Annotated in this window: 47 protein-coding genes and 1 tRNA gene (1 of these 48 running past the window's edge); 2 read left to right on the top strand and 46 right to left on the bottom strand. The window is 55.9% G+C overall.

Annotated features, from left to right (window positions below; translation table 11 throughout):
• From DW58_RS12265 to cbl, 15 genes are all read right to left on the bottom strand, one after another.
• Positions 1-57, bottom strand: the start of a protein-coding gene (locus DW58_RS12265; protein ID WP_024548932.1) for a PAAR domain-containing protein. The gene continues 207 nt to the left of window position 1, outside the view; the window shows 57 of its 264 coding nt (coding positions 1-57); its start codon is at positions 55-57; the stop codon falls past the left edge of the window.
• A 213-nt stretch (positions 58-270) separates the two neighbouring features.
• Entirely contained in the window at positions 271-714 is a 444-nt protein-coding gene (locus DW58_RS20955) for a hypothetical protein (protein ID WP_152525632.1), read from the bottom strand.
• Between the two features lies 1 nt (position 715).
• On the bottom strand, positions 716-1,267 hold the full coding sequence (locus tag DW58_RS20950) for a lysozyme family protein (protein WP_152525631.1): 552 nt from the start codon (positions 1,265-1,267) through the stop codon (positions 716-718).
• Between the two features lie 53 nt (positions 1,268-1,320).
• Entirely contained in the window at positions 1,321-1,926 is a 606-nt protein-coding gene (locus DW58_RS20945) for a hypothetical protein (RefSeq protein ID WP_152525630.1), read from the bottom strand.
• Positions 1,923-4,595, bottom strand: a complete 2,673-nt coding sequence (locus tag DW58_RS21140; RefSeq protein ID WP_155889607.1) for a glycoside hydrolase family 73 protein — start codon at positions 4,593-4,595, stop codon at positions 1,923-1,925. Before DW58_RS21140 ends, DW58_RS20945 begins: the two co-directional genes overlap by 4 nt.
• 10 nt (positions 4,596-4,605) lie before the next feature.
• Complete coding sequence (locus tag DW58_RS12245) at positions 4,606-5,088, bottom strand: DUF3828 domain-containing protein (protein ID WP_024548936.1); 483 nt, start codon at positions 5,086-5,088, stop codon at positions 4,606-4,608.
• Between the two features lie 75 nt (positions 5,089-5,163).
• Entirely contained in the window at positions 5,164-7,521 is a 2,358-nt protein-coding gene (locus DW58_RS12240) for a type VI secretion system Vgr family protein (RefSeq protein ID WP_024548937.1), read from the bottom strand.
• The gene (gene tssH, locus DW58_RS12235) at positions 7,521-10,190 is read right to left on the bottom strand and encodes a type VI secretion system ATPase TssH (protein WP_024548938.1); all 2,670 of its coding nucleotides are present in this window, start codon (positions 10,188-10,190) and stop codon (positions 7,521-7,523) included. The genes DW58_RS12240 and tssH (DW58_RS12235) overlap by 1 nt, the downstream gene beginning before the upstream one ends.
• A 162-nt stretch (positions 10,191-10,352) precedes the next feature.
• Entirely contained in the window at positions 10,353-10,844 is a 492-nt protein-coding gene (locus tag DW58_RS12230) for an Hcp family type VI secretion system effector (protein WP_024548939.1), read from the bottom strand.
• 2 nt (positions 10,845-10,846) lie between these two features.
• Positions 10,847-12,526 carry an OmpA family protein gene (locus DW58_RS12225; RefSeq protein ID WP_024548940.1) on the bottom strand — a complete coding sequence of 560 codons (1,680 nt, stop codon included), beginning with the start codon at positions 12,524-12,526 and terminating at the stop codon, positions 10,847-10,849.
• Positions 12,526-13,215: a type VI secretion system protein TssL, short form gene (tssL, locus tag DW58_RS12220; protein ID WP_024548941.1), complete on the bottom strand. Its 690-nt coding sequence runs from the start codon at positions 13,213-13,215 to the stop codon at positions 12,526-12,528. Before tssL ends, DW58_RS12225 begins: the two co-directional genes overlap by 1 nt.
• On the bottom strand, positions 13,212-14,561 hold the full coding sequence (tssK, locus tag DW58_RS12215; protein WP_024548942.1) for a type VI secretion system baseplate subunit TssK: 1,350 nt from the start codon (positions 14,559-14,561) through the stop codon (positions 13,212-13,214). Before tssK (DW58_RS12215) ends, tssL begins: the two co-directional genes overlap by 4 nt.
• Before the next feature lie 12 nt (positions 14,562-14,573).
• Complete coding sequence (tssC, locus tag DW58_RS12210) at positions 14,574-16,124, bottom strand: type VI secretion system contractile sheath large subunit (RefSeq protein WP_024548943.1); 1,551 nt, start codon at positions 16,122-16,124, stop codon at positions 14,574-14,576.
• Positions 16,125-16,142: 18 nt separating this feature from the next.
• The gene (gene tssB, locus DW58_RS12205; RefSeq protein WP_024548944.1) at positions 16,143-16,637 is read right to left on the bottom strand and encodes a type VI secretion system contractile sheath small subunit; all 495 of its coding nucleotides are present in this window, start codon (positions 16,635-16,637) and stop codon (positions 16,143-16,145) included.
• A 689-nt stretch (positions 16,638-17,326) separates the two neighbouring features.
• The gene (cbl, locus tag DW58_RS12200; protein ID WP_024548945.1) at positions 17,327-18,274 is read right to left on the bottom strand and encodes an HTH-type transcriptional regulator Cbl; all 948 of its coding nucleotides are present in this window, start codon (positions 18,272-18,274) and stop codon (positions 17,327-17,329) included.
• A gap of 305 nt (positions 18,275-18,579) precedes the next feature.
• Here cbl and DW58_RS12195 point away from each other — a divergent pair, with 305 nt between their 5' ends.
• Entirely contained in the window at positions 18,580-20,574 is a 1,995-nt protein-coding gene (locus DW58_RS12195; protein WP_024548946.1) for a BCCT family transporter, read from the top strand.
• 153 nt (positions 20,575-20,727) lie between these two features.
• On the opposite strand, the gene nac is transcribed toward DW58_RS12195, so the two are convergent.
• Positions 20,728-21,645 (bottom strand): nitrogen assimilation transcriptional regulator NAC, encoded by a 918-nt coding sequence (gene nac, locus DW58_RS12190; protein WP_024548076.1) that lies wholly within the window; start codon positions 21,643-21,645, stop codon positions 20,728-20,730.
• A 322-nt stretch (positions 21,646-21,967) separates the two neighbouring features.
• On the opposite strand from nac, the gene DW58_RS12185 reads away from it, so the two are divergent.
• Positions 21,968-22,043, top strand: a tRNA-Asn gene (locus DW58_RS12185).
• Between the two features lie 57 nt (positions 22,044-22,100).
• Here DW58_RS12185 and DW58_RS12180 read toward each other — a convergent pair.
• The 30 genes from DW58_RS12180 to DW58_RS12035 all read right to left on the bottom strand — a co-directional run.
• On the bottom strand, positions 22,101-23,126 hold the full coding sequence (locus DW58_RS12180) for an LLM class flavin-dependent oxidoreductase (protein ID WP_024548077.1): 1,026 nt from the start codon (positions 23,124-23,126) through the stop codon (positions 22,101-22,103).
• Positions 23,127-23,318: 192 nt separating this feature from the next.
• Positions 23,319-23,621, bottom strand: coding sequence for a helix-turn-helix domain-containing protein (locus DW58_RS12175; RefSeq protein WP_024548078.1), 303 nt, complete (start codon positions 23,619-23,621; stop codon positions 23,319-23,321).
• A 3-nt stretch (positions 23,622-23,624) separates the two neighbouring features.
• Positions 23,625-23,981, bottom strand: coding sequence for a type II toxin-antitoxin system RelE/ParE family toxin (locus DW58_RS12170; protein WP_024562604.1), 357 nt, complete (start codon positions 23,979-23,981; stop codon positions 23,625-23,627).
• A gap of 227 nt (positions 23,982-24,208) precedes the next feature.
• The gene (locus DW58_RS12165; RefSeq protein ID WP_235047739.1) at positions 24,209-25,597 is read right to left on the bottom strand and encodes a tetratricopeptide repeat protein; all 1,389 of its coding nucleotides are present in this window, start codon (positions 25,595-25,597) and stop codon (positions 24,209-24,211) included.
• An 11-nt stretch (positions 25,598-25,608) separates the two neighbouring features.
• Positions 25,609-27,033 carry a VasL domain-containing protein gene (locus DW58_RS12160; RefSeq protein WP_024550222.1) on the bottom strand — a complete coding sequence of 475 codons (1,425 nt, stop codon included), beginning with the start codon at positions 27,031-27,033 and terminating at the stop codon, positions 25,609-25,611.
• Between the two features lie 44 nt (positions 27,034-27,077).
• Entirely contained in the window at positions 27,078-30,575 is a 3,498-nt protein-coding gene (tssM, locus tag DW58_RS12155) for a type VI secretion system membrane subunit TssM (RefSeq protein WP_024550221.1), read from the bottom strand.
• Between the two features lie 24 nt (positions 30,576-30,599).
• Positions 30,600-31,985, bottom strand: a complete 1,386-nt coding sequence (gene tssA / locus DW58_RS12150; protein ID WP_029696662.1) for a type VI secretion system protein TssA — start codon at positions 31,983-31,985, stop codon at positions 30,600-30,602.
• Between the two features lie 8 nt (positions 31,986-31,993).
• Positions 31,994-32,533, bottom strand: a complete 540-nt coding sequence (locus DW58_RS12145) for a type VI secretion system-associated protein TagO (RefSeq protein ID WP_024550220.1) — start codon at positions 32,531-32,533, stop codon at positions 31,994-31,996.
• Positions 32,533-34,071 carry a sigma-54 interaction domain-containing protein gene (locus DW58_RS12140; protein WP_024550219.1) on the bottom strand — a complete coding sequence of 513 codons (1,539 nt, stop codon included), beginning with the start codon at positions 34,069-34,071 and terminating at the stop codon, positions 32,533-32,535. The genes DW58_RS12145 and DW58_RS12140 overlap by 1 nt, the downstream gene beginning before the upstream one ends.
• 2 nt (positions 34,072-34,073) lie before the next feature.
• The gene (gene tssH, locus DW58_RS12135; protein WP_024550218.1) at positions 34,074-36,668 is read right to left on the bottom strand and encodes a type VI secretion system ATPase TssH; all 2,595 of its coding nucleotides are present in this window, start codon (positions 36,666-36,668) and stop codon (positions 34,074-34,076) included.
• A 10-nt stretch (positions 36,669-36,678) separates the two neighbouring features.
• Entirely contained in the window at positions 36,679-37,455 is a 777-nt protein-coding gene (gene icmH / locus DW58_RS12130) for a type IVB secretion system protein IcmH/DotU (RefSeq protein WP_029696743.1), read from the bottom strand.
• A gap of 15 nt (positions 37,456-37,470) precedes the next feature.
• Positions 37,471-38,808, bottom strand: coding sequence for a type VI secretion system baseplate subunit TssK (gene tssK / locus DW58_RS12125; RefSeq protein ID WP_024550216.1), 1,338 nt, complete (start codon positions 38,806-38,808; stop codon positions 37,471-37,473).
• A 2-nt stretch (positions 38,809-38,810) separates the two neighbouring features.
• A complete protein-coding gene (gene tssJ, locus DW58_RS12120) occupies positions 38,811-39,326 on the bottom strand; it encodes a type VI secretion system lipoprotein TssJ (protein WP_029592971.1) in 516 nt (171 codons plus the stop codon).
• A complete protein-coding gene (gene tagH, locus DW58_RS12115; RefSeq protein WP_196811679.1) occupies positions 39,326-40,561 on the bottom strand; it encodes a type VI secretion system-associated FHA domain protein TagH in 1,236 nt (411 codons plus the stop codon). Before tagH ends, tssJ begins: the two co-directional genes overlap by 1 nt.
• Positions 40,546-41,544 (bottom strand): type VI secretion system baseplate subunit TssG, encoded by a 999-nt coding sequence (gene tssG, locus DW58_RS12110; protein ID WP_024550876.1) that lies wholly within the window; start codon positions 41,542-41,544, stop codon positions 40,546-40,548. Before tssG ends, tagH begins: the two co-directional genes overlap by 16 nt.
• Positions 41,508-43,274, bottom strand: a complete 1,767-nt coding sequence (tssF, locus tag DW58_RS12105) for a type VI secretion system baseplate subunit TssF (RefSeq protein WP_029592969.1) — start codon at positions 43,272-43,274, stop codon at positions 41,508-41,510. The genes tssG and tssF overlap by 37 nt, the downstream gene beginning before the upstream one ends.
• Before the next feature lie 2 nt (positions 43,275-43,276).
• Positions 43,277-43,708, bottom strand: coding sequence for a type VI secretion system baseplate subunit TssE (gene tssE, locus DW58_RS12100; protein WP_024548116.1), 432 nt, complete (start codon positions 43,706-43,708; stop codon positions 43,277-43,279).
• A gap of 5 nt (positions 43,709-43,713) precedes the next feature.
• The gene (gene tssC / locus DW58_RS12095; RefSeq protein ID WP_024548117.1) at positions 43,714-45,192 is read right to left on the bottom strand and encodes a type VI secretion system contractile sheath large subunit; all 1,479 of its coding nucleotides are present in this window, start codon (positions 45,190-45,192) and stop codon (positions 43,714-43,716) included.
• 29 nt (positions 45,193-45,221) lie between these two features.
• The gene (gene tssB, locus DW58_RS12090) at positions 45,222-45,725 is read right to left on the bottom strand and encodes a type VI secretion system contractile sheath small subunit (protein WP_024548118.1); all 504 of its coding nucleotides are present in this window, start codon (positions 45,723-45,725) and stop codon (positions 45,222-45,224) included.
• Between the two features lie 940 nt (positions 45,726-46,665).
• The gene (locus DW58_RS12085) at positions 46,666-47,064 is read right to left on the bottom strand and encodes a hypothetical protein (protein WP_024548119.1); all 399 of its coding nucleotides are present in this window, start codon (positions 47,062-47,064) and stop codon (positions 46,666-46,668) included.
• A 171-nt stretch (positions 47,065-47,235) separates the two neighbouring features.
• Entirely contained in the window at positions 47,236-47,502 is a 267-nt protein-coding gene (locus DW58_RS12080) for a type VI secretion system PAAR protein (RefSeq protein WP_024548120.1), read from the bottom strand.
• A 69-nt stretch (positions 47,503-47,571) separates the two neighbouring features.
• A complete protein-coding gene (locus tag DW58_RS12075) occupies positions 47,572-48,417 on the bottom strand; it encodes an IdsF (RefSeq protein ID WP_235047747.1) in 846 nt (281 codons plus the stop codon).
• A 52-nt stretch (positions 48,418-48,469) separates the two neighbouring features.
• Positions 48,470-50,071: a hypothetical protein gene (locus tag DW58_RS12070; RefSeq protein WP_024548122.1), complete on the bottom strand. Its 1,602-nt coding sequence runs from the start codon at positions 50,069-50,071 to the stop codon at positions 48,470-48,472.
• Positions 50,072-50,184: 113 nt separating this feature from the next.
• Complete coding sequence (locus DW58_RS12065; protein ID WP_024548123.1) at positions 50,185-50,997, bottom strand: DUF4123 domain-containing protein; 813 nt, start codon at positions 50,995-50,997, stop codon at positions 50,185-50,187.
• Between the two features lie 103 nt (positions 50,998-51,100).
• Entirely contained in the window at positions 51,101-52,111 is a 1,011-nt protein-coding gene (locus tag DW58_RS12060) for a hypothetical protein (RefSeq protein WP_024548124.1), read from the bottom strand.
• 92 nt (positions 52,112-52,203) lie between these two features.
• Entirely contained in the window at positions 52,204-53,205 is a 1,002-nt protein-coding gene (locus tag DW58_RS12055) for a hypothetical protein (protein WP_024548125.1), read from the bottom strand.
• 90 nt (positions 53,206-53,295) lie between these two features.
• Positions 53,296-54,306 carry a hypothetical protein gene (locus DW58_RS12050; protein WP_035885961.1) on the bottom strand — a complete coding sequence of 337 codons (1,011 nt, stop codon included), beginning with the start codon at positions 54,304-54,306 and terminating at the stop codon, positions 53,296-53,298.
• A gap of 82 nt (positions 54,307-54,388) precedes the next feature.
• Entirely contained in the window at positions 54,389-55,921 is a 1,533-nt protein-coding gene (locus DW58_RS12045) for a hypothetical protein (RefSeq protein WP_024548127.1), read from the bottom strand.
• A gap of 11 nt (positions 55,922-55,932) precedes the next feature.
• Positions 55,933-56,826, bottom strand: a complete 894-nt coding sequence (locus DW58_RS12040) for a DUF4123 domain-containing protein (protein WP_024548128.1) — start codon at positions 56,824-56,826, stop codon at positions 55,933-55,935.
• The coding region (locus DW58_RS12035; protein ID WP_029592967.1) for a type VI secretion system Vgr family protein at positions 56,823-57,671 on the bottom strand (849 nt) is incomplete at its 5' end. The genes DW58_RS12035 and DW58_RS12040, both read right to left, overlap by 4 nt.

Raw genomic sequence — 57,671 nt, 5'->3', positions numbered from 1 at the left:
GGTCAGCACCGAGCCGCCATGAGTGGTTTTATCGCCTTTGCGGATAATCTGGAGCATTACGTTTAACCTTTCATGAATATTCAAATGATAGCGTCAGTATAAAAATATAAGGATATTTTATTAGTTTTTAATTTATTGCAAAAGTCGTTTAACCCATTGAATACTGAAGTGTTTATGTTATAAACTCACGCTCCATCAACTGATAAAGATAATTAATCATACAATTGTGAAAAAACATATCAAGTCGACCAGTAGTTATAAGAAGTGTGGCTATTTTAGCTTCGCGAGTTTGTTGTCTTTAAATATCCACACCTCAGAATTTTTAGAATCATTACCATCTTGAATATTAATTTTGACTTTATCACCGTCATTGTTAACCACAACAGCCCCCATGCAGTAATCTATTGGCTTATGCACCTGAATTTTATTTTCAGAATCCATGGAGATAATTCTTATTGCTCCAGCCTCACAAGCATTTCCCATTGGGGAATCCTGGAATATCCAAACTCCAGTCCAAGAGTCAGCAAGGAGAGAGTAAGATGTCAAATAGGAAGGAGATTCATACACACACTCATGCCTCGAAACAACTTTATCATTAAAAGATATTTCACATTGGGTTCCATTTTTTATTGAGTGAACTGTGGGCAAGTCGAAACTGTTGGCCATGCCATACATAGGCAAAAGTGTAACTATCAAAAACAGTTTTTTTCTCATGTTAACCTCTACATCCTTCTTTCATTCCTAATTTTAATTTCTCTCTTACTTTAAAACCTGCTTCATATTTTGTTATTGCATTATCTTTATTCAGGTCTAAGCATTTATTATCATTATAGCTTCTCCCTTCATCATACAGAATGTAACTATCTGGTTTCCCTACAGCCCTGGGACAGAATATAACCATACAAACATCTTCAATTGTTTTAATCTTTCCAGTGTACGGTTTAAAATATTTTTCCACATAATCCATTTGTTCAACCGAGGTCATGCCAGCCAATTCATTAGTTGTCGTGCCTAAAGACCGCGCAGTATTCGACATAAATTGTATCAGGCCAGTAGCACTTCCATTTGGATTTTTAACGCTTGGGGAAAAGGTTTCTCCTGTTTCAAATGCCATACATGACATCAAATAATCTGGATTTATTTCCAGTCGTTCACAAACTTCAATAACCTTAAGCTTAAATTCTTTTGAAACTTTAGCACCCCATGCGATCTTATTTTGTAAGCTCCAGGTTGCCCGTTTGCCTAAATGATCTATCGTAAATTCCATTATATCTAAGGCTCATGCAGGCATATTATTTTTTCTTCATTAAAATCAGCAAGTTATTCAATTGGGTGAAATTTATCGATTTCATCCCCTTGGTTTGTGTAAATTTCTTGAGTCCCTTTTTTAACCAAGATGCTAAAAGGAGTAAGCTGCACGTCTTTACATTCTTCAAGTGCTTTTTTAGTTATAGCGAATTTGTAGTATTTATTGTCAGTGTCATCTCCACTGATGTTGATACATTCTTCAGGTGCTGTAGCCAGTGCGTTCTTCTTAATGACATCTGGAATAATATTAAAAGCCGTTTGTTCGTCACTTGAAGGACCACTTGTATATCCAGTATTTTTTAAATCTGATAATTTAAGCCACCCATCAACTGAATCGCCATTTTTCTTGAAGTATGAAGCAAACAAATATCCATTAAGTGTGGTGTATCCTGAAACAACATCACCATTAACTAAAAATAAATTGCTAATCTTGCATCGTTTACTTGGTGCGCTATTGAAGTAAAGTCTGGTTTTCGATACAACCTTAAATAAATTCATAGAATGATCTACATATGCTTGCTCCTTCTCGGCTGTTCTGGACAGATCGGAACAAAAATCGTTAGCATAGGAATAGCAACAAAAACCATATAATAAGATGGATAGCATTATTTTAATCATTTCAATCCTCTGCTTTTCATGTAACTACCTTTCATTATAGAAATCAACTTTGAAGCATAATTAGGGTCTGTGGCATATCCTTTATTCTGAAGGCCATGAGCCCATTTTTCAGGATCATCGCTCTCAAATAGTGAGGCGTATCTCTTGTTCTCAGTTAAAAATCTTGTTCTGTCGGCTATGCTTTCATCAAAAGAGTCATATGCCGCAAATTTATCCTTAATTTTAATGTTACTCCCATTGATATGTTCAGTGGTCCATATTTCAACAAATTTCTGACCACTTTTAGCTTTTATTCCAAAGAGATTGAAACTATATGTCTTATTGTTTAAATCAACTGGAACCTTACGCCCATACCCCGATTCATCAATGGCCTGAGCAGTTGTTATTGCCGCTGGAATTCCTGATTTTTCTTGTTCTTTTAGAGCGGCTTCGTAAACTGCATCAGTAAACTGTTGTTTGGTCAGTTTGCTCCAGTCTATATCATGTCGTAGTTTTAGAGCGCCAAGGAACATTACTGGATGCATATGCCATAATGAAGGCCCTAATTTCTCCGTGGTGACATCCTGCATCCATGCCATTTTATCAAGAAAATCTTCACTGTAGTTCTTCCATTCAGGAGCATCTTTCTTCAGTGCATTAAGGAATGGTTGCCAGATAGCATCGCCTTTTTTGAAGTACCAGTCGCTGGGATGTTTGACGATTGTTTTCTGAATGACGTCACGATAGTCGGGATTGTGGAGCGCTCGCCAGTATTCCATTGGAGAATAACGATCACTTCCACTGTCGATTTTATCCAGCAGGCGCTGATAATTATGTTTAACCAGCGCATGGCTGGTTCGCGTATCACCTGTCGCAGCCTCGTAGAGCGAGTTGATAAGACTGCGGAAGAATCCAACAGGCTGGTTTTTTCCATCCAGGTAATCAAAGCTTGCCGGCTCTGCGGTTTCAGTCCTGAATCCCAGCTTTGCCAGGTCATACTGTGACAGAAGTTCAGGTTCTTCCTGGCCTTTGGGGACATAGGCATTTTCTGGCCGCAGCTGCCAGTATTCCTGTTTGGTCGACTTATCGACTTCCGTTTGCACCTGACTCAGTGGAAGGGTCCCCGCTCTGGTTGTTACCCTTGTATCCTTTGTGAATGTTCCTGTTGCAACATCTTTTTTGTACACCGCAAGGCCCGGAGAGTACTTCAGCCAGAGTGGGTTTTGCTCCCCCACTTTTTCTGGGTTGGTCAGGAATTTCTCCAGATTATCATCCATGCTCGTGCATTCGATATGTACCTGGTATCGTGCCTCATAACCCCCATCCTTTGGTGCCTGGTAATAGCCCATGTGCCCAATTGAGTCACCGGCCTTGACAGGGAGAGGTGAACTGAGACTGACTGTTTTATCGAATACCATGACTTCTTTTGCTGGTGGAACCAAATGATCCCACCAACCAGGGCCACTTCCCGGCGCCGGTTTAATGTTGTTATTGTCGACCAGCATCCAGACTCTTTGGCCCGATTTCAGCTTTCCGCTGTCAGCATTCAGCGTTGCCAGTCCATAAGTACGTCCACCCTGGGTGGCGGTGAGAGAAGTATCTGAGGCATCCCAGGTAACAGGGGTCCCTTTGTTGACATTGCCTGCACTCGCTGGCCTCTGGTCGCTGCGGCTCAAATCCATAATCAACCAGTCGGCTTCTGAATATCCAGAGAGCGTATCCTGAGTTATCCAGTGGGTTTTTTTGGCACTTTCATAGGCAGAATACGGCGCAAGATGCATATACAGGGTGTAGAAATGCAGTCCGCTGGACTCTTTCTCACTGGGTTGAATATAGTGTTTTACCAGGACAAATGACCCCGAAAAACTCAGCGGACCAGATTCCCAGCCTAGCGTCAGATAATCCCTGCAGACACGATAAGCAACGACTTCCCCATCAGCCATGCATCGAATCGCCTGCTCACCTTTAAAGGGAACCGGGAAATCGAATGCCTCCAGAAGTGCTTTGCCACTGAGAGCACACCACGGCGTTGTGGTATGGGTAATATGAATACCGCCGTGCCACATCCCGCTACGGCCTATCGCGTACTGTCCGGTTGACTCCCCACCCAGATGTGAAAGGATATCCTCCTGACTACCAAATTCATTTCCTCGGTTGTCAGAAGGGATCGGCCAGACTATTTTGATTTTTCCTTTTTGGGAAGCCGATGCCTCCGGAGCCGGGCTACTGTTGTGAGAGTAACGGTAAAGCTTATAAGCAATGTTGTTGGTTCGATAGGCTTGTGCCGGGTAAAAGCCTTTGTCCTGGACAAAGTCGGAGACCCATTTTGTCCCATTAAACATAGCCATGTGACCATGTACATGGCCTGGTGCGGCCTGAATAACAACAACATCCCCAGCCTGCTGCCCTGAGATGGAAAATACATTTCCTGCATGGACGGTTGTTGCGCTGTCCACGACCTTGAAATTATTTTCCTCAAGCCACGGACCGTAATCTTTAGCCGAGTTAATTCCTGAATGGCTGGAGGACGCGCCGCCCTGAATTAATGCAATTTTGACATAATGAGCGCACTGCGACTGTCCATATTTCAGGTGGTCATCCAGACCACGCTTGAAGCGATTTTCATTATTTCTGGCGATGACCGCTGCATTCGAATTCAGCGTAGTAATGGCACTTGCTTTGTTGAACATGTGGTCACCGTTAATTATCGTTACAATGGCCAGTCGCGTTGGATACAAATAAGACTGAGTCTATGAGCCATTTACCCTTGGCCCGGACAAGGTTGATTTTATATTTTGACTCACTTTCGCTGTGACCCAGCATCAGTTCTATAACGGCTTTGTCTTTATCCAGAGATGAAACATTCGTAGAAATTTCATTCACCCACTCAGGGCAAATATCCTGAACATTTGTGAAGAAGTCAGCTCCTGAGTCATCCTCACTTTTGAGTTTCTGAAGATGTTTTGTTGTAAAGCTGTCTATAGCGCTCTGGCTTTTTTCGAGACCATGCCCAACGTCCGGGTCATTCCAGGCTGCCAGGTAGTCAGCATAAAAATGCTGAACAACAGATTCTGGAGAACTTTCAATTTTCGTCGCCCCGGACCCATTTCCGAAACTAAAACATGAAAAAATGGATAAAAGTAAGGCACAGAATATCGACGTTAATTTTAAACTGGTTTTCATGGTATTCGTCTTTCCTTGTTATGAACGGCTTCACTTCAGAGTGCTTAAGAAATCGACAACTAAATGATTTTCTGCTCAATCATTAAATGACTTGCTGCTGATTTTGCTTTCCTGAGTGATATCCGTCAGGCTGAAATTGGGTGTTTCGTTGGGAAGATTTGCGCCCGAGCCGGGTACCAGATAGTCAGACGTTTTCATAATGAACTCACCTGATGAACCATGCTCAATCCCGTTCTTACTTAGCCTCAGGTAAGACCCACCACCGTTCAGCGTCAGGGTTTTCGGGGTGCTGATAATTATTTCGTCTTCACTGCTGGTCACCGTCAGCTGCTTTTCAGAAAACAGGGCCATCGTGTTGTGCTGAGCCTGGATATCGATGTCTCCCTGGTTGGCAACCAGCTTAGCCCCGTCTTTATGCACAAACAGGCCCAGGGCTTTTTCTACCGTCATGGACAGATTCTTCATCGCACCGATATCAAGATGCTGACCGGCATTGATCATGGTATTGCGGGTGCTGCTGAGCTGAAGATGTTCACCTGAGGTAAATGCCACCCCCTGCGGAGCACTACCCAGCAGGACCGAAGACTGGAGGTCTTTGATTTTGTCGGTCACGAGACTAATCTGGGTATTGATGTCGCAGACCAGCGCTCCGGCGGCTTCGGCGGCGCTGTTCAGCGCCTGCATCTGGCTGTTGGCCTGGTTAATCTGGTTGATGGCTGGGGCCATTTCCAGCACCGACCCCTGGGCTTTGGCCTGGGCATCCGCTGTCAGGAACAGCCCTTTTGCCGCACGTACTGCGCCGTGCTCATCCGTACGCAGCTCAAAGCCGGCGCCGCGCTTTTCACGCTGGCCATTAACCAGGTGCCCCATGTTCAGCTGCGTTTTGCCGTATTCTGTCGCGAGCTTGATATGCTCTTCCTGGCGCTTATCCTCCATCCGCAGCTTATTGTTCGCCGGGGTGCGCCACACGTTCCGCGTATGATTGTCACTGGTGACGTGGTCCGGGTGTTCAGAATCATGCAGGGCATAAGCGATGTAGGGCCGATCCGGGTCTCCGCCGTCAAATACGACGGCCACTTCAGTTCCGTCGATAAGCGGGGAGTGGAAGCCGTAGGTATCCCCGGCGTAGGGTTTCGCCAGCCGCAGCCACAAATAGGCATAGCCCTGTTCAGCACTGTTGCGGTCAAAGTCCAGTTTCACCCGGTAGCGCCCGTCCGGGTCGAGCCAGGAATAGGTGTCGCCTTTCTGAGTGCTTTCCACCCGGGCAGGGAGCGATCCGGATATCACCGGGCGGTTGAGTAGCGCCGGACGGTAGCAGACCGATTCGCTGTAGGGGATACCCTCAAACGTCAGCGTAAAGCGACTTTTGCGTGAGCCGCTGGTGCGCACCTTAGTGATGACGATGCCTTCTTTCACGGCATCGGGAAGCGTTCCGTCCGTTTCCAGCACCTGGCCCGGAGCCAGATGGGGGCTGGAGGAATGCCCGCTGACGTGATACTGCGCGTTCAGAATGCGTTCGTGACGCAGACGGGCAAAGTACGCCCCGGTCTCTGGGCTGTCAGTATCACCTTCTGTCAGGAAGGGCTCCGCATAATGGTACGTTTCCCCGGTGGTGATCCCTTCCTTACTGAAAATGCTTTCGCAACTATCCTGCGGCTTCAGTGCTTCACGGTAGTTGTAGTCCCGGGTGGCCACACTCCCGCTCACGACATTGCAGGCGATCTGAATATCCCAGATGCTCTCCTGCCCGCTGTCACTCATCCCGGCCTGATTGCGCAATGGCAGCGTGACACCGAATTCATACTGCTGCTGGCTGTCCTGGAAAATCACCACATCCTGTTCAAGACGGCTGTCCATTTCATAGCGCCAGTAAATGCCCACTTCTGCCAGCAGGCGCTGGATAAACTCAAGGTCCGTTTCCCGCCACTGGGTGATAAGTTCCCGGGCCGGATATTCACGGGAGAGACGGAACTCAAAATCAGGGCCTTCCAGACCGTGTTTACGCAATACCTGTTCAACTACTTCAGTGACCGACTGATTGAGGTAGATCTCACTCCCTTTCGTATAGTCGAGAAGGGCGATACGGGGAACGATCGTCAGCGCGTAATGGGTCTCATCATTCGAGGTGGACACGCGGCGAAACGACTCCACCAGGCCAAAAACCGTCCGGACCGGCAGCGCCGGTGTCCCGTCAAATATCGGGGTCTGGAAGGTAAATGATGCCGGTTTCAGCAGTAGCGTGTCGCAGGCGATATCCCTGGAGGAGCAGGTGACCGCCACGTCATACCGCCATGGCTGGCTGAGGGACTCCACCGCGCTGTAACGCAACACATCCAGAAATTCAGTGCAGCCATGCACGTCAACACGATAGCGTGACTGGCCCGACAACTGTTGCACCACGTCGGTGGCCTTCGTGATAAGTGTTCCGCTCATCACGCCTCTCCTTCTGCCTGTTCATCAAAGGCCAGCACAATGCCCTGTTCGTCATCCCAGGTCAGTTGCAGTGACGACGGCTTTTGTTTTGCCGCCATATGGCTTAACAACTGCTGGCTCAGAACCGGCAGGATCTGCTGGTTAAGCAGACTGTCCACGTTGCGGGCTCCGGTATCCGGCAGCAGACATGCTGCCGTCAGGGTGTCGATGAGACTTTCGCCAATGTGAGTTGAGATGCCGTAGTGACGTTGCAGACGCGTGCTCACCTGTGCCAGCTTCATGCCGACGATGGTGCGCATGGCATCCATTGCCAGCGGGCGGTATATCACCGTCTGGAAGCGAGCCAGCAGCGCTGGCTGGAAATGATCGCGCAGGATCGGACGTAGCAACTCATGCAGGCAGTTCTCCGTGGCTTCTGGTTGCTCCTCCAGCAACTGCATCAGCGGGTCACTGCCCAGGTTGGACGTCATCAGGATCACAGTATTGCGGAAATCAATTTCACGCCCTTCCCCGTCCCGCATAAAGCCCCGGTCAAAGACCTGATAAAACAGGTTCATCACATCCCGGTGGGCCTTCTCCACTTCATCGAGCAGCACCACGCTGTACGGCCGCTTACGGACTGCTTCGGTGAGAATGCCGCCCTGACCATATCCCACATAGCCCGGAGGGGAGCCCTTTAGCTGCGAGACCGTGTGCGGCTCCTGGTATTCAGACAGGTTGATGGTAATAAGCGATTTTTCGCCGCCATATATCACATCCGCCAGCGCCAGTGCAGTTTCGGTTTTACCGACCCCGCTTGGCCCCACCAGTAAAAACACACCCTGTGGCCCGTTCTCCGGCGTCAGGCCGGTTTTTGAGGCTCTCAGTCGTTGCGCTATAGCATTCAGGGCGGGACTCTGGCCGACTACACGGGTTGCCAGTTGCTCTTCCAGCGTCAGTAATTCGGTTTGCTCATCCTTCATCAGCGACGAGAGGGGAACCCCTGTCCAGTCGGCGATAACGGTCGCAACGGTGCGGACATCAACATCCAGACCCAGTAATGGGCTGTGATTCTGAACCTGGGCCAGCTCCCGCTGGAAGGCGGAGATCTCTTTCTGGCGGCTGATGTCTTCCCGGCAGGCTTTCAGCGAGTCGGTGAGCTGCTTTTCGGTTTCATACTGTGACTGAAGGGCCGCTTTCTGCTGGTTGAGATCTAGAGTGAGCTGTTCGATCTGCGGCAGACGGCTGGCATCAACGGCGTTACCCAGAGAAATATCTTCCAGCAACTCCTGTTGCTCCATGGCAAGCGCAGTCAACCGGGCCTGCAACCGGGTAAGCTGTTCTGGTAGCGTGTCCAGGCTCATCCGCACCCGGGCCGCAGCGGTATCCAGTAAGTCCACCGCTTTATCAGGCAACTGGCGCCCTGTCAGGTAGCGGCGGGATAGCGTCACCGCTGCACGGACGGCCTCGCCGGTAATATGCACGCCATGATGTTCGGCATAGCGGGATTTAAGACCGCGCAGCATCAGGCAGGCCGTGTCATCATCAGGCTCATCAACTTTGACCATCTGGAAGCGGCGTTCAAGGGCAGCATCACGTTCGAAATACTGCTTGTATTCACTCCAGGTGGTGGCCGCAATGGTGCGCAGTTCGCCGCGCGCCAGCGCCGGTTTCAGCAGGTTTGCTGCATCTGCCCCGCCTGCCTGATTACCCGCCCCGATAATGGTGTGCGCCTCATCAATAAACAGCAACACCGGCACCGGGGATTGCTGGACGGCGTCGATGATATTTTTCAGACGCTGTTCGAACTCGCCCTTTACACCGGCGCCCGCCTGAAGCAAGCCCAGGTCCAGAGTCCTGACGATGACAGGCTTAAGACTTTCGGGCACATTGCCCTCAGTAATACGTAGCGCCAGGCCTTCAACCAGGGCCGTTTTGCCGATGCCGGGTTCACCCACCAGAATGGGGTTGTTCTTACGACGCCTGGAGAGAATGTCCACCATCTGCCGTATCTCATTATCGCGTCCAAAGACCGGGTCAATCTTTCCTTCCCGGGCACGGGCGGTCACATCGACCGTAAAGCGATTGAGAACGGACTCTTCCTGTGAAACGGCAGGCTGTGCACTTCTGCCTTCTGCCTGGTTTTGTGCTTTCTGGTTCAATGGCGCCGCCCGGCCAATAATGGTGGCATTGCCAGCCTGTTCGCTGAGCGCAACACCATGCCGCTCATCTGACTGAGCTTCCAGTAAGGGACGTAACCTCTCCAGCTGGCTGGCGGTCAGGGTCATTAAGGGCCAGAGGCCATCACAGCGCGTCAGCCCTGAGGTTTCAATCATGGCCGTGAGCAAATGAATGCTGCGGATCTGCTCATCTCCGGCGAGTGTGGCGGCAAGCCAGGCTTGCTTCAGCAGGGTCTGGAGGGAAGCAGAAAGCTCTGGTCGTGTACGCACTGAACGAGGCTGTGCATCCAGCCAGCTCAGGAGGGACTGCCAGACGGTATCCATATCCCATTCATAGCGGCGGGCGAGAACGGTCAGATCACCCTCACCCTGCTCCAGCAACTTTAGCAACCAGTGCTCAGGCGTGATTTCTGCATGCGCACGGGTCTGACATAAAGAAGCCGCACCCTCCAGTGCTCTGGCGCAATACGGGTTAAGTCGTCGTAGCAGGACTGCTGAATGATGTTCCATGTCGTTCCCTCTTGTTCAGGCACGCTACCGCCCCTGGCCGTCAACCGATGCCCATAAGGTTCATGCCGATAAATTGTGAGACTGCTCTGCAAAGCGTCCGTCTGACAGGCGCTGTGCGGAGCAAAACAAAAGGCGGACAGAGGGGATCTGTCCGCCAGGGTCTTACGCCGTGGTGCGTTCGTTCCAGGAATCGGAATGAATGATGTTGCCGTCTTTGTAGGTCCAGGTGATTTTTTCGTAGCGCAGCTCGATCTGCTCAAGGTGATTGTGCTTCTCGAAAGAAGGATCCTTGATATCGTGCATTTTCGGTGCGACTTTCACCAGTTTGACGTTTTCCAGTTTGGTGTTGAAATACTCAACTTCCTGACCTGCGTCGTTGATTTTGTACCACCTGAACTCAGCAGATTTCAGGGTCTGACCGGTGGTCACCGCTTTGTACAGATACGGGCTGGAAGAGTCGATTTCTTTGGTAAACAGGAACGGCGTGTGGATACGGGTGCCGGTCAGCTTGCCGGTGTTGTTATCAGTCGGGATGTACAGGTTGTGTTCCTGAGCAACAACTTCGATGCTGCCTTCGCGATCTTTCACATCTACGGAACCTTTGATGTCAGCGCCGCCATCGTCTTTCAGCCACAGATAAACTGGGATTGCCATGTTTACTTCTCCATTTCTTGAGTTGAAACGTCACGTACATCCTGTGACGCGTGTTTTGCGCCTGGCAGACGACAGGCATCAGCCTGCGGTACCAGACTGATCTCGACACGCCGGTTATGCGCACGGCCATCAGGCGTGTCATTTGATGCAATCGGTCGGCTGTCACCGTACCCCTGCACAGCAAAGCAACTTTCCGGCACGTCCCCGGTATCACGCATCCAGTTACGGACGGCCTCCGCTCTTTGCAAAGACAGAGTCTGATTTAGCTGAACGCTGCCGGTATTGTCTGTGTGACCGCTGACCACGATAAGCCAGCCTGGTCTGGCTTTGATTCCCACCAGTGCGTTGACGAGTATTTTGGTTGACCCGTCTTTGAGTGCCGATTTGCCGGAATCAAACAGCGACATGCTGTCGAGCCGAACAATTTTCGGTACTGGTTTTGGTTTAGGTGCTGGTGGAGGTGTCCAGGTATCGATAGCCTGCCGCAAGGCCAGCCACAGGCGTTGTCCCGGGTAATAGCCCAGGCTGTAACGCAAAGGCTCTCCCTGACGCTGCCAGCGTTCAAGCAGGAGCGCATCCTGTTTCAGAGCGGCGAGTGATTCCGCCTTAGGACGGTAGTGGTTCATCGGGATTGCATTCCAGCGCTGTAAGTTGGCACTGACATGACGGATAAGATCACGATTATTGAGCGCAGAAATACCCAGCGCACTCAGGGCACACAGCCACATCAGCAGGATCAGGCGACGGGTTCGCTGCCCCCCCTGCACAGTCGATGCAAAAGGTGCCAGCAGCGGCAAAACCGAATCCGGGAACAGACTTGCCGGAGCTGGCTGCCCTGACTTTCGGGGAAACTGCAAACAGGTGCGGGAATAGAGCCAGCAGGACCAGACAGACTGTGTCTCAGGCAGGACGGTACCGAGGCGCATTGCTACAGAAAATGCTTGCACGGGGGGCGTTAACCGGTCAGGTTTTTCCAGCTCATCAGCCAGGGTATGACGGATAAAGGAAAATGCCTGACCGATCGCTGGCAGCGCCACGATATTGTCATCCGCCTGCTGCCAGTCAATGAAAGCCTGAGGTGAATCATTAACCGGACAGACAATCGGCTTCTCACCCCGAACGAGTATCCACGGTGTTTCAGGCCCGGAAAATTCGGCACTCACCACAACCGGCAGTGTGAAACCCGTCAGGGATTTTATCTGTTTACTCTGCTGGCGGAGCGTTTTCAGTGCGGAACGAAGAACGGCCTCATCCTGATGATGATCTGGCAGGCAGCGGTACATTACCGAAAGCTGACCGACCTGGCGTGGGAACTGCGTCTGTATGCTGCGGACTACATCGGTTAACCGGTTGACGTCATCGGCCCGAAGCCACCACCCCTGGGCTGTTTTACGCAGAGAACTCCCCTGAAACAGCGCCTCCAGTCTGTCACCGCATACCAGTACAACGGGCCCCTGGGTGTCGGGTAATGGCAGGTCAGCAGCTGAAACGGTGGTGTCGGATACTGGCTGCTCCGGGCGACAGTTTTTAAAAACAGTCCAGCCTGCCAGAAGGAGGATCAGCACCGTGATCAGGCCTTTAAACACGTTTCCTGTCGGGATGAAATACCAGAGCAACCACAGCAACGTGGCAACGGCTGCTAAGGTGTGTAGCACTACCGGAATAATGACTGATCTACGCATTAGCCATGCAGCTCCGGTATTTGTGCTGACAACAGTGCCTGGAGCCACAGATGCCCTCCCCACCAGATAACGCCGGTAAGAATGACGGCGAGAGCTATCCAGAACCAGACTGAGCGCATCAGGCTCCAGCGATGTTTCCCCATCCGGTAAACAACCAGAGACAGGCCTGCATCAGGTTGAGAAACTCGCTCAGAAAGAGCTTTCTTTACCTCATCCCGCTGCGACTGGCTGACCGCTTTCAGGCTGTATAACCCCTGAAAGCCCAGCGCTATCACACGGTGATAGCAGGTTAAAACGGCCGGGTTCGGTGAGGGCTGACGCAGAACCTCGGCAATGCGATCCCATAGCGCCTCGCCTGCCCGAAGTGAGCCAAAAAAACGGGCCTGAAGCGGAGCTTTACGCCAGGCCACCTGACCTTCATCAATTTTCGGCTCCTCTCCTTCCTCGTTTTTTTCAGGCTTACGGCTCATCACCGTCTCGTCCAGTAAGGCACATTGTGCGTAGGAAATATGCTCCACACTGGCGTCATCATAACCAGCACGCTCCAGCGCTTCCCGCACACTTTCAACCTGTTTAACGCATTTGTTGTAAAGCGCAGTGCCATTAAGCGTGACGGCGCCTTTCTTAAGCATGGTGACGGTGAGCCAGGTCTCCGTCATCAACTGGTCGATATCGATATCATGTCTCATGAGCGCAATACCGCAAACAGTTCAAGTTCCAGAGCGCCGAGTAACTCAGGCACATAGAACATACACACCCCCTGCTCCTGCATTTCATGCGCAGCGGGGCTTTCCATATCAAGTGCGAAGTACTGGTTTTCCATGCGTACAGGCAACGCTGCCGGGACTCTGCTCACTGGTATCAAAGGGATCCCCTTGAGTGCAGCACCATAGATCACATTGACGTCATCAGGTGAACCTGCCTGACAAAGTACAGGGAATTTCTCGGCAACCTGCCACGCCGGAATATCTGAGCGCACAGAGAGCCAGAGGTCAGCCTCTTCACGCAGGCGAATATCGTGAAGATTGGCTTTCCAGGTTTGCCCGTCCGGACGAGACATTTCCAGAGCGATGACCCGGGATGGCAGACTTGCCTCCAGCAACTCCGTTATCAGGTCAAACAGCGGAGGAAAGGCATTGGCCGGTTCCTCGTGGTCATAACCCGGTATGGCGTCAAGATCATGGTCCAGGGAAAAGGTCAGCATGCTTCCTGCCAGACGTGCGAGTTCAGCCCACACCTGTTCAGCCGGACGGGAAGGGAATCGTTCGTATTCCGTCAGCACTCTGGCGTGAGAGTTCAGTGCATTCAGCAACCAGAAGAGGGAAACATCGGCAACAGCAAAATCAGCAAGTCTTTCATTGCTTTCACGGCGCATTGTCATCAGACGCTGGCGTCGGGAACGTAGCTGGCGGTTGAGCAGCACCAGACGTTCGCGAAGAACCGGGCTTGCCGCAAATGACGCAACGGGGGGAATGAAAGACGGATCCAGTCGCCACGCATTATGTCCATCCCGGACCAGTCTTGCTACCGGGCAGACTTTCCAGGAATCATTACTTTCATGGGCAAACCGGATGGTGAAATTAAACCGGGCGACTGCCATGGATTCTTCTTCGGAGCCAAAGGCATCCTGCAACGTCACCCATTCTTCACGATATCGGAGCGGCCGGTCTGGACTGACGTCGTCCTGTTCAACGTTGATAATACCTGGCTGCATGTGAGGCAGTGCGATAACGACGATTACCGCATCACGACCTGCCAGTTGGCTGGCGTCTAATTCACGGGGAGCCGGAGGCAGATCGCTCCTTTGCGCATCAATAAGCGTTCCATCATCCAGCCAGAGGCGTAACTGTGTAATCTGGATCAGACCGGATGAAAGAAGACTGTCATTAAATTCAATCATTTCCACACCCCAGGGGAACGCTGATGCCAGCGCTGTTGCACCGGCACTGCGAAAAGACTCCCATTCTGCCTGCTGCTGGAATTGCTGAGGGGACAGCAAAGCCCCCTCGTTCCACAGTGGACGATAAATTTTCATCCCTGCCCTGCCTTATGCTTTTGCTTTAGGCATCTGGGAAACCAACGACAGGTTCACATCCATGCCTTCTACCTGGAAGTGCGGCACCGCATAGAGCTTCACGCGGAAAAAGCCCGGATTGTCCTCGATGTCTTCTACCACCACTTTTGCATCACGCAGCGGGTGAGACGCCTGCAGCTCATCGCCGGGATCGGTCATTTCCGTGACCAGCCCGCGCACCCAGGTGTTCAGCTCCAGCTCCAGCAGTCGGCGATCTTTGGTGGTGCCGATGTTTTCGCGCTGCAGGATCTTCAGATAGTGCGCGATACGCGACAGCAGGAAGATGTACGGCAGACGCGCATTGATGCGGCTGTTGGCCGTAGCGTCTGGCGTGTCGTACAGGGCCGGTTTTTGGGTGGAGTTCGCCGAGAAGAAGCAGGCGTAGTCGCGGTTTTTGTAGTACGACAGCGGGATAAAACCGAGATTAGCGAACTCAAATTCGCGGGTTTCCGGGATCATCACTTCGGATGGGATTTTTACCTGGTTGCCGGTGCCGAGATCGTAGAGGTGAATCGGCAGGTTCTGCACCGCGCCGCCCGCCTGCGGGCCGCGGATCTGCACGCACCAGCCGTTATTGATAAAGCTCTTAACCATATTGGCCGCGAAGGCAAACGAGGCGTTGGTCCAGAGGTATTTCTCATGGTCAGGGCCTTTAACCTCTTCCACATAGTTGAAGCTGCGCACCGGTACGGTGTCCGGGCCATAAGGCAGGCGGCCCAGCACGCGCGGCATCGTCAGGCCGATATAGCGTGCGTCGTCGGTATCACGGAAGGACTTCCACTTAATGTATTCGGCGCGATCGAAGTAGTTACCGATATCCTTTATAGCCGCCACCTCTTCCATGGAGTCCTTGAGGAAAAATTTCGGGCCGGCAGAGCCGATAAACGGCATGTGTGCGGCGGCAGATACCTTAGAGATATTGCGCAGCAGGGCGACGTCCTGTGCGGAGGCGTCAAATTCATAGGCCGAAATCACCGCCGCGATGGGCTCACCGCCGGGGGTGTCGTATTCGCTGGTGTAGGAGTGCCAGTAGAGCCCGCTCTGGATAATCTCCGGGGCGTCTTCAAAATCCTGACGCAGATCGTCTTTGGCAATGTCGAGGATCTCGGTTTTCACGTTCTGGCGGTAGTCGGTGTTGTCCACCAGATGCTTGAGGCCACGCCACAGGCTTTCAACTTTCTGAAACGCGTCACTGTGCATTACGGCATCCAGCTGGCGGCTAATCTGCCAGTCCAGCTCCGCGATGTGATGGTCGATAAGCGTTTTATCGAGCTTCTCCACCTTCTGCCCCGACTGGCGCAGGCGCTCCAGAAACACCTGCACGCCTGCGGTAATGCGCTCATTGGTGTCCGCCTCGGCCATCGCGGCCTCGTCCTGCCAGACGTTAAGGTCGCTCAGCCCTGACGCAGGCTTGAGATTGATTTTTTCGAACAGCGAGGCGTAGACCCCTTCTGGCGCGGCAGCGTCGTGCACCCGTGTTTCACCCGTGGATACGGCGGTTTCATTCTGTACAGACATCAGCATTTTCCTTAATGTTTTCCGTCAGGCTTTCGGGGCCAGGGCAGCAATTTCCGCCCGGAGTTCGTTACTCAATGCGGGATCGCGCAAGATGGCTTCCAGCTCTTTGCGGAATGTGGCGTTGTCCAGCAGATTGGATTTCAGATCGCGCAGCAGGCTACGCATGGCGAGCATCGCTTTAAGCTGAGGAATTTGACGCGCGACCTGCTCCGGCTCAAAGTCTTTCATCTCTTTAAAGCTGAGCGTCACGTTCTCTTCGCTGCCGTCGCCGGCAAGGATATTTTCGACGGCAATATTCACCGAGGGAGAAAACTCCGACAGCACGCTGTTGAAGTTATTTTTATTGACGTTAATTTTTTCACGTTCGGACAGCGGACGCTGCTCTTTACCGTTGCTGAAGTCGCCTGCCACCAGCAATTTAAGCGGCAGCTCAACTTTTTTCTGGGCGTTACCGGTGTGCAGATTTAATTTCAGATTAATGCGGGCTTTGGGTATTTCTTCCTGGAATGAACCGGACATGCAATGTTCCTTCATATAGCGTGCTACAGGCGGCAGATGACCGGATACCGCTGATACATCTTCCAGCCAGGGCCTCGCCGCACCAGCAGCGATGAATAAAATGAGTAAAACAGTGAGTTACGGCCAAAATGTTACGCCGGATAGAGACGTAAACAAGGAATGGAGACCAGGTAAATGTAAATTTTAATGACTGGTTTCGCCCCTGCTTTACCCCTTTTTTATGAAACCCGGTTTTCAGTAAATATCCGTTTCCGCGTGAGACGTGCGAAGTAGCCATATTGCGTTGCCAGAAGCCGTCTTTATTTTTGAAAATAAATATTTCTGACGTGTAACAATTTAATCAAAAATTAAGACTGCAGCCCTTAACCAATTACGCGCCAATTTACATGAATATCCATATTAAAAATAATTAATGGCTACCACATTGATACCGGGAATATAAAAACCGCATAGCGCCGTTTATTCACACGAGACGTTACAGATTAAATAGCCATTTTACGGGGAGATGAAAAACAACCGCTATTCCATTCGTTACCAAACTTATTAGTTTGAAAACAATACATCCGTGATTCATTTAATAAATAAATGCTCATACCGTGCAGGGGCGACGCCCGGACTGGCGTCTGGGGCGTGTAACAGCCATGGTACAAATAAGCAGACGTAAAAAACCCGCAGTGCGCGGGCTGATGTTAGATCTGGTAGTCAATCGCCGGTTCGCCGGGCTCCAGCGCCTGACGCTTGATCTCCTCTACCGACAGCGAGGGGTTGCAGAGTTCGATGAAGCGCCACACGTAGTTACGCTGCAGCTGACCGCGCTTCAGGCCCAGCCAGACGGTATTGGCATCAAACAGGTGCCGCGTATCCAGCCGCACCAGATGCCCCGCCTCGTCGCCGCTGGCCTGATCCGCAACCAGCCCGATGCCCAGCCCCAGCTCCACATAGGTGCGAATGACGTCAGAGTCCTGGGCGCTGAGCACCACGTCCGGGCTCAGGCCTTTACGCTGGAACGCTTCGTCGATACGTGAACGCCCGGTAATTCCCTGCCGGTAGGTAATCAGCGGCCAGCGGCTGATATCTTCCAGCGTCAACGCTGTTGCCTGGGCCAGATCATGATCGTGCGGTACCAGCAGGCTGTGATACCAGCGGAACCACGGGTAGGCCACCAGCGTCGGGTCGTTGCTCAGACGCTCGCTGGCGATCCCGATATCCGCGGTACCGCTCTGCAGCAGCGCTTCTATCTCCTGCGGCGTGCCCTGGATCAGCTCCAGCCGGACGTCCGGGAACAGCACGCGAAACTCCTTGATCACCGAGGGCAGACTGTACCGCGCCTGGGTGTGGGTGGTGGCAATGGTTAACACGCCCGACGCGTCATTGGTGAACAGATCCGCCAGCCGCCGCACGTTGCTGGCTTCGTTCAGAATACGCTCGGCAATCACCAGCAACGCCTTTCCCGGTTCGGTCATCCCTAATAACCGTTTGCCGCGGCGGATAAAAATCTCAATCCCCAGCTCCTCCTCCAGCTCGCGGATATGACGGCTGACGCCGGACTGGGAGGTATAGAGCATGTTAGCGACCTCGGTCAGGTTGTAGTCCCGCCGTGCCGCCTCGCGGATTATTTTTAGCTGCTGGAAGTTCACATCGCCCCCGGGGCCTGTCTGACATGGCCCTATTGTTAAAGTGTGGCGTTGTGGTTAACAAATAATAAAAACCTGCATTTTATTACTTATAGGAATAACGCGGCGACTAACGATGTGAGAGGGGCAGCAAAGCAACAGGCGTGGAGCCAGGGTGCGTCATGGCTAACGGGCGTTTCATCGCGCCTTTGGCGGTTAAGCCGCAAAATTGTAAAGCGCGTTTTATCAGCGTGTCGTTGTTGTTTAAATGTAGTTTGACGTTTTTTGTCCATACTGGGTATATCCTCGCCATTCACTCAAGGTATCTTATGAGTCAAACTGCTCCTGAAAATAATGTTAAACGCAGCCAGATTAATGCCCCTGTCTTTTATACGTCCGCCACGCTGATTTTTGTATTAGTCCTGTTCGCCGCGCTGTTTCCCGACCAGGCCGATCGTCAACTGAGCGCCCTGCAGACCGGGCTGTTTGCCAATGCGAGCTGGTTTTATATTCTGGCCGTCGCGTTAATCTTATTGTCAGTGACGTACCTTGGTCTCTCCCGCTACGGCGATATCAAGCTGGGCCCGGATCATGCGGAGCCGGACTTCAGCTACGTCTCCTGGTTCGCCATGCTGTTCTCTGCTGGAATGGGAATCGGGCTGATGTTTTTCGGCGTCGCGGAGCCGGTGATGCATTACATGTCGCCGCCAACCGGAACCCCCGAAACGGTGCAGGCAGCCAAAGAGGCGTTGCGCATCACGTTCTTCCACTGGGGCCTTCATGCCTGGGGCATTTACGCCATCGTCGCCCTGATACTGGCCTTTTTCAGTTACCGCCACGGGTTGCCGTTGACGCTGCGTTCCGCCCTGTATCCCATTATTGGCGACAGGATTTATGGCCCGATTGGGCACGCCGTGGACGTGTTTGCGGTTATCGGCACCGTGCTTGGGGTGGCCACGTCACTGGGGTACGGTGTGCTCCAGGTCAACGCGGGCCTCAATCACCTGTTTGGTCTGCCGGTAAACGAAACCATGCAGGTAATTCTTATCGTCGCGATCACGGCGCTGGCTACGCTCTCCGTTGTGTCGGGTCTCGATAAAGGGATTCGTATCCTGTCGGAGCTTAACCTTGGGCTGGCGGTGCTGCTGCTGATATTAGTGGGCGCACTGGGGCCAACCGTCTTGCTTCTGAAATCCTTTGTGGAAAACACCGGCGGCTATCTCTCCGAGATCGTCACGAAAACCTTCAATCTTTACGCGTATGAACCAAAATCAAGCAGCTGGTTAGGCGGCTGGACGCTCTTCTATTGGGGCTGGTGGCTTGCCTGGTCTCCGTTCGTGGGGATGTTTATCGCCCGCGTCTCCCGCGGTCGAACCATCCGGGAGTTCGTGACCGGGGTGCTGTTTGTCCCGACCGGCTTTACGCTGCTGTGGATGACCTTTTTTGGTAACAGCGCAATCTGGCTCATTATGCAAAAGGGGGCGCAGGACCTGGCGCAAACCGTGCAGAGCGATCAGACGCTGGCGCTGTTCAACTTCCTTGAGCATTTCCCGTTCAGCAGCGTCCTGTCGTGTATCGCGATGGCGATGGTGGTGGTGTTCTTTGTCACCTCAGCCGATTCCGGCGCGCTGGTGGTGGATACGCTGGCCTCTGGCGGTTCAGACCGCACGCCCATCTGGCAACGTGTTTTCTGGGCCTCTATGATGGGCTTCGTTGCCATCACGCTGCTGTTGGCGGGTGGAATGAAAGCCCTGCAAACTGTCACCATAGCCAGTGCATTGCCGTTCTCGGTGATCCTGCTTATTTCGATTTACGGCCTGTTAAAAGCGCTGAAAATCGATGCCTATAAACGCGACAGTAAGCAGATCACCACCATTGCCCCGACTGCGGCGCGCAATCCCATCTCCTGGCAGCGTCGGTTGCGTAATATTGCCTACTTCCCGAAACGCTCTCAGGTAAGGCGTTTTATGAGCGAGGTGATTTTACCGGCCATGAAAATGGTGGAAGCGGAGCTGACGAAGCAAAATACCGCGTCCTCCACGGATGACTCTGCCGAAGATCGTATTCGTTTCGAAGTGAATCTCGGCGAGGAGTTGAATTTTGTCTATGAGGTTCGGCTTCGTCCCTATCTGCAACCGACCTTTGCGCTGGTAGGCATGGCCGACGAGGAGCGTAGCGAGGAGCAGAAGTATTATCGTGCGGAGGTCTACCTTAAAGAGGGCGGTCAGGACTATGACGTGATGAGCTGGACTCAGGAGCAGATCATTCACGATATTCTCGATCAGTACGAAAAGCACCTGCACTTCTTACATCTGGTTCGTTGATGACGGCAGGTTTGCCCGCAGCGGGCAGGCCTGCGTTACCTCGTGTTTGTCTCAGGCGCTGTAACGACTCGCGCGTATGCCAACGACAGCACGTCCTCTCTTCCCTGCCAGGTACCGGGCGAGCCACTCTCGCCCTGCACCTGTCAGCACGTCTTAGCTGACCAGCATCAATTCACGATTTTCAAGCGACGGCCGCGTCACCAGTGACATAAGAATTTCTTTTACCGCCTGCGCCTGCGGCGAGAGCGGCATGCGCGCCGATACGTTCAGCGACAGCGGGAGATTCATCGACGGCGTGGTGATACGCGCCATCCAGCCGTTAGCGGTCCCGGCCAGCGAACGCGCCGCGGACTCCGGCAGCACCGTCACGCCCATCCCGCTGGCGATTGCCGCCGTCAGGGTGGAAACCGACTCAATCTCACCGACGATTTTCGCCGTCAGTCGGCGCAGCGCCAGCGCCTCGTCCACGCGCTTACGTACCGCGCTGTAATCACGCGGCAGGAACAGATCCATCTCCGCGACCGCCGACAGCTCCACCACCTGACCCGGACAATCCCGCGTGCCAACGAGGTAGAGATCCTCTTTTAACAGCGGCTGGCTGTTGATGCCGGCGGTGGGCGAGCGCTCGTAGAGCACCGCCATATCGAGCTGGCCGTTAAGCACGCTGTCATTGAGGGACGATCCGCTATGCTCGTGCAGATAAACCAGCACGTCTGGCAGCTCGGCGCGCACCGCCTGCAGCAGCGGCATGGTAATAGAGGAGGCCGCGGTGCCGGGCGCAAGGCCAATGGCAACTTTGCCGCTCAGGGTTTGCCCCACGTTGCTCACCGCCATGTGCGCCTGCTCGCACTGGCGTAAAATGGTCCTCGCGTGGGTATAGAGAATTTTGCCCGCATCAGTTGGGGTAACACCGCGTTTGGTGCGGATCAGCAGTTGCTGATCCAGCTCCCCTTCCAGGGTGGCAACCTGCTGGCTCAGGGCGGGTTGCGCAATATGCAACACTTCAGCGGCCTGGGTCAGGCTACCGATATCGACGATTTTTACGAAGTATTTCAGCCGTCTTAAGTTCATGTATTGCCTCCTGTTCGGAATGCCGATGCCAACGCCGGCAGTCATGTCACAGGAAGAATTGCAAGATGCTTGCCAGTTTTCAGGAGGCTGGCTAAACCCCGCTAACAGGCTGGATAATAAGAGATTCTAATAAGAAGGTCCGATTTATGAGGGAAATATCAGGTCGGGATATGCCCCATTAGGGGTAGGCCTGCACCAGAACGGTGCGCAGCGATAAGAAAAGGGCATGGTTGTTGAAATTGTCGGCAAACAGTTTCGCGAAGATGAATCGGGCTTTGACAAGCTCCTGGGCCCCCGCTACTATTCGCTCCGTTCACACGATTCCTCTGTAGTTCAGTCGGTAGAACGGCGGACTGTTAATCCGTATGTCACTGGTTCGAGTCCAGTCAGAGGAGCCACATTTAAGAAGCCCGCTTATGGCAACATAAGCGGGCTTTTTGCTGTGTTGCGACTGGCTAGTCGCGCCACCCCATCGCCGGGGCAACGTGCCGGAGCACGGACTCAATCACGTGCACGTTGTACTCCACGCCGAGCTGGTTTGGCACCGTCAGCAGCAGGGTATCGGCTTCGGCAATGGCTTCGTCCTGCTTAAGCTGCTCGATAAGCTGGTCCGGCTCGGCGGCATAGCTGCGCCCAAAGATGGCGCGGGTTTTCTCGTCCAGGAATCCGACCTTGTCGCTGTCGTCCCGGCTGCCGCCAAACCATGCGCGGTCCCGGCTGTCCACCAGCGGGAAGATGCTGCGGCTCACCGACACGCGTGGCGTACGGGTATGCCCTGCCTCTGCCCAGGCGGCGCGGTAGGCGCGGATCTGCTGCGCCTGCTGAATATGGAACGGCTCGCCGGTTTCATCATCCTTCAGGGTCGAACTCTGCAGATTCATCCCCAGCTTCGCCGCCCACACCGCCGTGGCGTTGGAGCCTGCTCCCCACCAGATGCGCTCGCGTAGCCCTTCAGACCAGGGTTCCAGCCTTAACAGACCGGGCGGGTTGGCGAACATCGGCTGCGGGTTGGGTTTGGCAAAGCCTTCCCCGCGTAGCACCTCAAGCAGCCTTTCCGTATGGCGGCGCGCCATGTCAGATTCATTTTCCCCGGCGGCAGGCTCATAACCAAAGTAGCGCCAGCCATCAATCACCTGCTCCGGCGACCCCCGGCTGATGCCGAGCTGCAAACGCCCCCCGGCGATAAGGTCCGCCGCGCCCGCACTCTCTGCCATATAGAGCGGGTTCTCATAGCGCATGTCGATAACGCCGGTGCCAATCTCAATATGGCGCGTTTTTGCACCGATGGCGGCCAGCAGCGGGAACGGCGAGGCGAGCTGACGCGCGAAGTGGTGCACCCTGAAATAGGCGCCGTCGGCCCCCAGCTCTTCTGCGGCGACCGCCAGATCGATGGATTGCAGCAGCGCGTCAGCCGCGGTACGGGTGGCGGACTGCGGGGACGGCGTCCAGTGGCCAAATGACAAAAAGCCTATCTTTTTCATGATGCGTATCCTGCTTTCAGGGCGGGCGTTGCAGGCGCGTCAGGGGAAACGGCGCCGTGCCCGCGCGTTGTCTGTTTCAGATACCCTACTCTCCCCCGATCGCTGCGAAGAATAAATGCCATTTGTTTAACATAATGGTTCAAATTAATTGACGGAGAGGCGCAGAGCGAGCGGGGCTGAGCCGCCTGATGCTCAGAGCGTGACGCCGTAGTGGGAGCCGTCCGGCAGTTCGACGTCCAGCCGCAGCTTGCCCCCTGCCGCTTCAACATAGCGCTTGAGGGTGGAAAGTTTGATATCACGCCCTGGCTTCTCCATCCCGGCCACGGTGGGCTGCTTTACGCCGAGCCGCTCCGCCATCTCAACCTGGGTTTTCGCGACCTGCTCACGCAGCTCCGCGAGATGAATATTCAGCAGCATATCCTGCGCCTGTGCCTGCGCGGCCGCTACCACCTCCGGCTTTTCATCTGCCAGCAGCTGTTCCAGCATTCTGCCCATGGGTTACTCCTTCTTTTTCAGTGATGTCAGGTGGAGCCGATACTCCCTGTCGGCAATGGGGATCATGACGTCAGAGAACCGCTTGTCGTGACTGCTTTTACAGCCGGCGCACAACAGGATGCCGCAGCGCTGCGGGTCGAAGGCAAAGAACAGGCGAAACGCGTCGCCTTTGCTCTGCACCCGCAGCGCTTTCATATTCGCGTACCGCGAACCATACACCGTGTCGGCCCAGGGTCGCGGCAGGTGCGGCCCTCTGGCATGCAGCACCAGCAGCGCTGCCAGGATGGTGGCGCGGTGCGCCTCATGCTGTTCGCTAAGCCATGCGTCCAGGCTGTCAGTGGTGACAATCTTCCATGTCATTCTTGCCTCCTTGAATATAGGTTATTGGCTATATAACATCAAGCCTATAATGCAAGTGTGCAGCAAAAAAATGGCCGTTACATCCGGCTGATGGAAAGAGTGGAAAACGCGTTCCGCACGAGGCGCACAGGTTGCAGCGGGGTACATCGACATTGCGATGCAGTAAGCAAAAACCGCATCCATCAAGGGTAAAGAGCGGGAAGCCGGGCGGCTTCCCGTAAACGAGATTACGCGTCGCGTTCGACGTCGGTATTGCCGTCAGCCTTCGCGATGCGCTTGCTCCAGATAACCGCCAGCTTCTGCGCCCGGTTAATCTCCTCCGGCTCCATGCCGGCTTCCAGATCGTTGAGCGCGGCCAGCGCCTCCTTCATGCCATCGGTAGAGGCCAACGAGAACCAGGCGTAGGCATGAATGCGGTTGCGCGGCGCGCCAAGCCCCTCCTGACGCAGCAGCCCCATCCGGTATTGCGCCATGCGGTTCCCGGCATTAGCCGCCAGCCGATACTGCTTAAAAGCCGCGGCGAAATCCTCTTTGCCGCCCTGGCCCAGGCGCAGCATCTCGCCGTAGGCCAGCCGCGCCTGCGGGTCGCCTTTTGCCGCCAGCGCCGCCCAGATATCCCGGGCCTCCTTGTCTTCGCCGCGTGCCGCATAGCGCCCGGCCAGCGCGTACTGGGCATCGGCGTACCCGCCTGCGGCGGAGCGCTTGAGCCACAGCTCCTGCGCCTCATCGCCGCTCTGGCGCTGGCTGTAAAGGTACTGCGCCTGCGGGTCATTGTTGTTTACCGCTTTTTGCAGCCACACCGCGCCGGTCTGGTCGTTGCGGGCGACTCCGCGGCCGGTGAACCACGTCTCGGCCATCCAGCGCTGCGCAACCGCGTCATTACCGTTGGCCGCTTTTTCATACCAGCCATAGGCCTCTTTGCCGCTGGTGTGCTCGCCCATCCAGCGCTGCGCCGGCGCATAGCCTTTGTCGGCGGCAGCGAAGTAGAGCCGCTGCGCCGCATCGCCGCGTTTTTCGACGCCCTGGCCCGTTTCGTAGCGCTGGGCCAGCTGATACAGCGCCTGCGGGTTTTGCCGATCCGCCGACTTCTGCAGCCAGCTTAGCCCCTCCTGCTCTGCGCCGTCGTGATCGGCCAGCCACTGGGCCAGCTCGTACTGCGCCGCGGCCTGATCCTGTCCGGCCGCGGTTTCCAGCATGTCGATACAGTCGGTTTCCAGCTTGCCGCCGTGACGTGCCCGGCACGCCTGCGCCAGGCGATAGCTGGCGTCACCGTTACCCAGCGACGACCCTTTTTCCCACCAGACCCGCGCCAGCTTCTCATTGCGCGGTTCACCCAGCCCGGCGCTGTACCAGTCTCCCACCTGACGCGCCGCATCACCCCGCTGCTCGCGGGAAAGCGACGATATGATGCTCTTGTCTCCCACCTGCTTCATCAGCGCCATGGCATCGGGATACGCCTTGCGCGCCGCCAGTTTGCGGGCGTAGAGGTACTGCGCCTGCGGGTCGCCCTGTTTCGCCGCCAGCGCCAGATCGTGCTCGGACAGCGACTCGACGTTAGCCGCGCAGCCCGCCAGCAGCGCGGCGCTCAGCAGCAGAGTAACGCGTGATAGGTTCACTTTGCCTCCTCTCATGGCGCGGTGCGGGTCTGCTCAAGCAGGTACATGCGGGTGTTAAGCCCTTTCAGTTCGTCAAGCATGGCATTCAGCTCGGTCGGACTGATGCGTTCCTGCGCCGACTGGCGCTTCTCAAGCTGCGCCAGCCGCACGCTAAACGGGATGTCGCGGTTGAGGTTTTTCTGGATGTCGTACACCGCCGACTTCAGGTAGGAGATGGTGACGGTTTTGCGCTTACGCTCCAGGTCCATCAGCTCGGCGATAAGCCCGTCAACGCTGCGGTTGGCCTGTCGCCAGCCGGCCTCATCGCGACGGTCGCCCGTTTGCGCACGCAGCATCTGCTGCCACTGGGTGTCCATGGCGTTGACCGCCAGTGAATCGGGATAGAGCACGCGCACCGAGTTACGCAGGTCGTCGCCAAACTGGTACAGCCAGAGCGGCGAGGCCTGCTGGACGCGGGTGAGCTGGGCCTGATAGTTGCTGGTCACCTCTGGCTCCATCTCGCGCAGGGTCTTCTCGCCAAGCGCCATGCGGATGTTGCGCAGCTCACTGAAGTTCAGCGCCCCCGGCAGCGCCAGCGCGGGCTTCCCGAGCAGCGTGACGGCATCGTTCTCGCGTGCCGCTTCCGCCGTCTGCCAGTGGGACCAGCCGCTGAACAGCGCCACTGGCAGCGCGCATGCCAGCAGGCCGCTGGTGAACCAGAACCACGCCGGCTTCGCTTTTTTATGGGCCTCGATTTTAAGCACCGTCGGCTTCAGGGCGCCCTTTTCACGTCCGACGATAATGCTGCCTTTAGGCATTGCCTGCTCCATGCCCGGTTGGGCGCTGTCGTTGTCCGGACGGAAATAGACCATCGGCGGGATCTGCATATCCTGCTTATGCAGGTTCTGCTCGTCCGACACGATGACGATCTCCGTCTCATCAAACAGGTGGGTATAGCCTTCGATAAAGTGGATCAGGTTCTCCACGCGCGGCACGCGACTTAAGCCAACGTTGTGCAGCTTTTCGCTCATCAGCTGCAGGGCGCGCTCGCAGCGGTAGATAAAACGCTTGTCGTCGTGGCTGATGCTGTACTGGCGGATCACCTCGCTGACCCGGGCGATAAACCAGTCCAGCATCTCAATGCGGGCGCGCTCCTGATGCACCGGCGGCCAGAAGTTATCCCACTGGGTAACGATAAGATTCGCCAGGAACTCGCAGCCTTCGGTAAACCCGTTCAGGCCGTGCAGGCGCGAGCGCGCCAGCGTGAAGTAGATCGCCGTCTGCAGATCGACGCCCTGCTTTTCAAAGACGATCATCGCCATCTGGTGAACCAGCTGCCAGTCAATCTCCGGGCGCGAAGCGTGGCTGAGCTTGTTGATCTCGCCGCGCAGGCGCTCGTACTCCGGCAACATGCGCGGGTCGCGGCCTACATTCATTGCTTGCTGTGCATCGTGCATAACCAAATTCCATCAAAGAACCGGGGCGCGGCGGCCCCGGTGAATTAGTAAAGGGTTTCCGGCAGGCGGAACTGGCTGAACAGGCCGCTGGCGAACGGGTTATGGCTCTCGTCGCTGTAGACGCGGTAGGTCATGGTGCCGTTGTCCACCCCGAACCGGGCATCGAACGAGCCGCGGTTCATGCGGGTGCGCGCGCTGGCGTCCATCATGCGGAACATCGCCCACGGACCGGCGTAGCTCAGGCTGCGCGGTGAACGTTCGGCGTTTTCCGGCACCAGAATCAGCTTGCTCTGCGCCCCGTCACGCATGGCGTTTGGCCACACCAGCGGGATCTTCTGACGGCGGCCGTGGGTGTACTCCAGCAGCTGTCCGTCGAGGTTGAGCACGCTGCGACGCTTGTTGGCGGTCAGCTCAATCGGCTCCATTACGAAGTGGAACTCCAGCCCGCCCTGGGCGTTGAACAGCGCGTTGCGGATGTTCTGCGCGCGCTCAAGCTGGCGCAGCAGCTCCATCTGTACCTCGCTGCCGGACTCGCTCTCCAGCATGCCCGCGTCTACCAGCGGCTTCAGGTTGCTGGTGTAGAAGCCGTCCAGCGTGCCGCCTGGGGCGAAGAAGCGCTCCACCTCTGACAGCGGGGCATCCTCGTCGGACTGCGGATCGAACGGATAGCGGCTTGCCAGCTGGTCGTTAAACGGCGTCACCACCTTGCTGATCCACTCCTCGTTGAGCGAGGACATCGCCAGGTTCACCGTCAGGCCCGAGACCTGCTCTGCAATCTGGCTTACCCAGCGGTCCAGCGGGGCCGGCAGGCTGCGGGCATACTGTTGCAGGGTGAACGCCGGGTCGGAGTACTGGTTGGCCTGGCGCTGCTGGAGCGCCTTCAGCGCCGCCGCACCCGGATCCACCGCGTTCACGATCTGCTCCAGCCAGTGATAGAGGTCGGTCAGCTTCTGGTTCACTTCCTGAATCAGCGCCACGCTGTCACCACGGCCGCTCAGGGTGTCGTTAAGAGGAATAAACGGCCTGGCGATGCGGGTATTGATATTCTGCGCCGACTCGGTGCTCTCCTCCGCCAGCTTGCGGACGCGGGTGTTGTCGCTCAGGGTGGCGATCACGCGCTGGAACGGCTGTTCGTTGCCGGTAATGGTGGTCAGCACGTCCAGCGCCTGCTCTGGGGTATCGAAGGTTTTGACATCGATATTCGCCAGGGTTTTCTGCCAGTGGTTGACGTAGTCGGTGATGTAACGGTCGTTTACCTGACGCTGGATCTCGTTGCGATCGGCATCGCTCAGGTGTACCCGCTCGCGCAGGCCCAGCACCCAGGCATCAAGCGCGGTGAGGTCGAACAGGGTCTTATCCTGGCGCACGAAGTAATCGTTGAAGCCCGGCCAGGTGAAGAAGCGCGGCACCGCGCCGGCGGTGTCGTTGCGCAGGGCAAAGACGTTGTCGAAGGTCTGGCCGACCTCGTCGCTCATCTGCAGATCCGGCGGCAGCGCATCACTGGCACGCAGCACCAGGCTCTGGTAAACGCGCTGGAACAGCGGGAGTTTACTCAGCTCGCGCTGGGCCTCGGCGACCGGGGTCACGAACGGCTGCCAGGCAGTGATGGCCTCGGCATCGCGATCGGCGCGGGCCTTATGCCAGTCGGTGTGGTCGAGGGCGTACTCCAGGTGCTGCATCAGCTGCTCCTGAATCGCGCCCTGGTTCGGGAAGGCCTTCTGCCAGCGCTGGGCCATGTACTGCTGCACCAGCGGCTTGTTGCGCCCCGAGGCATCCTCGATCATGCGCATCACGCGCAGCACGCTGAGCTTCGCCTCGCTCGACGGCGGCGCATCGCGCAGATCCTGCTCCAGGCCCGCCATCAGGGCTGGCAGGAAGCGCACCTGCAACAGCTGGAGGTAAGAGCCCTCCACGTAAGGCCCGATGCGGTCGCCCTGGTATAGGCCCATATCCGCCAGCCGGGAGTCCTTCTCGCGGTAGTTGCCGAACGACAGGGTCGCTTCGCGGATCAGATTCAGGCGCGGCAGCTGGCTGACGCCAAACCCGCCCCGCTCCTCCACATCCCGGGCGTTAATAAACTGCTGCGCACGCGCCAGCACGTTGCGTCCCGCCTCTTCGTTGGTACGGTAGTAATGATGCCAGCCGGCGGTCAGCGCCACCGCCCCCAGCGCCATCAGCCCCACGCCGGTAGACATGCGACGACGACGGTAGAGGTGATGCAGACGGCTTTCCCCCGCCAGATGCGCTTCGGGGAAGACCACGCTTTTGAACAGTTCGCGCACAAAGAAGGTGTTGGATTCACCGCGCTGGGAAGGGTAGATGGTTTCCGGCAGCTGATAGCGCTGAATCGCCGCGTGGGCAAAGGCGTCAAACGGCACGCCCTGCTGATAGACGGAGCTGAGATACACCCCGCGCACGCGCAGCAGATTGCGGTCGTCCTGCACCAGGGCATCGCTCAGGATCTCGTTTACGTAGTCTTTCAGCCCCGCCAGCTGGCGCACGAATGAAAACAGCTGCGCGGCGGCGGCCTGCCCGGTATGGGGCAGCATTTTGTCCGCCAGGTTATCGTTCAGGCCGTCCACCCAGCGATCCCAGAAGGTGTTCAGCTCGCTCAGCCACTCCTGGGGCTGCTGGCTCTCAGAGCTGAAGGTCACGCCGAGCAGCGACTGGCGCGTCTCTTTGTCCAGCTGCTGATAGAAGGCGCCAAACCCGTCGAGCATATCGAGACGGGTAAGCGCGAAATAGACCGGCAGGCGGGTGTTAAGGGTGGAGGTGATCTCCAGCAGGCGCGCGCGCAGAAGCTGGGCGCACACCTTGCGCTCGGCAACGCTTGCCTGAGAGAGCCACGCCAGATCGAGAGTCAGCACCAGGCCGTTCAGCGGCTGGCGCTTGCGGTTCTCATTGAGCCAGTTGAGCAGATGCTGCCAAAGGCGCTCGTTGCGCAGGCCGTCCGGCTCAAGATCCGAAGAGGACTGCAGCAGCAGTTCGCCTTTGGGATCGAGGATCACCGCCTCTTCTCCCAGCCAGCAGTCTACCTTCTGCTCCACGGCAAGGCCGCGCAGTTCGGCGGTCAGACGGGCGTTCAGCTTGTTGGCGGTGTTCGCCCGGTGCATCAGGCTGCTCTTGCCGCTGCCCGGCAGGCCCACCATCAGATACCAGGGCATCTGGTAGAGCGAACCGGCGCCAAGATTGGTGCGTAGCGCCGCCAGCCAGCCGTCGAGAAAACGCTGCTGCTTGTCGATCCAGACCTGATTCGGATCGCTGGTGGTCGCCGCCAGCGCCTGGCGTTCCGCCTTCAGCTGCTGCATGCGGCGCCAGATGCGCCAGACGCTGATCCCGCAGGCCAGCCACAGCCAGACCACGGTAAAGACCACCCGTCCCCAGATGCTTTCCAGCGGGCGGGTACCGGCGAGGGAGAGCCGTGGGCCCAGCCACCAGGCGAGCACCAGCACGACGCACCACAGCACGACGGCAAGCAGAAGCCACGACGGTTTCAGCTTCGGAAGCTGCTGGCGCAGTAAGGTAATAAGTTTATTTAACATAGGTTACCGTTCAAAAAAGTCCTGTTAACGGGCTTTGGCAAAACGCTCCAGGCGTTTGACCAGACCCGGTTCCCACTGCGCCAGCCCAAGGCGGTGCGCTTCCTGCAAAAGATGGTAATAGTGCTGCCCGGCCAGGGTTTTCATGCCCTCTGCGGCCAGCAGCTCCGCCAGCATTACGGCGGCATAAAACTGCTCACGCGGCTCCGACTGCTGACGGGTTTTGTCCTCCAGCAGCGCCAGGGCGGCGTTCAGCCCCTGGGCTTTACGGCAGGCTGCGACTTCAGCCGCCAGGTCCTGGCCCTGCCCGCTTTGCCCACCGCTGCTCTGAGCGCTGCGCAGCCACTCGGCGGCGCTCTCAGGTAAGAAGGCGCTTTTGTCGCTGAAGGCCAGCTCGCGCAGCGCCGGCAGCCGCTGTAAAAACGCCTCCAGCTCGGCGGCAATGGCGGCGGCCACGTCCGGGAAGCCCAGCTGCGCCGCGACCCGCGCCGACAGCCGATGGCCGTCAAACCAGTACGGCGAGAGCACCAGGCTCTCCTCTATCTGCTTCCACAGCGCGCTGTCGGCCTGGGGCAGCGCGGCCTCATACTCGCTGACCCGATCCGCCGCCACCGGGGCGAGCTGGGTCTGGTTGCCGCGTGACGCCACCGGTGCTGCGGTGATGGAGCTCCAGATAGCGTGCCGGCGCAGGCGGTAGCCCACCGCCGCATCGGGCTGCTGCTCAATAATGAGGTCGGCCACCTTTAGCTGGGTCTGACGCCAGGCGCGTTCGTTGCCGGTGTCGATCTCCGGGGTGGCGCTGCTGCTGCGGGTGCTGACCACCGCGCTGGCGGTGGTCGGTGCCGGGGCGCTGTCGGCCTTCGCCTGCTCCTGCTGACGCGACTGGGCGCGACGCAGGGCCGGGATCAGCGTCTCCAGCGGGTCGGTTTTCTCCGGCGCCACGCGCAACAGGCTCTGCTCCAGCCGCTCGGCATGGCCCAGCAGCTGCGCCAGTTCGGCGGCGGAGGCCTGTTCGCTGACCCGGCCCAGCGCGCCGTCGAAGCGCCGCACCATCTGCACCAGCAGGCGCTGTTTCTGCATCGCGCTGGCGGGCCAGGCGAGGCTCCAGTACGCGTCCACCCAGCTCTCAAGCAGGATCAGCGCGGTGGCGAACGGCGTGGCCTTTGCCGGGTGTTGCAGGCAGCGCACCAGCTGCACCAGCACGCGCATATCTTTGGTTTTGCTCTCGAGCAGCGTCAGGCACATGCCCGCAACTTCGGTAAGGTTCACCTGGCTGTGGGCCAGCGAGCCGAGCTTCACCAGTTCGGTTTCAATGTTTTCCCACAGCGGATCGTCGGCGGCGATGGCGCTGCGCTGCGCCTCGTCGGGCAGCGTCGCCAGCAGGCGCTGGCACCAGGGATGACGATGTTCCATCTCGCCTCCTACCAGCGACACTGCTGGCGCAGAGGCTTCAGCGCCTCGCCCATGCCGGTAAGCGGGATACGCACTTCGCGCCCGGAGGCGCTCGCCAGCACCAGCTCATGCTGCCCCGACCAGCGCTTCAGTTCGTCGATGGCCGGCAGGCCGCGCCCGAACTCCAGCAAACGCCCCTTGTCGCGCACAAACCAGTTGCCCGAGGCGGGGACGCCGTCGGTGGTCGCGGTAACGCTCTCCCCTTCCCAGGGCAGCGTCATGCGCACCCGGATATGGGTGATGGTGTTCAGGCAGGCGACGCTGAACGCCGCGCCCGGCACCGCCTGACGCGTCAGGGTCATGTCGCCGCTCATGGCGTCTTTATCCAGCCGCCAGCCGGTCTCGTTCGGTGTCGGCGCGGCGGCGGTCGCGGTAACGCGCCCCAGCGCGTCGTAGCAGGCCAGCCTCAGTTCGGCGCTCTGCTCCTTCTGGCATTGCTGCACGCTCTTTTCCAGCGGCGCAGGGCCAAAGGGGGTAAAGAGCAGCGGCAGCAGGGTGAACAGGCTCATTACTGCACCTCCAGCTTCAGGCATTTATGGTCCAGCGTGCGCCGGGCAATGTTCAGGCTCTCCGCGACCCGCAGGCGGTTGCCCTGGTAGTAGCGCATGCGCGCGGCGATAACGGCGGCTTCGTAGTCGCTGATGGCCTGGCGCAGATCGTGGATATGGTTGTAGTCGTCGTCATGCACGCGGGCGTCATTTTCCAGACGGGAGAGCAGCTCCAGCGGCAGCGCTTCGATACCCAGGTCGTCACCGTCGGCGGTATGGGCGCAGGCCACTTCCAGCAGGTTGCGCAACTCGCGCACGTTGCCGGGAAACGCGTAGCCCAGCAGCAGGGTCAGCAGCGAACGACGCAGGGTGCCGAAGCGCTTGCCCTCACGCTCGCCGAACACGGTGATGAAGTGGTTGCTTAACAGCGAGATATCCTCGGCGCGGTCGCGCAGCGCCGGGACCAGAATCTGGCTCTGGCACAGGCGATGGAACAGGTCCTGACGGAAGCAGCCCTCGGCCACCTGGGCATCCAGCGGCTGATGGGTGGCGGCCAGCACCCGGAAATCGGAGTGGCACTCTTTGTCGCTGCCGAGCGGGCGGTAGCTGCGCGTCTCAAGCACCCGCAGCAGCTTGGCCTGCATCGGCAGCGGCATATCCCCCACTTCGTCGAGGAACAGCGTGCCGCCGTTGGCCTGGGCCACCAGCCCCTCTTTATTGCCCTGCGCGCCGGAGAAGGCCCCTTTGAGATAGCCAAACAGCTCGCTCTCAATCAGGTTTTCCGGAATGGCGGCGCAGTTGATGGCGACAAACGGGCGATCGGCGCGGGCCGAGCACTGGTGCAGCAGACGGGCCACCACTTCTTTTCCGGCCCCGGTTTCCCCCTGGATCAGCACCGACAGGGAGTGCCCTGCCAGCTGATCGATCTGCTCGCGCAGCTGGCGCGCCGGTACCGACTGCCCCACCAGCTGGCTCTCCAGCAGCGTGGTTTTGAGCCGACGCTGCTCGCTCTCACCGGCGATCTGGCGCAGGGAGGCGCGCAGCTGGGTGCTTTCCCGCTGGTTGTGACGCAGGCTCTGCACCCGGGCAAGCTGGCGCACGTAGACCTGGAGCAGCAGCTCCAGATCGCCGCTGTTGCGCCACGCCCACAGGCGCGAGGCCTCGTCAAACACCCCCAGCACGCCGACGATTTTTCCGGCGGCGTCGGGGATGGGCAGAGCAAACAGGCCGTGCTTCGCCCCCACATCCATCAGCAGCTGGCGAAAGGCAGCGTTGTCGATGCGCGCTCCGCCGTAGAGCGTGTCCCAGATGCGCACCTGATTTTTCAGCATCACGTAGGAGAGCGGATGCCCAAAGTCGTCGGCCTCCAGCGACAGCGCAACCGGCGTACTGCCGATAAGCCCGCGGCACTCCAGCTGGCGTCCGCTGAACTCCGGCAGCCCCACCAGCGCCCCCTGCGGCTGCCAGTGCTTGTGCAGCACCGCCAGCAGCCAGTCGGTCAGCGCGGCTTCGTCATCCGGCAGGGTCAGCGAGAGCGCGAACTCCAGGGCGCGTTGCATACTCACCCCTCCAGACCGCAGGCGAATTCACCCTCGCTCAGGGTGAAGGTAATGCGCGATACCGGCTCGCCTGCCGCCATGCGTTGCAGCAGCTGGAGAGAAACCGGCGGGAGCAGCGCCCCGTCGATGATCGACTCCAGCATGCGCGCACCGTTTTCGCTGCGGTTGGCGCGGCGCAGGATCTCCTCCGGCACCGCATCGTCAATCTCCACCGTCGCGCCGAAGCGCGTTTGCAGGAGCGTCACCAGCCGCGCCAGTTTGCCCTGCACAATGGCTTTCAGGGTGTCGTGGCCCAGCGGCAGATAAGGGATGACCTCCATGCGCGCCAGCAGCGCCGGTTTAAAGAAGGTGGTCAGCTCAGGATAGAGCGCATCCAGCAGGCCGTCCTGACGGTCGGCGTACTCAACGATGGTCTGGAAGCCGAGGTTGGAGGTCAGGAAGAACACCACGTTTTTGCAGTCAATGATGCGCCCTTCCCCGTCGGCGAGTTCACCCTTGTCGAACGCCTGGTAGAACAGGTTCAGCACGTCCGGGTGGGCTTTCTCCACTTCATCCAGCAGCACCACCGAATAAGGTTTCTGACGAATGGCTTCCGTCAGGATGCCGCCTTCACCAAAACCGACGTAGCCCGGCGGGGAGCCGATGAGACGCGATACGGTGTGCTTCTCCTGATACTCGGACATGTTGATGGTGGTGAGGTAGTTGCGCCCGCCAAACAGCAGGTCGGCAATCTGCACCACGGTTTCGGTTTTCCCGACGCCGCTTGGCCCCACCAGCAGGAACGCCCCGAGCGGGCGACCGGCGCGACGCAGGTCGGCGCGGGCGGTCAGCATGTGCTTGTGCAGATGGGCAATCGCCAGATCCTGGCCCTTGATGCTGTCGCCGAGGTAGTGCGGCAGCCGCGTTACTACGTCCAGCTCGCTCTGGGAAATCCGGTTGACCGGCACCCCGGTCCACTCGGCGATCACCGCCGCAATCTGCGCCGCATCGACATGGGCGGAGAGGCGCACCGCGCTCTTCTCAAAGCCAGTCAGCTCCGCTTCCAGCGCTTTCAGCTCGGCGGCGGCCTGCGCCGGTTCCGCCGGGGGTTCATCGCTCAGCAGATCGGCGCGCAGGGCGACAATCTTCCCGACCAGGCTCTGCTGCGTCTGCCAGGCGGACTGGTACTCGCCAAGCTGGGTGCGGTCGCGCGCCTGCTCATCGGCCAGCGTGACCAGACGCTCCTCGTGATCCCCAAGGCCAATGCGACGCTGGCGCTCAAGCTGAGCGATCTCCAGCTCGCGCTGCTGGATCTGCGTTTGCAGATGGGTGACGGCGCGCGGCGGCGTGGTCAGGTTGATGGCCACGCGCGCGCAGGCGGTGTCCAGCACGTCGATGGCTTTATCCGGCAGCTGACGCCCGGAGATGTAGCGGGCCGACAGCGTGGAGGCCGCCTGCAGCGCCGCTTCATCGATCAGCACGCCGTGGGCTTTTTCATAGATGGTGCGCAGGCCACGCAGGATCACCGTCGCCTGATCGACGCTCGGTTCGCCCACTTTTACCTGCTGGAAACGGCGTGACAGGGCGGCGTCCTTCTCGACGTACTTTTTGTACTCGCTCCAGGTGGTGGCCGCGATGGTGCGCAGTTCGCCACGCGCCAGCGCGGGTTTGATCAGGTTGGAGACGTCAAGCCCGCCCGCCTGGTTCCCGGCGCCAATCAGGGTGTGCGCCTCGTCGATAAACAGGATCACCGGGCGCGGCGCGTCTTTGACTTCCTGCATCACGCCCTTGAAGCGCTTCTCAAATTCACCTTTCACCGCCGCCCCGGCCTGCATCGCGCCAAGATCCAGCGACAGCAGCTCCACACCCTGTAACTTTTCCGGGACCTGGCCGTTAACGATGCGCAGCGCCAGGCCTTCGATCAGCGCGCTTTTCCCGACCCCGGCCTCGCCGACGATGATCGGGTTGTTTTTACGGCGGCGGGACAGGATGTCGATGGTCAGGTCGATCTCGTCGTCGCGGCACAGCACCGGATCGAGCGCGTTCTGACGCGCCTGCTCGGTGATGTTCTGGGTAAAGCGGCCCAGCAGCGAGGAGTCGGTCGCCACCGGCGCGCTCTCGCCGCTGTCGCCTTTCACGACCTCGGTTTCGGCAGAGGTTTTCACCCACTCATCAAACTGCTGGGTGAGCAGATCGCGGTTAACCTTCGCCAGCAGGCGCGTGACCGGTGTGGCCAGATAGCGGTGCGGCGTCATCAGCAGCACCAGCAGCATCACGCCGCTGCGCAGCTGAGCGTGGCGCATCTGGGCGGAGGCCAGCAGCCAGCTGTCCTGCAGCCACTCCACCAGCAGCGGCGAAAAGGACGGATAACCCGGATTGAGGGTTTTGTCATGCTCGTTGGGTTGAAGCAGCGTCCTTGCTTCATCCAGATCCACCCCGGCGCGATTGAGGATCAGCCGCACATCGCTCAGCGGCGTGTCGATGGCTTTCAGCAGCAGGTGTTCAATGCGGATCTCAGCGCCCTGATGGTTGACGCACAGCGCCGCCGCCTCTTCAAGCATGTGGCGGCAGACGGGGTTCAGGCGTTCAACAAGTACCGGCAGGTCAATACGGATCACGGTGTCTTCCTTATTTTAATAATTCTCCCAACTGACGAAGCACGTCCTGGGTTTGATGGCTGAGTTGATAGTGATAGAGGCCGAAAATCCCGGCCAGCGTGAGGCAGATACCGATAAATACCGTGCGCAGCGTGACCTGGCGTTTCAGGCGGTAGCGCGAGGCCTGCTTACCGAGATCGAGATGCAGCACCGTCGGGGCGTTCACCGGCTCCGGACGCAGGGTGTGGTGCAGGCGTCGGATAACGCTCAGGAACTCGCCCTGGCCCTGGGGGATAACCCGATAGCGGCCCTGGAAGCCGAGGGTCAGGCACAGCCAGATAAACTCCAGGATATCGCGGTAGCGCTGCGGCTCCTCCAGCAGCTTATCGAGCAGGGCAAACACCTTCTCGCCGCCCCAGGTTTCATTATGAAACCGTGCCAGCAGTGAGTTTTCCGACCACACGCTCTGGCTGCCCCACTCCTTGCTCATCACCGCTTCATCGATGAAGGTGCACAGGATGTAGCGAAACGACAGGATGACGCCGGTTTCGTAGCCCTGGGTGGTCAGCTCCTGTTCGATGGCCTGAATCTCTGCCACCACTTTCTGATAAAGCGCCGGCACGCCGGTGAAGGTGTTCATCTGCCGCACGCGCCCTACCATGCCAAGCAGCGGCGTGACGGCATCGATCATCGGATTGATGCTCTGGCCGCGCATGCGGAACCAGTAGTCGGAGTCCATATCCATCTGGGTGGCGTTGTCGAACAGCAGCTCGCCCAGGTGGTCGTTTTTCAGTACGTCGATGCTCATCGTTCCCTCTCCCGATTACTGACCGCGAATGGCCCAGAGCTGAAGATCCAGCTCCGGGAACTCGCCGGCGATGTGGAATGCCAGCGTGTTGCCGATAACCAGCATCTGCCAGGCGGGACTCTGACGGTCGAGCTGGAAGTAGCTGTAGCCGGCGTGATACGGCAGCTGGCGCGGTGCCACCGGCAGCGGCAGCAGCGGGACGCCCGGCAGCTGCAGGCTGATAAGCTCGCGGATCTTCTCGCTGGAGGCGACCTTGGTCTGCTGCAGCAGCTGTTTGCGCAGCTGCTCCTGCGGCATGCGGGCGCGCACCGCCAGGATGAATTCCGCGCTGTTCATCAGCTCGCTGTCGCCAACGATCGCCATCACGATGCCGTACGGATGCTTGCGCAGCTGGAGCGATACGGCGCGCGGCGAGAGCACGGTGCTGAGCGCCTGGCGCAGGGCCTGCATCACCGGCTCGAAGCTGACGCGCTGATCGTCGTGACGATAGGCCGGGAACTCCGGCGGCAGGCGCGACTCGTCGGTAAAGGTCATCAGCTCGCCGCAGAAGGCCACCAGCGCTTCGTGCAGACGCTCTGGATGCAGCGTGCCGAGGCGCGCCAGATGCGAAAGCTGCGGCTGCACGCGGTTGAGCAGCTGCAGCATCATGAACTCCGCGACGTCGGCAACGCCCTGCTGCCCCGGCGCGGCGATGCGCTGGGAGAGGCTGCGGGCGCGCTCTGCCACCAGCCCGGCGGATTCACCAAGAAAGCGCTTCAGCACCGGGATTGCCGCAACGCTGGCGCTGCACGGCATAAAGGTCGGGTCGAGGATCAGACCGCCGTCCGGGCGCTTATCCTGGATGCAGGCAATCGCCATCGAGGCGTAGGCGCTGCGGTCGTCGCGCTCCAGCATCAGGCGCAGGCTGACGCGGCCCACGTCGAGCGCCACCACGTCCCCGCCCTCGCTGTGCAGATCGCGCACGTCGTAGCGGTGGGACGCCAGGCGAGTGGAAACCTGCTGGCCCTCCTCGCTCACCTCGTTCACGCCGCTGACCGCCAGCGGGATCGCCAGATAGACTTTCTGATTGGTCACCGAGGCGTCGGTTATCTCCAGCGGCTGCGGCAGCGCGTCGTCACCGGGAATATTGAAGACCGTGCCGTCCGGCATTACGCCGGTGGCGCTCACCAGGGCGATACGCCCGAAGTTGAGATACTCCTCGTTGATGGTGAGGGTCTGCAGCCCATAGTAGTAGTCGCTGACCGCGCTCAGACGGGCGTGGAGCGTGTAATCCACGTGGCGCTGCTGCTGCTGAAAATGCTGCGGCTTGATGAACAGCCCTTCACGCCAGATGACGCGGTTTCGGATAGACATAGTTATTCTTCTTCCAGCTGTAGTTCGACTTCATCCAGGCGCAGATGCACCAGAATCTGCCAGGCATGGCCGGTGTTTTTCACCTTGATGACCTTGCGCCACTCGGCGCTGTCCGGGTCGGCGTAGCGGGCGATAACCCCGATGTAGCGCACCTTTTCATCCAGCTTCACCGGCGGCAGGTATTTGAACTGGCCGGGCAGCAGGGTGTAGTCCTGGTGGTCGATGTAGTTTTTTGCCAGCGCCGCTTCGATATCGGCGGTCACCTGGTCAAAGTCGGTGGCGAGCAGGCGCGAGTCTTCAGAGAGCATCACAATCTGAAACTCCAGCGGCGAGGCCTCGCCGCTCTCATTGGGGTTCATATCCGGCTCCGCCACCATGCTGAAGGCCACGGTGGAGGGCTGATCGTTATTGCTCCCCACCTGGATATCCGGATTCATGGCGACATCCGCCATTTTGCCGAGCGTGGTACAGCCGCTCAGGGTCAACGCCACCAGAAAAACCAGTGCCGGTTTCAGCATTATGCTTGCTCCTGCTGCTCACGCACCGCACGGTCATACGCCTGGGCGTAGACCTGCTGGAACAGTCGCTGGAAGCCCTGCTGACGGCTGGAGGTCAGCTCCTGGAAGTAGTGTTCGTACATCTCCCATGCCCATCCGTCGTGCATCGGTGCCGCTTCTCCGCCGCGACGGTAGTGGCTAAAGCGTTTGAGCAGCACGTCAGGGGAGAACGCCTGCACCATGCTGTTCAGCGCCGCGCCGATAGCCTGCTGGTTGGCGACGTGGTGAACCCGAATGTTGCGCAGCACTTCGGCCACCGCCGCCGGGGCGGAGAGGTGAACCGGGCTTTTAGTCTCGGCGAACAGCAGCGCCAGGGTATCGTCGTAGCTCAGCCCCAGACGCAGCGGGTTGTCTTCGATCGGGCGCAGCAGTTTATCCGCCAGCGCCGCCTGCTCAGCCTGAAGGGTCAACAGCCCTTCCAGCGTGGCGCGCAGGGTTTTGCCCATCTCATGCAGCATCTCCTGCGCTTTCATGTCGTCGTGAAAAGCCAGCGTCTGCCCCAGCCCCTGCATCAGCGGCGAGAGCGACACGCTCGCGGTGCCATCGTGACTGCTGAATCCCTGCACGTCAGGGAGTTCGATAAATTCCTGATCCATCGTGTCCTCAATGCCCGAAAGCGCGTTAAGTTGCGGCACCATTCCCGGTACGCTCGCCGTGCCGTTGAGCATGGCGGCAGCGCTGTTGCGCTCCTGCTGTAGTACCCACATCGGGTCGTTATGCTTCACCTGGCCCGGGCGGTCTTCCGCCGGCGCGGTAAAGCCCCGGTAGTCGTCTCCCAGCCAGTCGTCGATGTCGTTTTCACGACGGTTACCAATGATCTGGTCCAGCTGCGGCTCAACCTGCACCGACCCCATAAAGACCCGGATACGGAACGGGCCGACCTGCAGTTCGTCCCCCGGCTCCAGGGCTACGCGGCGGTTGCGGCCTATCGGCGAGGTCGCGCCATTGATGTAGGTCTGACCGCTGAGGTCGCACAGGCAGTAGCGGCCATCCACCGTTTCGATGCGCGCATGCTCGGGCATCACCGCGCCGAGGCGCTCCTTGAGCTGCCAGTCGTCGCGATCGGAACCGCCCAGCGTGCCGCCCGCCGGTCCAAACTGATGCTGAACCTGTGAATTCCCTTCCAGTTGCTCGCTGTTGAGCACCAACAGCGCAAGTTGCTGATTACCGTCGCTCACCGTTACTCCTGTACGCATATCGTTACCCACGGCTCGGCCGGTGGGTTACCTAAAAAGCTGCTCCATCCCAGACTGGCGTAGCGCGCATCGCCGAGGCGCATGCCGCTTGCCTGATCCAGACCAAACCCCAGACGTAAATCCCACGCCAGCTGGTCGCGCAGGATGAATGACACAAAGCGCACCAGCGGCTCGAACTGGTCGCCGTTGGGCAGAAACCTGAGGAAGTCGCTAAAGCTCAGGTTGTTGATCTTCAGTAAAAACTTACCGGCGCAGTCGTTGACCCGTTCGCCGATAACAAAATCGTCGCCCAGACGGCTGTTGGCGCGCCCCAGGCGGTTCTGCTGCTCCTCGCACACCGGCACCTTTCGCGCCTGCCACACCTCGACCTCCACGCTCTCCAGGTCGAAGCAGTGCATCACCAGGCCGGCCACCACTTCCGGCGAGCGGCTGGGGCTGGCGAGCATCCCGGCGTAGGAGAGCATCTTGGCGCGGTTCACCGGCAGGCTTTCGCGCACCGCGTCGTTGCCAAGCCCCACCAGGGCAAACATCAGGCGCGAAAAGCCGTCCTCGCCGTTGTCCTGAAAGCGCACGTGGTAGCGATATTTACGCCATACCCGGTGCAGCAGCGTCAGCAGGCGGTGATGAAAGAAGTCGAGAAACAGCCCGAGCTTCGGCTCCTGCTGGGCGTACTCCCAGGCCAGGTCGTCGAGGTAGTAGCCCGGCATCGGCGACTGGCTGCCGTGCAGCCCCATAAACGCCACCTCCAGGTGGTGCATGCCGCTGTCGTCCTGAGACATCCCGACGATGTCGCTTGGGTGAAACCCGAGTGAGGCGGTGGCGCTAAAGCGCAGCCGCTCGTGGGCCGGATCGAAATCCTGGCCGCGCTCCGGATCCACCGCCTCCATGCGGTTGAGCAGCTCAACCAGTTGGTAGAAGGAGTAGCGCGCGAGCGCATCGCGGTCCATCACATCATCGAGTGTTGACCCGCCTGCACCGGCCATCGGTAACGCTCCTTGTTATCGAGGTTGTAGACCTCCAGCAGATGAAACGCGTTTACGCTGGCGTAAAGCGACAGGAAGTGCGCCAGTACGGTGCTGAACAGATACAGCTCCCCTTCACTGGCAAACGCCGACTGGCGGATCGACAGCACCGACTTCAGCCCGCGCACCGGCATGCCGCGCACCAGGCGGTCCACCGGTTCGGTGACGATCGCTTCAATTCCGGCCAGACGCTTACGCGAGGCCTGCTCCGCCTGCTTGTCGTAGAGGGTCGGGAAGTCGTAGGTGCGCAGCACCTGCACCAGCGCATCCCGGCGCAGCAGCGACACGTAGTTCAGCGACAGGTTGGAGATCAGCGTCCAGTGCAGGCTGCCATCCAGCGCCGGGCGCAGCGGGCGCGTCGGACGGATGATGTTGCGAAACGTGGCGAAGGTCGGCGACTCGCCGGTCGGGACGCAGAGATCCCCCACCAGCAGCTGTGCGGCCCGCGCCCGGTTGGTGCAGGTCAGGGTCACGGACACGGATTCATCCAGCCCCACCACTTCGGTTTCGTCGCCGCGCACAAAGGAGAGCGAGTGATCAAACCCGGCGCCGTTCACCGCTTCGCGGACGCGGATACGGTAGTAGAGCGCTTTACGCCCTTTGGCCCGCTCAATCTGGTGCTGGAAGCTCTCGAACGGATGGTAGAGGCGCTGATTGCCGCGCGCGCGGCCCGGCTGCCCTTCTACCCAGCCCTCCACGCTGTCCACGGAGAAGATTTCGAAGCTGTCGGCCTGGCGGTAGCTGGCCTTCAGCGGGTACTCCACCTGGCGGCCATTAAGATCGATAGGCTCGCTTTCGTGCTGGAACAGGTTGATCGCCGGGACGCAGTTCAACATGAACGAGTCCTTACGGATCTTCAGCTCCGGCGGAAGCGGGCTTTCAAAACAAAAATGGAGCTTAAAGCGCTCGACCGGCATCGGCTGATTCGGCCAGTCGCTGCTTTTAATCTGGAAAAACAAGAAGCTTTCCGGGAAGCAGAAATATTCCTGCAGTATGCGGTAGCCGGAATAGACGTTACCCGGATAGGGCAACAGTGCATCTTCCCGGTCAAAGCCAATGGTTTTCAGGGCGCTGGCAGGCAGCGGGAAACGCTTGCCGTCCACTTCCACTTCAATGTGGGAGAGTTTGCTGGCCAGCCAGAAATAGAGTTCATACGCGGTCCAGCCGTCGCCGCCGAGGTAAAAGCGCAGCTTATCCAGCTCCAGCTCGCCAAGGGTCAGGGTGCTGTGCAGGGCAATATCCAGCGTGATGGCGGAGGCGTCGTTGCCGCTGCGGGCGCTGATGTCGGCGATGTCCGCTGGGTAGACCCACATGTCGTGGCAGGTCTGGAAATGGCACACCACCTCGTCGCGCGGCACGCTGTCGAGCGGGCAGCCGCGGGCCACGAAGGCCGGCTGAGCCAGCGCGCCGGGGATGGCCGAAAACTGCACGATGGTCATGCTCGGCACCGGGCGCAGGTAGTTCGGCCACAGCATGTTGAGCAGCCCGTGCGTCAGCTCCGGGAACTCGTCTTCGATTTTTGCGCGCAGGCTGCCGGTGAGAAACGCAAAGCCTTCCAGCAGACGTTCGACGTCCGGGTCGGTGGTTTGCTCGGACAAAAAGCGCGTCAGTTCGGGATGGGCCTGCGCAAACTGGCGGCCCTGAAGGCGAAGCCAGGCGAGTTCATCCCTGAAGTAGTGTTCCAGCTGCATAGTCAGATCATTCTGTAGTGGCGGTGGCTGTCCATATGGACGTTGAACGAGGTAACCTGCTCCAGCTCGTCGAGGCGTACGTGCGCGGTCACCCGAAAGGCCATTTCGAGTGGGGTGGAGATGTTGTCCGAGAACGACACCTCCACCTGCACGATGCGCGGTTCGTAGTCGCAGATGCACTGCCGGATGGCTTCGCGAATACGGCTGCGAATATCGGCACTGCCCTGCGTCGCGTCATTTAAATCGATGACGCCAAGATCCGGTGCGCTGCGGCAGTTGCCGGGACGCGTATTGAGCACTCTGTCGAGCTGGCGTTTCACCGAGCTAATCAGAGAGGTCAACTGCGCGTCCGGCGAGCTGCTGCGCTCTTCGCCCCGGATCCTGTCGAACAGGCTGGCGGCGCTCCCTCTGTCCCATGACGAGAGAGACGACATGCCGGTTACTCCTTGTCCAGACGACCAACGAGCGACAGCTCGAAGTTGGCGCCCATGTATTTAAAGTGCGGACGCACGGCGATCGCGACCTGATACCAGCCCGGCTCACCCTCAACGTCCAGCACCTTGATCTGCGCGGCACGCAGCGGACGACGGCTACGCACGTCTGCCGGCGGGTTCTCCTGGTCAGCAACGTACTGCTTGATCCAACCGTTCAGTTCACGCTCCAGATCCTGGCGCTCTTTCCAGGAGCCGATCTGCTCGCGCTGCAGCACTTTGATGTAGTGCGCCAGGCGGTTGATGATGAACATGTACGGCAGCTGAGTACCCAGCTTGTAGTTGGTCTCCGCCTCTTTGCCTTCGCGGGTGTTCGGGAACACCTTCGGCTTCTGCACCGAGTTCGCCGAGAAGAACGCCGCGTTGTCGCTGTCTTTACGCATGGTGAGCGTAATGAAGCCCTCTTCCGCCATTTCGTACTCGCGACGGTCGGTGATCAGCACTTCGGTCGGGATCTTGGCCTGCAGCTGACCCATCGCCTCATAGACGTGAACCGGCAGATCGGAGATGGTGCCGCCGCTCTGCGGACCGATGATGTTCGGACACCAGCGGTATTTCGCGAAGCTGTCGGTCAGCGCGGTGCCCATCAGGTAGGCGGTGTTGCCCCACAGGTAGTGCTCGTGGCTGGCGCTGATGTTCTCTTTGTAGTTGAAGCCCTTGATCGGGTTCTCAACCGGGTCATACGGCAGACGTGCCAGGAAGCGCGGTGCGGTAAGGCCCAGATAGCGGGAGTCTTCGGACTCACGCAGCGAACGCCACTTGGTGTAGGTCGGGCCTTCGAAGACCGACTTGAGGTCTTTGATGGTCGGCAGATCGGCAAAGCTGTCCACCCCGAAGAAGGTCGGCGCAACGGAGGAGATAAACGGCGCATGCGCCATCGCCCCAACCGCACTGACGTACTGCATCAGCTTGATGTCCGGTGAGCTCTGGGTCATGGCGTAGTCGCCAATCACCGCGCCGATCGGCTGGCCGCCGAACTGACCGTAACCGGTGGAGTAAACGTGCTTGTAGAAGCCGGACTGGGTAATTTCCGGCGCGAACTCGAAGTCCTCCAGCAGCTCCTGCTTGGTCGCGTGCAGCATGAGGATCTTGATGTTTTCGCGAAAATCGGTGCGATCGATAAGCAGCTTCAGCGAACGCCAGGAGGACTCCAGCTCCTGCAGCTCGGCCGCGTGAAGGATCACGTCAACCTGCTTGCTGAGCTTCTTGTCCAGCTCAACGATCATGCTGTCCACCAGCGCTTTGTTCACCGGCTCTGCCGCATTGCCGCTGTCGAGAATGTTGGCAACCAGCGCCGCGATGCCCTGCTTCGCTACGCTATAGCCCTCATCGACCGGCGTAATGCGCGCCTGCGCCATGATGTCATCAAGCAGTGAGGAGGACGCGCCCGCTGCGGCAACCTGAGGTTGTTCTTCAACCGTAGACATGTGTTATTCCCTTTCGGTTTGCCGCGTGGTTATTCGGCGGGTTTCACTAAATCCAGCTCTTTGAGCAGCTGCTCGCGCGCTTCGGAACTGGCCAGCAGATCCTGCAGGCGATTACGGAACGCCGGAATATTTCCCAGCGGCCCTTTCAGGGCGACCAGCGCTTCGCGCAGCTCCAGTAATTTACGCAGCTCAGGCACCTGTTCAGCGATGCGATCCGGAGAGAAATCCTCCAGCGAGGCAATATTCAGCTTCACCGGCATTTCATCTTCGCTGTTTTCTTCAAGGCGGTTTGGAACGAGGAAATTCAGTTCCAGATTGGCCTCTTTCATTACCGAGGTGAAATTATTTTTGTCTACGGAGACCGTCTGGCGCTCCTCGATCGGCGTTTCTTCGGTGCGGCCTTTCATATTGCCGATCACCATCATGGTCAGCGGCAGCTCTATTTCAGCCTGTTGCCCGCCGGTAGCCGGAACGTATTTAATATTAATACGTTCCTTCGGCGCCACGGAGGCTCCGTCAATTCCTTTTCCCATATTCTCACACCAGATTCATGTTATGAGTGACTCATTAAGGTTCAAAAGATGGGCCTGCGGTATATTACAGGCATGACGAACAGGCGATGGTTAATCGATATTTTCGTCGTGCGCATTTTTTGAACCCACAATAGCATTGCTTTGTAAGGCATTTACTGATTTGCGATAAATACCTTAAAAAACAGCCAGATGACCATCTTTCATTTACCGTCAAAAACAATATTGCTATAGGAATATTATTGGGTCAGAGCCTACTAATATTGGTAGTCCGATCATAGATATCTACTGTCTCCTTGTAACGATTTCCCTTAGTACAGCGAATGGGGTCTGCCAGAATGCCGCCCGAAAAGCCTGTTGCTCAGCGGTATTATCCAATTGTTGTGCATTCTTTAAGAATTAACCTATTTTTTACCCGATCTGCATCTGTTAATCCAGTAAAAAAGGCAATTTTTTGTGCCTTATTGCATCCATTAAATACTTCTACTAACGCGATTGATTAATAATTAAATTACCTAAGGCAAATTAATTGACTTATCACAAAGATATATCATGTATGAGACGGTGATTAATATCGCCTTCTGCGTTAGTGGTTTCGTTAATAAGCGGCACTGATTTCCGTTAGGGACAATAATATCATACCAAAGAAGGCATGGAATATATTTTGTGCGGCTGCAATACAAACACAATGCATTGATCAATTATTGATCGATATATTACCCCAGGGTAATTACTTTATTATTAAGCAATCGTAAATTGTATTTTAGCAGTATTGAATTATTAGCAATGACAGAGAAAGGAGTATGGGTTTCTGAAAGAGGCAGGTATTGAGGAGGGAGCAGTCAGAAGTCAGGAGGCCACAGGCAGGAGGCAGGCGTCAGGCAGGGTGGCGTCACGGCGGTGCGCCACTCGGGGTTGGGCAGGAGGGAATCGTCAGTTCACATCAGCAGGTGCCGGCAACGTCACCGACCATCACAATCACTCCGGCCTCGTCCATGCCCTGAGCATTCTGAATGGTGGAACTGTAGAACACCTTCTTATCCTGAATGGCGAAGGTTTCCATCTCGGTGACACCGTCGATGCTGCGGTAGCTGGTCAGCGCGGTCGGGTTGAGCACCGTCAGGGTACGCGGGTCGCCCGCCTGGGTACCTGGGCCTGGCATAATCGAGGCTTTTTTGCCGTTGATGGTGATATGCAGGGTGTAATTGGGTTTATAGAGGTTCTGGAATTTCCACTCGCTGCGCCCGCTGGTGAACTCCCCTTTGAAGTTGTTCACCACCCAGCAGTCGGCGCTGGCACCAAAAGAGGCGCAGGCCAGCAGGAGTAACAGCATTTTGTTCATAAACGTCCTTATTGAAGTTGACGGCGGGCGCGCTCGCGCCCTGCCGCCGGACGGGGCCGGATATCGGCAGCATCGGTTATCTCTATATCGCCCGATGCGCGGTCAACTTTAATGCTTGTGGATCAGAAGGCGAGAGAAGCGAGGAAGGTGGTCAACGGCCAGCGGCGCGTTTCAACCAATATTAACGGTACCGCCGCCGATCACGACGCCGCCACAGCCCACCGCATCGCCGGTGCGGGCGGCGGGTTTACCGTCGACGAACACCGTACCGGAGCCGGCGGCAATGGCGCGCGGATGACCGTGGTCGGCCAGCGGATCGCCAACCCGCGCCAGCGGAATGCCGTCAACCTTGACGGTGGGTGAACCGGCCGTGACCGGCGTGGGCGGATGGCTGCCGTGGGCGGTGCCGGTATCACCGACTTTTACTGCGTTTCCCATACTGTGATGTCCTTATTGGGTAGGTGATGAAGACCGGGGCAGGCTGGCCGCCCCGGCGTAACAGCGCGGTTAGCGAACCAGCACAACCTTGCCGTTGATAAGCGAGAAGTACGGGTTATAGACGTACACCACTTCACCGCTGGCATTCTGGAACTGCAGCGGCGAGTTCTGAAAGAAGCCGGCGGCAAGGCGGAACAGACGGCCGCCGCGATAGGTTTTCAGCTCATAGTCGCCCCAGACGATCGGCACCGGGGTGTACTGCTTATCCACCACGTGCTCCGGGAAATCCGTGGAGAGCAGCACAACGCCGGGCGAGGTACCCTCTGCATAGGCCATCTCTTCGCTGGAGATACGAGTAATCTTTTTCAGCGCCTCCATATCACGCGCCTGAATCAGCTTCCAGATGTCGGCATAGGCTTTCTGGATCAGCGGCAGATCTTTTTCGCTCACCGGAGTGGCATCGGCCCAGGCCCAGCGCGGAAGCCCTTTGGCCGTCACGGTGCTCTCAAGCTTATAGAGGCCAAAGTCGTTGGGATTTTTGGTGGTGCCTTCCAGCACCCGGGAGTGAAACGCCCCGCCCTGATAGTCCGCCGACTCTTTCGCGGTGATATGCCCGTTGGCATCCACCGTCAGGGCAAACTCGGCCAGGGTTTCGCTGTTGTCTTTTGTGTCTTTGCTGACGGTAAGCTTGCAGGAGGAGTCCGGGTAAAGGGTATCCGGGTCTGCATGATCCTGCGGGCCCATCAGCAGTTCAATCGTGTTCGGCCCGTTTTCAAGAAACGCCGTCAGGTTGAAGCCGGCTGACAGGGTACCGAAATCGGCGGTGGTGCTGTCGGCGGCGGGAAAATCATTCACCCGTAGCAGGCAGGTGCTTTTATAGGTTTTAAACGAAAACAGGTATTTTTCAGTAATCATCTCATCGGCCCTGGCAGAAAACGTCGTGAACAGTAACGAACCCAGTAATGCGCTAAGCGAGATTAAAGCGCGCGGTTGAGTTTTTCTTTTCCAGCTTGTCATGGATCACCCACTCCTTTTCAATATTGTCGCCCTTCCCTGATTTCCCGGTCGATGTGGTACTGGCCGGAAGCCCCTGGGGTCGTGAGACGCGTTCGGATTTCGACGCCAGGCCAACGTTGTAATTGACGTATACTTTTGCAACGATGCCGTTATGGTAAAATACCAAATCAAGCTTATCTTTCACAGAGTTATCTAAACCGAGGCAGCCTTCGGCCACCGCTTTTCCGCCCACGGTTAACGCCCCGTTGGCGATATAAATACGTATGCCCGCACGCACATTTGCCTCAATGGTCAGCTTCAGTTTGGCTTCGGCGCTGTCGACTTTTTGCCACTCCCACTTACTTTTCGCGTCAGATTTGAAGGCCAGCGTCAGCGCAACCTCCCCTTCCGCCACCAAATCGAACTTCATGCCGACAAACGCCGCATTGCCGCCATCCTGATAATTTTGCTCACCCGACGCCAGGCCTTCACGAACCGCGGCGAGCACCACATCCGCGCGATACCACGCGGCAAACGCCTGCAGCAGATCGAGGGTGATTTTCATCCCTACCAGCGGCGCCAGCCCGAGCGATACCTGCCTTTCGATGTAGAGCGACTTGGAGTCGGCGTCCTCTTTCAGCTCCCCGCTGCCCTTGATTTCCAGCTTGGGGAAGAGGATTTCGGTGTTAAGCAGCTTAATTTTCCCGCCGCCGTCGTTTGTCGACAGCGCTTTGGTGACGGTATCGATGGTCTGCATCGATTTGTTGATAAGCGAAATGCGCTGGGCCTTGCGTTCAAAGTCCTTTTTCAGCGAGCCGGAGTAGTCCTGACTCAGGCCCCCCATTTTGGCGGTCAGCTTGCCTTCGATCTCCAGCGAACTGGTGATGGAGTAGCGGGGACGCCGCGTCCAGCCGCGATGCCCGCGCTGCGGCATACCCTCGCTGGCGTTCTGCGCCCGCTGCTGCCGGCGAAGCTGCTGGTCGCTGTACTCATCCACCGTCTGCCCGGCCCCGATCGAGACGCTGGTTTCCCATTTGAAGTCCGGGAAGATATTGATATTGGCCCACACCGTGCCGCTCGGGGCGAGATTGATAATCTGGGATACCCCGTCGGCAAACGTCAGCGGCTTCTGGACAAACGACTCCCCGCGGCACTGGCCGACGTGCAGCATGTACGCCGTTTTGGGCATCACGGTCTTTACGTCTTTCGCCAGTACGTAATCCACCAGGAAATCGATGGAGTCGAACCGATCGAAGAAGCGCACTTTGCTGCTGTCGAAACGCGCCGGGTAACTGGTGACGCCGTTATTAAACGTTTTAAGGGTTTTACTCTCGTCGATGCTGTAGATCTCGCCCTGCGGACACTTGGGGTTGTGTGACACGCAGGCCTTACCGGTTAAGGTCAGGGATAACGGCACGCCCTTGCCGCCCTCGTCGATAGCATCAACCGAATCGATAAAGCCGTTTTGTTTGTACGTGAACGTCCTGTCTTTTACCTTCAGGGTAAAGGCATGAATACAGGTATCAGGATTTTTGCAGTTACACGATGGCGAACCCGCCGTCAGACTTGTCATTTTTCATCCTTAAATATGCAAAGAACGTCAGCCCAAACTGACAGGGATGCTTTCAGATAACACAGCGTGTGGATTTGCGCAGAAAGCGTGCGAAGGGAGTAATGCAATGCGGCTTATAAAGGAACGTCACCCAGTTCCTGTATCAGCAGCGACTCAGCTTTATAGACGCCCTCCTCACCTTCATCACTCAGCACGGCTTTGTAGTGGGGAGGAAAGGAATCGACCGTGAGACACTGCTTCTCATAAAACAGGCGAAACAGGCCACGAATGCTGCGGTCATCGGTAATGCCCTGCGCTTTAAGCCAGCGGAAGGTAGTGCTGATACCATCTGCGTTCAGCGTACCGGGGTTGCCTTGCCATTCAGCCATTTTCTCAATGAGCTGATCGATGTAGCGCTGTTCGAAAATGTCCCCCAGCTGTTCCATTTGTAGCGGGGTAATTTTCATAATCTTGCGTCGGGAACTGCTGCCGCGAGGATACTGCTCTCGCAGGGCTGCAAAATCTTCGCTACGTTCGCTGCCTTTATAATGCGTCGAAATCGCCTCAACAGGACCTAAAAACGAATGCTGATCCCAGGGGGTCAGTATCTCAAGCATTGGCCAGATATTCCGCGGGTCGTAGAAGCGGAATATTACCGGCTTCTCTTCGTCCGGGATTTGGACATGAAGGAATTTCCGCAGATGCTGGCGCAGAGCTGGCATCTCAGCGGCGCTTTTAATGAAGATCCCCCACGGGGTTTCACGCGTCAGTAACCAGTCCTGCACCTCTGGGGTGACCTGCACCAGCCAGGGCGCCAGACGACCAATCTCGTCCGGTACGGGATCGGCATAGAGGCTTGCATGGGGAGGATCGAGATCCTCAAGCATAGCGAATAGCGCAGGCTCGGCAGCCGCGTCAATTATTGCCCAGTTAACAGGAGTACGCATTTTTCACCTTTTTTCAGAGTGGATATGCAAGCGTGTAATGAAGCTGATTCAAATGACTATTGTGAGTCCCGCAGGGTTGCGGGTTTTGGTCAATATGCTGTGATCAGATGACGGGGATAAATTTCTCATCGACCATGGAAAAAATGGGCGAATAAGTACCGATAACTTCACCATTTTCGTCATCCTGAACCAGATAGGAAATGGGTGAGAAGCTTGGTGTTGATTTATTAACAAATTTCACCATCCTCCCTTTATTCATCACTTCGACCTTATAGTCTTCCCACTTAATGGGAATCATTTTAAAGCCAGGATTTTTTAAATCAGCCACAAATTCTAAATCATCGTAGATGCTATTGGGATCAGAGTCTGTAGAGAAACTCCACGCCTTTAAACTTTCTTGCACCTCAGCTTTTATAACGCTATCTTTTTGGGAAGCAAAAGCTTCCCATAGATTTTCATATGCCTGCTTAAGTTTTAATAGCTGTTGTGGAGTTCCAGTGTATGGCGTTGCTTTAGTCCATTTCCATTCAGGCAGTCCGCTGACTTCCACTGACCTGGTAAATCTATAAACATACATCCCCTGCGGGTAATCATACTCATTGTAATAATCGTCAGGAAAATGCCCTTTCTCAGTATCGTTTGCCAGGACTTTCTCTACTTTAGCTGTGCTTTGCTGATGACCTTTGACGCTGCCATTTTTATCATAGGGTTCGCCGTCACTGTTTATTGCCACATCCAAACTTTGTAACGTTGTAGATTTACCATTTTCATAGGCAATCAGGGAAACATGACAAGAAGCTTGAGGATTAAAATCCTCTTTCTTCTGACGATTGTCATTAACGAACCAGTTCACTGAACCTAACTCCAGTGAGATATCATTAATACCGTTCTCAAGTAATAGCATGGAATTAGTACTTGCTGTTCCAAACCCCCTGCCAGCTAAAGCTGAATTACGATTATCGAGGCCTAACACATCATTAGTCTTTATCGCGCAAAACGCAGATTTGATATCAAAAACGGATCGTATGGATAGCTTATTTTGCACGGCCCATATATCAGATGTGAAAGCGAGCAATGTCAGTAACCATGCCCTGGTGAGGCTTGCATTGAACATAAGCTATCCTGAATTATAATTTATGCGTGAATAGCAGCGATTTGCAATCGCTACACATAGTTATACAAATACATAATAAGAGAATGCGATATTTATATTACAGGGATAAACCTTCCATCAACCAAAGAAAATATCGGCGAGTAAGTTCTAAGTCTCTCATTGCCATTCTCATCAAGAATATAATAAGTCAAGAGTGAATAAGTTGGTATGCTTTTATTAATAAAACGAACCAATCTCCCTTTATTCATCACCTCAATTTCATAATCGTTCCAGTTAATGGGGATCATCTTGAAGTTTTTATTTTTAAATCCATCCACAAAATTGAAGTCATTGTAGACATCATCCGGTTCACTTTTTGTAGTTATCGCCCAGGCATGTAATGATTCATGCAGTTTTGCTTTTATAGCTCCATCATTTCTGCTGGCAAAGTCATTCCAAAGATCCTGGTATTGCTGTTTTAATGCTTGTATCTGTGCAGGATTTGCTACGAAGCGAGTTGCATTCACCCACTTCCACTCAGGCAGACCTTGTAATACGATTTTTTTTGTGAACCTGTATAATTCCATATTCACTGGAAAATAGTCTTTATTAAAGTAATCTTCCGGGAAGTGACCCTCTACTACTTGATATGCCTTTATCTTTTCAGCATTGATACTGATACGCCCTTGATCATTACCACTTTCAGAAACGTAGGGCGTCATATCCTTATTAATTGTGACTTTGATATTATCTAATTGCGTAGCTTTACCATCTTTAATCTGCACTAACGATAGCGTACAGGATGAGTCAGGATGAAATCGTCCTTTGTCTGTGCCATCGGAAAACCAATCTAGCGCTCCGAACTCTAAGGTAATGTCATTTTCACCATTTTCTAAAGCCAGCATCGAATTCGTGCTTGATGTCCCATGCCCGCTACCTGCTAATGCTGCACTTCTGTTACTGCTATTGAGCACGCCGTTAGTTTTTATAGCGCAGAATGCCGAGTTAACATCAAAAATAGTCCGAATTGATATAGTGCTATTTTGAGACCATGTCAGAGGTGAAATAAACATCAAGAATGTAAGGAATAACGCATTTAGTCTGGTATTCTGCATTAGTGATTTCCAGGCGCTTTATAGAAATGCATAGCGACAGGATACTGTCGCTATTTGCTATTCTTTGCAGCAAGGTTAAAATCGTCGATACTATATTACCGGAATAAACTTCCCATCAACAAGCGAAAAGATAGGGGTAAACCATTGCATATCATTACCTCCATCTTCATTTTTAACGTAATATGACAAAGGATATACAGTGGGATCTGATTTATTTACAAACCGGACAAGCCTTCCTTTATTCATTACTTCAACTTTATAATCATCCCAATTTATCGGGATCATTCTAAAGCTTTTATCCTTAAAGTTAGTAACAAACTGATGACTATTATATAATTCATCTACATCAGAATCAGTAGCGATAGCCCAAGCGTTTAATAGTTCTTTCATGTTATTTTTTATGGCGTAATTGTCTTTCGCTGAAAATAACCGCCATAACTCTGCATACGCATTTTTTAACGCCTGAACCTGTTCGGGTTTGCCGGTAAAAGGAGTCGCTTTAACCCAGCGCCATTCCGGAATACCTTTAAGAGAAACCTTTTGCGTGAATTGATAAATTGTCATATCTTTAGGAAAATAATTTTTGATGAAATATTTATCATCAAGGTGTCCTTCCTCAACTTGCCAGGCTACTATTTTTTTTGACTCGATTTTCTGCTTACCCTCGTCATACCCTATCGCTTGAGGCACACCTTTGTCATTGACTGCAACCTTTATCTGGGCAACTGTTTTTCTTTCTTCTCCAGAAAAAATCGTCAAAGCAACATTACAATATGAATCTGGGCTAAATTCATCACGCACTTGATGTTTGCTATGTTCATCAGAGAACCATCCTAATGCACCAATTTCGATCGTAATGTCATTTATTCCATTTTCGAGGGCAAGCATAGCATTAGTGCTTGATGTGCCCATGCCCACTCCCTCAAGTGCAGAATATCGATTATCCATGCCTAATACACCATTGGTTTTAATAGCGCAAAAGGCTTTATTTATATTGAATAAGGAACGTATCTTTATTTTATTGTCAGAAGCATATGTATAGGATGTCATAATATAACCTAGTAATAAGACCCCTGCCGCTACAGCAGTTTTAATAGACATTACCATTCCTTATGAAGATTAATTATCATGAAATAAAAGCCGACAAAGCTAATCTCCATAATGCCATTATAGAAAAACGATATCAAGCAATTAGCCGTGATTTTCCAAACAAGTTAACTCTCACAGGCGAATTTTCTATTTCATGAGGTTTCCCTAGCACTATTTTTTCCTCATATTGCTTCGATTTTTTAGTATTGAAATACTCTCCTCTTCTATCTTCGGCCTTAAATTCAGTTTCAAATTTCAAATCAATCACAATGCCATCGTGATAACAAACTAAATCCAGTCCGTCACTGTGATTATCAAGCGCTACTCCAAGAGACGTTTGAATTTTAGTTGAGCCGCCAATATGAAATTTGAATGAAACATTTGCCCACAGGGCCTCTTTGTCATATGCAGCGGATATCTCACCAGTCAACCCACCCTGTAGCTTGGTTCCTTCACCCGTATCAAGCGTTCCGGTAAACGCCTTTCCATCGGGTTCAAAGAATTCCCAGCTTTGATTTTGTAAGGTGGCCGCAATTGAAATATGAAGGTCCAAACTAACCATAATATAAACATCTAATGCTTTTGATGCGATTAGTTTATTGCAAAACTCAACAACTTTGGCATTGCGGGATAACATTGCCAGCAGTGGTAAAATGTTCAATTTCAAATCAGTTTTCAATAATGGCGCTGCTACAAAACCGATATAATGACTTGAATTAACAATGTCATCTAAACGCTGATAGGCATACGCCACGCCCATTTGCACAGGAGCAAAGTTAATATTTAAAGGTATCATCTTGCGAGATTTAACCTTCGAATCCTTATCTTCGAGAAGATTATCTGCTAAGTTGGATATAAATTTTTTAATTTTATTAATCTGTTGTATTGTTTTATATCTCTCGATTTTCTTAGTTGCATACGAGAAATCTTTCGAACGTTCAAAACCGCCTACGTTAAGCTGATATTCAGCACTAACTTTATATTCTTTAGCAATCTCAAACTGATCTGTGTGTAAGGTCCACCCACTACGAAGCTTGTTCTTATTTTTTGGCTTCGCATTTTTCATGTTTTTTTGTGCGGCAATTCTTTCTGACGTGCGCTCTTTCCACGTTCTTTCTCTTCCCTTTTGCTCATAGCTAAAACCAATGCCAACCTGAAACTCTACTGTCGGGTATACATCTATTTTAGCGTAATTACTGCACTGATAGCAGCCCTGTGTAATCAAGTTATATTCATTAGGCTCGCTAAACATATCTGTAGGTAGCGCTATATTGTCTAAGTAATCCCAGAGAGAAGACACTTTTACAGGTCGAGAAAATGCGTCGCCAGGCTTTTTGAAATATAGCTTCACCGGCGTTGCTGCGCCGGCTTGAAGTGGTATTTTCTCATCATCATTCTCAAGGGTAGCGACAGGACAATCTGGTTTCCCACATTTACTTTCTAATTGGATCGTCCCATCACAACCCTTCCCATCATCAAGCAGGCTTAGATAAATTTTTTGTTCTTCAGGCCAAATGTGCTTTTTCTTATCAAACTGATCGATGGTAATAGTATGCAAACACGGATCCGGGTTATTACAGGTAGCGCAAACAGTACCGGCTTTTAAAGATAAGTTATTACCTGCCATATGCTATTCCTTTAACGTGGAATGTGACCTAATTCCTGCTTCAGTAGCGTTTCGGCGCGATAGTGGCCGGGTACATCGCTGTTATTGAGAATGGTCAGCCAGCCCTCGGGCATCGCATCAACCGTATAAACCTTTTTATCCATCATCAGCGTCAACATCCCGCGGATGGAGCGGTCATCCTCAATGCCTTTTGATTTACAGAATGCAAAACACTGGGACACGGTTATGCCAATCGAAGCGTCCAGCTGTTCACGTAGTGCGGTGAGTCTCCGCCGCTCTTCATCAAGCAACCCGTAAGCGGCGCTGGATGACACCGACGCGATGCCCGGCATATAACGCACTTTGGTTGCACCGGTCAGGGCTGCAATGTAACGCGCTTCTGCCTGTTTATTCAGTGCATCCAGCTGGGTTTGATCGAGCGCGAACACTTTTCGGATGCTTTGTGCCGCAAAAGGGAACTGCTTACGCACATCCTCAAACCCTGCTTCACGTTCTGTCCCCTCGTACACCGTTTCAATCTTATCGATTGGGCCCATTACGCTGTGGATTTGCCAGTCGGTCAGCACCGAGAAAAAATCCCAAACGGTACGCGGGTCGTAGAAGCGGAAAAAGACGGGTTTTTCCTCACCGGGTATCTGGACCTGAAGAAATTTTCGCAGATGCTGACGCAGATCTTTCATCATCACCGCGGCGTAGAGATAGATCCCCCACGGTGTGGTTTTGGTCGCAAGCCAGGCGTCAACCTCCTCGGTAACTTCAAGCAGGTAGGGTGCAAGCGCAATCAGCTCGGGCTGCAACGGTTCGGCATACAGGCAGCTGTGCGGCGGATTATATTCTGCCAGGAAATTAAGCAGCCCCTCCTCATTCGCGCCATCTATCACTGCATACTTCACCTGCTGGCTCATGCCTTCTCTTCCTTATCTTCCTTCGGGCAGTGCGCGACAAACATCGTGCCCTGCGCCGCGGCGGCTTTCAGAATCGCCGGGTCCGCCGGGATCAGCAGATCGCCAGGGCTGCCCCCTGAGTTAAGGTTGATGGCAGGGCCTTTGACGTCCACACCACCGGCATGGACCACCACGAAGCTCCCCCCCACCCGAAGCGTGAGCTTGCTGCCGCTCTGAATGGTCAGGTCGCCGGCGCTGTCGATGCTGAACACACCGGCAATTTTCTGCGCGAGGTCGCCTTTTACCTGGATGCCCACATCCCCTTCCGTAAGCGATACGCGGTTGCCGGTGGTTTTATGATCCTGGTTGCCCTCAACCGTGATCTTACGGTCATTGGCGATCACCAGTTCGTCGTCATGCCCAATACTGGTGGTGCGGTTGTACTCCACGCGTTCATCTTTGGAGTTGAGCACCCGCACCGCCATATTTTTCTGGGCGCGCAGAAACACTTCCTCTTTTCCGGCTTCGTCTTCGAACGAGAGTTCGTTGTAGCCATCGCCCTTGTGGGTGTCCGAACGCAGGACCATGCGTGTTTTATGCTGCGGCAGCGGATAAGGCGAGAGGTTGGTCGCATGGTAGGTGCGCCCGGTGACGATCGGCTGGTCCGGGTCGCCCTCAAGGAAGCTCACCACCACCTCATGCCCGATGCGCGGGATGGCCACCATGCCGTACTGCCCGCCGGCCCAGCCCTGGCTCACCCGCACCCAGCAGGAACTCTGGTCATTCTGCGTCCCGTAGCGGTCCCACGGGAACTGCACCTTGATGCGTCCGTATTTGTCGCAGTAAATCTCCTCCCCGGCCGGGCC

Origin of the sequence: Siccibacter turicensis LMG 23730, assembly GCF_000463155.2 — a bacterium.
GTDB classification, from domain to species: domain Bacteria; phylum Pseudomonadota; class Gammaproteobacteria; order Enterobacterales; family Enterobacteriaceae; genus Siccibacter; species Siccibacter turicensis.
The sequence above is the reverse complement of the archived record's forward strand: the minus strand, read 5'-3'. Positions and strand labels throughout refer to the sequence as shown.

Bases quoted from the DNA above. Each gene is read 5' to 3' on its own strand.
- DW58_RS20955 (WP_152525632.1), bottom strand. From the start codon at position 714: ATGAGAAAAAAACTGTTTTTGATAGTTACACTTTTGCCTATGTATGGC.
- DW58_RS20950 (WP_152525631.1), bottom strand. From the start codon at position 1,267: ATGGAATTTACGATAGATCATTTAGGCAAACGGGCAACCTGGAGCTTA.
- DW58_RS20945 (WP_152525630.1), bottom strand. From the start codon at position 1,926: ATGATTAAAATAATGCTATCCATCTTATTATATGGTTTTTGTTGCTAT.
- DW58_RS21140 (WP_155889607.1), bottom strand. From the start codon at position 4,595: ATGTTCAACAAAGCAAGTGCCATTACTACGCTGAATTCGAATGCAGCG.
- DW58_RS12245 (WP_024548936.1), bottom strand. From the start codon at position 5,088: ATGAAAACCAGTTTAAAATTAACGTCGATATTCTGTGCCTTACTTTTA.
- DW58_RS12240 (WP_024548937.1), bottom strand. From the start codon at position 7,521: ATGAGCGGAACACTTATCACGAAGGCCACCGACGTGGTGCAACAGTTG.
- tssH (WP_024548938.1), bottom strand. From the start codon at position 10,190: ATGGAACATCATTCAGCAGTCCTGCTACGACGACTTAACCCGTATTGC.
- DW58_RS12230 (WP_024548939.1), bottom strand. From the start codon at position 10,844: ATGGCAATCCCAGTTTATCTGTGGCTGAAAGACGATGGCGGCGCTGAC.
- DW58_RS12225 (WP_024548940.1), bottom strand. From the start codon at position 12,526: ATGCGTAGATCAGTCATTATTCCGGTAGTGCTACACACCTTAGCAGCC.
- tssL (WP_024548941.1), bottom strand. From the start codon at position 13,215: ATGAGACATGATATCGATATCGACCAGTTGATGACGGAGACCTGGCTC.
- tssK (WP_024548942.1), bottom strand. From the start codon at position 14,561: ATGAAAATTTATCGTCCACTGTGGAACGAGGGGGCTTTGCTGTCCCCT.
- tssC (WP_024548943.1), bottom strand. From the start codon at position 16,124: ATGCTGATGTCTGTACAGAATGAAACCGCCGTATCCACGGGTGAAACA.
- tssB (WP_024548944.1), bottom strand. From the start codon at position 16,637: ATGTCCGGTTCATTCCAGGAAGAAATACCCAAAGCCCGCATTAATCTG.
- DW58_RS12195 (WP_024548946.1), top strand. From the start codon at position 18,580: ATGAGTCAAACTGCTCCTGAAAATAATGTTAAACGCAGCCAGATTAAT.
- nac (WP_024548076.1), bottom strand. From the start codon at position 21,645: ATGAACTTAAGACGGCTGAAATACTTCGTAAAAATCGTCGATATCGGT.
- DW58_RS12180 (WP_024548077.1), bottom strand. From the start codon at position 23,126: ATGAAAAAGATAGGCTTTTTGTCATTTGGCCACTGGACGCCGTCCCCG.
- DW58_RS12175 (WP_024548078.1), bottom strand. From the start codon at position 23,621: ATGGGCAGAATGCTGGAACAGCTGCTGGCAGATGAAAAGCCGGAGGTG.
- DW58_RS12170 (WP_024562604.1), bottom strand. From the start codon at position 23,981: ATGACATGGAAGATTGTCACCACTGACAGCCTGGACGCATGGCTTAGC.
- DW58_RS12160 (WP_024550222.1), bottom strand. From the start codon at position 27,033: ATGCACGATGCACAGCAAGCAATGAATGTAGGCCGCGACCCGCGCATG.
- tssM (WP_024550221.1), bottom strand. From the start codon at position 30,575: ATGTTAAATAAACTTATTACCTTACTGCGCCAGCAGCTTCCGAAGCTG.
- tssA (WP_029696662.1), bottom strand. From the start codon at position 31,985: ATGGAACATCGTCATCCCTGGTGCCAGCGCCTGCTGGCGACGCTGCCC.
- DW58_RS12145 (WP_024550220.1), bottom strand. From the start codon at position 32,533: ATGAGCCTGTTCACCCTGCTGCCGCTGCTCTTTACCCCCTTTGGCCCT.
- DW58_RS12140 (WP_024550219.1), bottom strand. From the start codon at position 34,071: ATGCAACGCGCCCTGGAGTTCGCGCTCTCGCTGACCCTGCCGGATGAC.
- icmH (WP_029696743.1), bottom strand. From the start codon at position 37,455: ATGAGCATCGACGTACTGAAAAACGACCACCTGGGCGAGCTGCTGTTC.
- tssK (WP_024550216.1), bottom strand. From the start codon at position 38,808: ATGTCTATCCGAAACCGCGTCATCTGGCGTGAAGGGCTGTTCATCAAG.
- tssJ (WP_029592971.1), bottom strand. From the start codon at position 39,326: ATGCTGAAACCGGCACTGGTTTTTCTGGTGGCGTTGACCCTGAGCGGC.
- tagH (WP_196811679.1), bottom strand. From the start codon at position 40,561: ATGCGTACAGGAGTAACGGTGAGCGACGGTAATCAGCAACTTGCGCTG.
- tssG (WP_024550876.1), bottom strand. From the start codon at position 41,544: ATGGCCGGTGCAGGCGGGTCAACACTCGATGATGTGATGGACCGCGAT.
- tssF (WP_029592969.1), bottom strand. From the start codon at position 43,274: ATGCAGCTGGAACACTACTTCAGGGATGAACTCGCCTGGCTTCGCCTT.
- tssE (WP_024548116.1), bottom strand. From the start codon at position 43,708: ATGTCGTCTCTCTCGTCATGGGACAGAGGGAGCGCCGCCAGCCTGTTC.
- tssC (WP_024548117.1), bottom strand. From the start codon at position 45,192: ATGTCTACGGTTGAAGAACAACCTCAGGTTGCCGCAGCGGGCGCGTCC.
- tssB (WP_024548118.1), bottom strand. From the start codon at position 45,725: ATGGGAAAAGGAATTGACGGAGCCTCCGTGGCGCCGAAGGAACGTATT.
- DW58_RS12085 (WP_024548119.1), bottom strand. From the start codon at position 47,064: ATGAACAAAATGCTGTTACTCCTGCTGGCCTGCGCCTCTTTTGGTGCC.
- DW58_RS12080 (WP_024548120.1), bottom strand. From the start codon at position 47,502: ATGGGAAACGCAGTAAAAGTCGGTGATACCGGCACCGCCCACGGCAGC.
- DW58_RS12075 (WP_235047747.1), bottom strand. From the start codon at position 48,417: ATGATTACTGAAAAATACCTGTTTTCGTTTAAAACCTATAAAAGCACC.
- DW58_RS12070 (WP_024548122.1), bottom strand. From the start codon at position 50,071: ATGACAAGTCTGACGGCGGGTTCGCCATCGTGTAACTGCAAAAATCCT.
- DW58_RS12065 (WP_024548123.1), bottom strand. From the start codon at position 50,997: ATGCGTACTCCTGTTAACTGGGCAATAATTGACGCGGCTGCCGAGCCT.
- DW58_RS12060 (WP_024548124.1), bottom strand. From the start codon at position 52,111: ATGTTCAATGCAAGCCTCACCAGGGCATGGTTACTGACATTGCTCGCT.
- DW58_RS12055 (WP_024548125.1), bottom strand. From the start codon at position 53,205: ATGCAGAATACCAGACTAAATGCGTTATTCCTTACATTCTTGATGTTT.
- DW58_RS12050 (WP_035885961.1), bottom strand. From the start codon at position 54,306: ATGTCTATTAAAACTGCTGTAGCGGCAGGGGTCTTATTACTAGGTTAT.
- DW58_RS12045 (WP_024548127.1), bottom strand. From the start codon at position 55,921: ATGGCAGGTAATAACTTATCTTTAAAAGCCGGTACTGTTTGCGCTACC.
- DW58_RS12040 (WP_024548128.1), bottom strand. From the start codon at position 56,826: ATGAGCCAGCAGGTGAAGTATGCAGTGATAGATGGCGCGAATGAGGAG.